Source organism: Pectinatus cerevisiiphilus (assembly GCF_004341685.1).
Classification (GTDB): domain Bacteria; phylum Bacillota; class Negativicutes; order Selenomonadales; family Selenomonadaceae; genus Pectinatus; species Pectinatus cerevisiiphilus.
The window spans coordinates 1-57,671 of the sequence record NZ_SMAA01000006.1; the positions used below are offsets into that span (position 1 = coordinate 1).

Annotated in this window: 46 protein-coding genes, 1 pseudogene and 1 CRISPR repeat array (1 of these 48 running past the window's edge); of the genes and pseudogenes, 24 read left to right on the forward strand and 23 right to left on the reverse strand. The window is 36.7% G+C overall.

The features are described from left to right. The coding region (locus EDC37_RS05025; RefSeq protein WP_132548545.1) for a zinc ribbon domain-containing protein at positions 1–90 on the forward strand (90 nt) is incomplete at its 5' end. A 301-nt stretch (positions 91–391) separates the two neighbouring features. Here EDC37_RS05025 and EDC37_RS05030 read toward each other — a convergent pair. Further along, on the reverse strand, positions 392–1,498 hold the full coding sequence (locus EDC37_RS05030; protein WP_132548574.1) for an iron-containing alcohol dehydrogenase family protein: 1,107 nt from the start codon (positions 1,496–1,498) through the stop codon (positions 392–394). 383 nt (positions 1,499–1,881) lie between these two features. Between EDC37_RS05030 and EDC37_RS05035 the strand changes: the two genes are divergently transcribed. The 5 genes from EDC37_RS05035 (at position 1,882) to EDC37_RS05055 (ending at position 6,810) form a co-directional block, all read left to right on the forward strand. Continuing rightward, a complete protein-coding gene (locus EDC37_RS05035) occupies positions 1,882–2,754 on the forward strand; it encodes a type I methionyl aminopeptidase (RefSeq protein WP_132548576.1) in 873 nt (290 codons plus the stop codon). 125 nt (positions 2,755–2,879) lie between these two features. After that, positions 2,880–3,590 carry a cell division ATP-binding protein FtsE gene (gene ftsE, locus EDC37_RS05040; RefSeq protein WP_132548578.1) on the forward strand — a complete coding sequence of 237 codons (711 nt, stop codon included), beginning with the start codon at positions 2,880–2,882 and terminating at the stop codon, positions 3,588–3,590. After that, positions 3,580–4,467 (forward strand): permease-like cell division protein FtsX, encoded by an 888-nt coding sequence (gene ftsX / locus EDC37_RS05045; protein WP_132548580.1) that lies wholly within the window; start codon positions 3,580–3,582, stop codon positions 4,465–4,467. The genes ftsE and ftsX overlap by 11 nt, the downstream gene beginning before the upstream one ends. 12 nt (positions 4,468–4,479) lie before the next feature. Continuing rightward, positions 4,480–5,607 carry a murein hydrolase activator EnvC family protein gene (locus EDC37_RS05050; protein ID WP_132548582.1) on the forward strand — a complete coding sequence of 376 codons (1,128 nt, stop codon included), beginning with the start codon at positions 4,480–4,482 and terminating at the stop codon, positions 5,605–5,607. A gap of 48 nt (positions 5,608–5,655) precedes the next feature. Further along, positions 5,656–6,810, forward strand: coding sequence for a S41 family peptidase (locus tag EDC37_RS05055; protein ID WP_132548584.1), 1,155 nt, complete (start codon positions 5,656–5,658; stop codon positions 6,808–6,810). 97 nt (positions 6,811–6,907) lie between these two features. Here the strand turns inward: EDC37_RS05055 and EDC37_RS05060 are convergent, their stop codons facing one another. After that, entirely contained in the window at positions 6,908–7,459 is a 552-nt protein-coding gene (locus EDC37_RS05060; RefSeq protein ID WP_132548586.1) for a gamma carbonic anhydrase family protein, read from the reverse strand. 87 nt (positions 7,460–7,546) lie between these two features. Continuing rightward, positions 7,547–8,377 (reverse strand): deoxyribonuclease IV, encoded by an 831-nt coding sequence (locus EDC37_RS05065; RefSeq protein WP_132548588.1) that lies wholly within the window; start codon positions 8,375–8,377, stop codon positions 7,547–7,549. A gap of 305 nt (positions 8,378–8,682) precedes the next feature. On the opposite strand from EDC37_RS05065, the gene EDC37_RS05070 reads away from it, so the two are divergent. The 4 genes from EDC37_RS05070 to EDC37_RS05085 are packed head-to-tail and all read left to right on the forward strand — an operon-like array spanning position 8,683 to position 10,543. Further along, positions 8,683–9,063, forward strand: coding sequence for a universal stress protein (locus tag EDC37_RS05070; RefSeq protein ID WP_132548590.1), 381 nt, complete (start codon positions 8,683–8,685; stop codon positions 9,061–9,063). Between the two features lie 12 nt (positions 9,064–9,075). Continuing rightward, positions 9,076–9,594 (forward strand): gamma carbonic anhydrase family protein, encoded by a 519-nt coding sequence (locus EDC37_RS05075; protein ID WP_132548592.1) that lies wholly within the window; start codon positions 9,076–9,078, stop codon positions 9,592–9,594. 13 nt (positions 9,595–9,607) lie between these two features. Next, positions 9,608–10,021, forward strand: a complete 414-nt coding sequence (ndk, locus tag EDC37_RS05080; RefSeq protein ID WP_132548870.1) for a nucleoside-diphosphate kinase — start codon at positions 9,608–9,610, stop codon at positions 10,019–10,021. Positions 10,022–10,042: 21 nt separating this feature from the next. After that, positions 10,043–10,543, forward strand: coding sequence for a cob(I)yrinic acid a,c-diamide adenosyltransferase (locus EDC37_RS05085; RefSeq protein ID WP_132548594.1), 501 nt, complete (start codon positions 10,043–10,045; stop codon positions 10,541–10,543). Between the two features lie 33 nt (positions 10,544–10,576). On the opposite strand, the gene EDC37_RS05090 is transcribed toward EDC37_RS05085, so the two are convergent. After that, on the reverse strand, positions 10,577–11,341 hold the full coding sequence (locus tag EDC37_RS05090; RefSeq protein WP_132548596.1) for a tRNA threonylcarbamoyladenosine dehydratase: 765 nt from the start codon (positions 11,339–11,341) through the stop codon (positions 10,577–10,579). A 398-nt stretch (positions 11,342–11,739) separates the two neighbouring features. On the opposite strand from EDC37_RS05090, the gene trhA reads away from it, so the two are divergent. Beyond that, positions 11,740–12,393, forward strand: a complete 654-nt coding sequence (trhA, locus tag EDC37_RS05095; protein WP_196589791.1) for a PAQR family membrane homeostasis protein TrhA — start codon at positions 11,740–11,742, stop codon at positions 12,391–12,393. Positions 12,394–12,496: 103 nt separating this feature from the next. Here the strand turns inward: trhA and EDC37_RS05100 are convergent, their stop codons facing one another. Beyond that, complete coding sequence (locus tag EDC37_RS05100; RefSeq protein WP_132548598.1) at positions 12,497–16,168, reverse strand: dynamin family protein; 3,672 nt, start codon at positions 16,166–16,168, stop codon at positions 12,497–12,499. A gap of 508 nt (positions 16,169–16,676) precedes the next feature. Here EDC37_RS05100 and EDC37_RS05105 point away from each other — a divergent pair. The 11 genes from EDC37_RS05105 (at position 16,677) to EDC37_RS05155 (ending at position 28,217) form a co-directional block, all read left to right on the forward strand. Then, positions 16,677–17,306 carry a MotA/TolQ/ExbB proton channel family protein gene (locus tag EDC37_RS05105; RefSeq protein WP_132548600.1) on the forward strand — a complete coding sequence of 210 codons (630 nt, stop codon included), beginning with the start codon at positions 16,677–16,679 and terminating at the stop codon, positions 17,304–17,306. Further along, positions 17,303–17,710, forward strand: a complete 408-nt coding sequence (locus EDC37_RS05110) for an ExbD/TolR family protein (RefSeq protein WP_196589763.1) — start codon at positions 17,303–17,305, stop codon at positions 17,708–17,710. Before EDC37_RS05105 ends, EDC37_RS05110 begins: the two co-directional genes overlap by 4 nt. 4 nt (positions 17,711–17,714) lie before the next feature. After that, positions 17,715–18,497 carry an energy transducer TonB gene (locus EDC37_RS05115; protein ID WP_132548602.1) on the forward strand — a complete coding sequence of 261 codons (783 nt, stop codon included), beginning with the start codon at positions 17,715–17,717 and terminating at the stop codon, positions 18,495–18,497. A gap of 60 nt (positions 18,498–18,557) precedes the next feature. Continuing rightward, positions 18,558–19,517 (forward strand): ABC transporter substrate-binding protein, encoded by a 960-nt coding sequence (locus tag EDC37_RS05120; RefSeq protein ID WP_132548604.1) that lies wholly within the window; start codon positions 18,558–18,560, stop codon positions 19,515–19,517. Continuing rightward, the gene (locus EDC37_RS05125) at positions 19,517–20,539 is read left to right on the forward strand and encodes a FecCD family ABC transporter permease (protein ID WP_132548606.1); all 1,023 of its coding nucleotides are present in this window, start codon (positions 19,517–19,519) and stop codon (positions 20,537–20,539) included. The genes EDC37_RS05120 and EDC37_RS05125 overlap by 1 nt, the downstream gene beginning before the upstream one ends. Then, positions 20,536–21,336 (forward strand): ABC transporter ATP-binding protein, encoded by an 801-nt coding sequence (locus EDC37_RS05130; protein ID WP_132548608.1) that lies wholly within the window; start codon positions 20,536–20,538, stop codon positions 21,334–21,336. The genes EDC37_RS05125 and EDC37_RS05130 overlap by 4 nt, the downstream gene beginning before the upstream one ends. A 39-nt stretch (positions 21,337–21,375) precedes the next feature. Then, positions 21,376–21,900 carry a flavodoxin family protein gene (locus tag EDC37_RS05135; RefSeq protein WP_132548610.1) on the forward strand — a complete coding sequence of 175 codons (525 nt, stop codon included), beginning with the start codon at positions 21,376–21,378 and terminating at the stop codon, positions 21,898–21,900. 1 nt (position 21,901) lies between these two features. Beyond that, positions 21,902–23,314 carry a heme anaerobic degradation radical SAM methyltransferase ChuW/HutW gene (gene hutW / locus EDC37_RS05140; RefSeq protein WP_132548612.1) on the forward strand — a complete coding sequence of 471 codons (1,413 nt, stop codon included), beginning with the start codon at positions 21,902–21,904 and terminating at the stop codon, positions 23,312–23,314. A 199-nt stretch (positions 23,315–23,513) separates the two neighbouring features. Continuing rightward, positions 23,514–25,520, forward strand: coding sequence for a TonB-dependent receptor plug domain-containing protein (locus tag EDC37_RS05145; RefSeq protein ID WP_132548614.1), 2,007 nt, complete (start codon positions 23,514–23,516; stop codon positions 25,518–25,520). Next, the gene (locus EDC37_RS05150) at positions 25,490–26,419 is read left to right on the forward strand and encodes a ChaN family lipoprotein (RefSeq protein ID WP_132548616.1); all 930 of its coding nucleotides are present in this window, start codon (positions 25,490–25,492) and stop codon (positions 26,417–26,419) included. Before EDC37_RS05145 ends, EDC37_RS05150 begins: the two co-directional genes overlap by 31 nt. Positions 26,420–26,501: 82 nt before the next feature. Next, entirely contained in the window at positions 26,502–28,217 is a 1,716-nt protein-coding gene (locus tag EDC37_RS05155) for an ABC transporter ATP-binding protein (protein ID WP_132548618.1), read from the forward strand. Between the two features lie 112 nt (positions 28,218–28,329). On the opposite strand, the gene EDC37_RS05160 is transcribed toward EDC37_RS05155, so the two are convergent. The 5 genes and pseudogenes from EDC37_RS05160 to EDC37_RS05180 form a co-directional block, all read right to left on the reverse strand. Then, positions 28,330–28,857: a flavodoxin domain-containing protein gene (locus EDC37_RS05160; protein ID WP_132548620.1), complete on the reverse strand. Its 528-nt coding sequence runs from the start codon at positions 28,855–28,857 to the stop codon at positions 28,330–28,332. 233 nt (positions 28,858–29,090) lie between these two features. Beyond that, on the reverse strand, positions 29,091–30,530 hold the full coding sequence (locus EDC37_RS05165) for an NAD(P)/FAD-dependent oxidoreductase (protein ID WP_132548622.1): 1,440 nt from the start codon (positions 30,528–30,530) through the stop codon (positions 29,091–29,093). Between the two features lie 33 nt (positions 30,531–30,563). Further along, positions 30,564–31,618 (reverse strand): annotated as a pseudogene (hydE, locus tag EDC37_RS05170) ([FeFe] hydrogenase H-cluster radical SAM maturase HydE). Between the two features lie 112 nt (positions 31,619–31,730). Next, positions 31,731–32,678: a diguanylate cyclase gene (locus EDC37_RS05175; protein ID WP_196589765.1), complete on the reverse strand. Its 948-nt coding sequence runs from the start codon at positions 32,676–32,678 to the stop codon at positions 31,731–31,733. Positions 32,679–32,693: 15 nt separating this feature from the next. Next, positions 32,694–33,173 carry a PAS domain-containing protein gene (locus tag EDC37_RS05180; protein ID WP_132548626.1) on the reverse strand — a complete coding sequence of 160 codons (480 nt, stop codon included), beginning with the start codon at positions 33,171–33,173 and terminating at the stop codon, positions 32,694–32,696. 488 nt (positions 33,174–33,661) lie between these two features. Here EDC37_RS05180 and EDC37_RS05185 point away from each other — a divergent pair, with 488 nt between their 5' ends. Continuing rightward, positions 33,662–33,964 (forward strand): hypothetical protein, encoded by a 303-nt coding sequence (locus EDC37_RS05185; RefSeq protein ID WP_132548628.1) that lies wholly within the window; start codon positions 33,662–33,664, stop codon positions 33,962–33,964. Then, positions 33,951–34,655: a nucleotidyl transferase AbiEii/AbiGii toxin family protein gene (locus tag EDC37_RS05190; protein ID WP_132548630.1), complete on the forward strand. Its 705-nt coding sequence runs from the start codon at positions 33,951–33,953 to the stop codon at positions 34,653–34,655. Before EDC37_RS05185 ends, EDC37_RS05190 begins: the two co-directional genes overlap by 14 nt. A gap of 542 nt (positions 34,656–35,197) precedes the next feature. Further along, a CRISPR array of direct repeats spans positions 35,198–35,773; the repeat unit is 33 nt; unit sequence ACTTCAATTCACGCTCTCCACATGGAGAGCGAC. A gap of 275 nt (positions 35,774–36,048) precedes the next feature. Here EDC37_RS05190 and EDC37_RS05195 read toward each other — a convergent pair. The 13 genes from EDC37_RS05195 to EDC37_RS05255 form a co-directional block, all read right to left on the reverse strand. Then, on the reverse strand, positions 36,049–36,429 hold the full coding sequence (locus tag EDC37_RS05195; RefSeq protein WP_196589766.1) for a hypothetical protein: 381 nt from the start codon (positions 36,427–36,429) through the stop codon (positions 36,049–36,051). A gap of 53 nt (positions 36,430–36,482) precedes the next feature. Beyond that, the gene (locus EDC37_RS05200; protein WP_132548632.1) at positions 36,483–36,695 is read right to left on the reverse strand and encodes an ankyrin repeat domain-containing protein; all 213 of its coding nucleotides are present in this window, start codon (positions 36,693–36,695) and stop codon (positions 36,483–36,485) included. 90 nt (positions 36,696–36,785) lie between these two features. Then, positions 36,786–37,487: a glycosyltransferase family protein gene (locus EDC37_RS05205; RefSeq protein WP_165874460.1), complete on the reverse strand. Its 702-nt coding sequence runs from the start codon at positions 37,485–37,487 to the stop codon at positions 36,786–36,788. A 46-nt stretch (positions 37,488–37,533) separates the two neighbouring features. Further along, positions 37,534–38,901: a glycosyltransferase gene (locus EDC37_RS05210; RefSeq protein ID WP_132548636.1), complete on the reverse strand. Its 1,368-nt coding sequence runs from the start codon at positions 38,899–38,901 to the stop codon at positions 37,534–37,536. Between the two features lie 25 nt (positions 38,902–38,926). Further along, the gene (locus tag EDC37_RS05215) at positions 38,927–41,230 is read right to left on the reverse strand and encodes a glycosyltransferase (RefSeq protein ID WP_132548638.1); all 2,304 of its coding nucleotides are present in this window, start codon (positions 41,228–41,230) and stop codon (positions 38,927–38,929) included. Between the two features lie 135 nt (positions 41,231–41,365). After that, entirely contained in the window at positions 41,366–43,489 is a 2,124-nt protein-coding gene (locus tag EDC37_RS05220; RefSeq protein WP_132548640.1) for a glycosyltransferase, read from the reverse strand. Positions 43,490–43,555: 66 nt separating this feature from the next. Next, positions 43,556–44,629 carry a hypothetical protein gene (locus EDC37_RS05225; protein WP_132548642.1) on the reverse strand — a complete coding sequence of 358 codons (1,074 nt, stop codon included), beginning with the start codon at positions 44,627–44,629 and terminating at the stop codon, positions 43,556–43,558. A gap of 96 nt (positions 44,630–44,725) precedes the next feature. Then, complete coding sequence (locus EDC37_RS05230) at positions 44,726–46,432, reverse strand: O-linked N-acetylglucosamine transferase, SPINDLY family protein (RefSeq protein WP_132548644.1); 1,707 nt, start codon at positions 46,430–46,432, stop codon at positions 44,726–44,728. A 13-nt stretch (positions 46,433–46,445) separates the two neighbouring features. Continuing rightward, a complete protein-coding gene (locus EDC37_RS05235; protein WP_132548645.1) occupies positions 46,446–49,562 on the reverse strand; it encodes an O-linked N-acetylglucosamine transferase, SPINDLY family protein in 3,117 nt (1,038 codons plus the stop codon). Between the two features lie 30 nt (positions 49,563–49,592). After that, positions 49,593–51,137 (reverse strand): tetratricopeptide repeat-containing glycosyltransferase family 2 protein, encoded by a 1,545-nt coding sequence (locus EDC37_RS05240; RefSeq protein WP_132548647.1) that lies wholly within the window; start codon positions 51,135–51,137, stop codon positions 49,593–49,595. Between the two features lie 10 nt (positions 51,138–51,147). Further along, on the reverse strand, positions 51,148–53,439 hold the full coding sequence (locus EDC37_RS05245; RefSeq protein ID WP_132548649.1) for a glycosyltransferase family 2 protein: 2,292 nt from the start codon (positions 53,437–53,439) through the stop codon (positions 51,148–51,150). Then, positions 53,433–56,636 carry a glycosyltransferase family 2 protein gene (locus tag EDC37_RS05250; RefSeq protein ID WP_132548651.1) on the reverse strand — a complete coding sequence of 1,068 codons (3,204 nt, stop codon included), beginning with the start codon at positions 56,634–56,636 and terminating at the stop codon, positions 53,433–53,435. The genes EDC37_RS05245 and EDC37_RS05250 overlap by 7 nt, the downstream gene beginning before the upstream one ends. Before the next feature lie 131 nt (positions 56,637–56,767). Then, positions 56,768–57,671: the 3' portion of a flagellin N-terminal helical domain-containing protein gene (locus EDC37_RS05255; protein ID WP_132548654.1), read on the reverse strand. It continues 437 nt past the right edge of the window; only the last 904 of its 1,341 coding nucleotides appear in the window; its start codon lies beyond the right edge, outside the window — the gene reads right to left on this strand; it ends in the stop codon at positions 56,768–56,770.

Here is a 57,671-nt window from a genome sequence, read left to right on the forward strand (position 1 = left end):
TGGGATTGCCCTAATTGTGGCAGTCACCATAACCGGGATAAGAACGCTGCCATAAATATTCGGGAAGAAGCCAGGCGAATGTCTGCCTGACGAAACTCGTAAAAATACCGTGGGTCGCACGGAAATCTACGCCTGTGGAGAGAGTGTAAGTCGCTGCAGTTCCTCGGAATTGCAGTGCGGTTCTCGTAGAATCAGGAAGCTCCCGTCTCTTTAGGCGAGGGTACGTTCACCGGATTGAAAAAGGATTTTATGCTACGTTGTTAATTGAGTTTTAACAGCGATAAGGCACTGTATTACATTTAGGGAAAAGTAAATGAATAGATAAATAAGGCCAGTATACACTCATCATAATAGAGGTGTATACTGGCCTTTGTTTATTCGTCAGATAATCTTATAAGGTTTTACCATATGCATCGACAGCTAAGATAGCTTCTTTGTATTTCTTTTGGTCTGCTTTATAAGGAACACATTTCCATTCGCTTATTCCCGGCACTTTGTCTATAATAATGTCAATTTCTTTTTCGGTGGTTATGCCAATTTCTTTCAGAGTAACTGGCAGTCCTAATTTTTTATTAAAGGCAGCGATCTTGTTTCGTGTTTCGATTTGTCCATCATATGTGAGTAAGATAAGCACCCCATATGATACAACCGCACCATGGCGGTAATCATGCCCTTGCGGCAAAGCCATGTAAGCATTATAAAAACAATGGGCCAGTGATGAGTTATAATAATATTCCAGTTTATTGTTTACGGCGGAGCAGGTCATATTAGAAGCAATACCGGTACTTATTATTATATCTAAAACTACCTGTGTAAAGGCAAAATCAGGTTTTTTTGCCTTTATTGCTTCAAGTGCTTTTTCACCAAATTCGAGCAGCGGTGCTGTACAGGCTCCTGCAGCTTTAAGACCAATAAGCGGTGTATGGAATAATTCTTTATTTCTTGTTGCCAGTTCAACTTCACATTCTTTGGAAAGGGCATCACCTATTCCCGCCCATAATAATTCTTCCGGGGAATCAGCTATAATTTTTGTATTAATAAATACGTGCAGTGGACATTTTTTAGTAAAATAATATCTGGACAGGGAACCATCTTCATTGTATAAGACGGAGATTGCAGAGGAAGGCGCACAGTTCGATGCCACTGTTGGGAAGGTAAAGTATGCCTTATTTAGGGTATCAGAGGCAGCCTTGGCAGTATCTATGGCTCTGCCGCCACCAACACCAAAAATAATATCAGCATCTTGCACTAGTTTATTGTTAAGTACTGCTTTTAAGTTATTTTCGGTCGAATTGCCGCCATACCAAACAGTACCCAAATATTCAAGGTTAGTTTTAGCTATTGCTTTTTTTATAGAAGGTTCAGCTTTTTGTAAAGCTGTTTTGCCGCCCACTATAGTAACTTTTTTGCCAAAATAATGTGTAACATCGCCTATTTCATCATAACATTCAGGGCCTACACTGTACTGGGGAAGATATACTGAATAATTTTCTCTCATAAAATATGGATGAATCTTTAATTACGATTCATCATTCATCTCCTTATTAATAATATGCAAATTCATATGTATATATTCGTTAATTATAACGTTTAAATGTATCGTTGTAAACAATAATAATTTTTTAAGTGCTTTTAAAAAATAAGATGAAAGTTTTTCTGTGAAATCGTTTTATCTTAACTGGATAATTGCTCGGCAATAAGAATGTATGTATAATATAAAGGGTTATTAAACTACTTTCAAGAATAATAAGTAGTTACAGATAAACAACTTAAATTTTATTCTTATTTGGTGAAAAGTAAAAACCACCCCAGTTGAATTAGGTCGGTTTTAAAAGAACTTTTACTGTACATCAGATATATAAATTAATGGGGGTATATATTTTGCATAGAAACGATGTTTGTTGGTGTGGTAGTGGTCTTAAATATAAGCGTTGTCATCTTGATTTTGATGAACGCATAGCTGGTATAAAGTTCGATCCTAAAATGGGGCAGATAAAGCCGCCGCATGAAATTATTAAGAATGAAAAAGACATAGAAGGCATTATTAAAAGCGGTAAAGTAAATAATGCAACACTCGACCTAATAGCAAAAAATATCAAAGCGGGTATTGATACACTTACCTTAAATGATATGGCACATAATTTTATTATTGAGAATGGCGGCATACCGGCATGTTTGAACTATGCAGGTTATCCGAAAAGCATTTGTATTTCAATAAATAATGTTGTTTGCCATGGTATTCCGTCAAAAAATACCATTTTACGCGATGGTGATATAGTTAATGTTGACATAACTACCATTCTTGATGGTTATTTTGCTGATGCATCCCGTATGTTTATGATAGGCAATGTTTCTGATGAAGCGAAGAAACTAGTTGAAGTGACCAGACAATGTATGGAACTTGGTATAAATGCTGCTAAGCCGTGGCATTTTCTTGGTGATGTTGGCGCAGCTATTGAAAAACATGCGCATACAAATAAATACTCTGTTGTTACAGCTTTAGGCGGACATGGAGTTGGTAAGAAATTTCATGAAGAACCATTTGTAAGCCATGTCGGTGAAAAAAACACCGGTATGCTTCTTGTCCCTGGCATGGTACTTACTGTTGAACCGATGATAAATGCTGGAACTTTTGACGTTTTCACAGATGAAGATGATGGCTGGACCGTTTATACAAAGGATGGGGAACTTTCCGCGCAATGGGAAAAAACTATTCTAATAACGGAAACAGGCAATAAAGTCCTGGCTGATTGAATGCTTTTCTATCACTGGAGTTTCTTTGCTTCTGCTGGAAAAAAAGTTAGCAGCAGGGAGCATATTTGTGATAAAATATGTTTATCTTTTATCAATTCTCACAGTAATTAAGGAGAACTGCTTTAATGAAATCCCCTACTGAAATAAATGTCATAAAAATGAAAAGTATATCAAAAGTATATGATAATGGTGCAGTGGCACTGGACAATGTGGACATAACTATAAGGCGTGGTGAATTTGTCTTTATAGTAGGAAGCAGCGGTGCTGGTAAATCTACTTTTGTCAAACTACTATTGCGTGAAATAATGCCTACTTCCGGACATTTGCTTGTGAATGGGTATAATGTCAAGAAAATGCCCAATCGCGAAATACCATATTTGCGACGCAGTCTGGGTGTAATTTTTCAGGACTATCGGCTTTTGCCTAATAAGACAGTTTACGAAAATGTCGCTTTTGCAATGCGGGTTATTGAATCACCGCGGCGCCTTATTTTACGTAGTGTTAACAGTGTTTTAGATGTTGTAGGCCTGCGGGATAAATATAAATGCTTTCCCTCACAGTTATCTGGTGGTGAACAGCAGCGCGTTGCAATAGCCAGGGCGATTGTTAATAATCCCGCACTTATCATTGCCGATGAGCCTACCGGCAATCTTGACCCGGAAACATCCTGGGAAATTATGGATATCTTTCAACGCATCAACGCTGCGGGAACGACTATTGTAATGGCAACACATGATAAAATGATAGTTGATACGATGCAAAAGCGCGTATTGGCAATAGAAGATGGGCGTATCGTGCGCGATGAAGCCTCCGGAGGCTATGGATATGAAGTTTAGGACAACGGAATACTTCATAAAAGAAGTTGCTACCTCTTTAAAACGCAATAATTGGATGTCGCTTGCTTCTATCGGGACAGTTACAATATCCTTGTTTATACTGGGGCTCTTTTTGATGGTTGTTGTCAATCTTGACCGCATGGCATCTACTCTTGAATCGCAAGTGCAAATCAGTGTTTACTTAAAAGATGATATAACAAAAGAGCAGACTGAAGCGTTGCGGCAAAAGTTAAATTCGCTGCAAGGCATAGATACTGTAAATTATATTTCTAAAGAGGACGCGATGAAACGTTTCTCCGAAAGATTAGGTGACCAGAAATACCTGCTCAGCGCGCTTGATGAGACGAATCCATTGCCTAATGCATTTGAAATTACGGTAAAAGATCCCCAATTAGTAAAAACAGCATCTAAAGAAGTGGAAAATTTTCCCGGAGTGGACACTGCTGTGTATGCACAGGATATTGTTGAGCACCTGTTTGATTTGACGAGATTGATACGGTTGATCGGTCTTGCCATAATAATCTTTTTAGCTGGAGCTACTATTTTTATAATTTCCAATACGATTCGCTTAACTGTCTTTGCAAGGCGTAAAGAGATAGCTATTATGAAATACGTCGGCGCAACTGATTGGTTTATTCGCTGGCCTTTCCTGCTTGAAGGTGTAGTCCTTGGTTTTTTAGGTGGTAATATTGCGGCTATTTTACTTCGTCTGGCTTATATGGCACTTACCCAAAAAATTTACGATATGATGACGTTTTTCCCTTTAATACCATTGTATCCGTTTTTGACATATATAACGATAATTATCATTTTAAGCGGTATTGTCATCGGCGCTTTAGGCAGTGTTATATCGATAAAACGCTTTCTTGAGGTATAGGGAGATTTGTCTATGTTTTTTCACAAACGATTATGGTATGTGTTAACTACAACTGTTGTCCTTATCTTTTTTTGTGGCTCGGTATTTGCAGCATCATTGCAGGATAAACTAGATGGCTTAAAAAAACAGGCAAATGATAAACAGACAGAAATTAATTCGGCAAAAGCAAAAGAAGATACGATTTCCGAACAAATGCGCACTCTTGCTGAACAGGTAGATAGTGCGACAGCTGCTTATAATGAGGTCAAAGGACAGCTCGATACTACTCAGAAAAAGATTGATGAAAATGAAGCTCTTTTAAAAAAAACGCAGCAAAATCTGGATAAACGTGAAAAGATTTTACATAAAAGACTGCGCGATATATATATGCATGGACAGATTAGTTATATTGAAGTACTTGTTGGTGCTGATAGTTTTTCTGACTTTCTCACCCGTATGGATTTAATCAAGCGGATTATAAGGTATGATTACGATCTCATCAACGGCATATTGCAGGAAAAACAGGTTATTGTAAATACTAAAAAAGAACTTGAAGATGACCGCAGTAAAACTGAAAAGTTGACACAAACAGCTAAAGAAAAGGCTGATATTTTACAACAGAAAAAGGCCCAACAGCAGGTACTGCTGGATAAAGTGAAAAATGACAGGGCAACTGCTGAACGTGCTTATGATGAACTTATGGCCGCATCGCGCCAGGTAGAACAAATGATCCTTGCATATACAAGCAGCAATTCAGATGATAATGCAGGCGGTGGCAGTGGACAATTTATTTGGCCGATTTCAGGGCCAATAACATCACCGTTTGGCTGGCGTACCCATCCTATCTATGGTACCCAAATTTTTCACAGCGGCATTGATATCGGCGGCGATTATGGAGAACCTATCCATGCAGCTGCGGATGGAACCGTTATTTTCACAGGCTGGATATCTGGTTACGGCAATGCTGTAATCATAAGTCATGGTGGTAATTTGCAAACCTTATACGGTCATAACCAATCTCTTAACGTCAGTGAAGGCCAGCATGTATCACAAGGACAAGTTATAGCTTTTTGCGGTTCTACAGGCAATTCTACCGGCCCGCATAGTCATTTTGAAGTGCGTAAAAACGGTGAACCCGTTAATCCTCTCAATTATTTATGATTTTATTGAAGCTTTGATGACGGTAAAAAACTATTGGATGTGATATTTATGAAAGTTAACAAAAAGTTTTTAGCGGCGCTGATATTTATCGTTTTCATAGCATCGTCACTTTTCACTGTTTCTGGTATATATTTTTTATTGGGTTTCAATAGATACCAGTTTACTGATGTGGCACGTTTATTCGCGGCAATGAGATTGGTCAAAACATATTATGTCAATGATATTGATACGAATAAGATGGTTAATGGCGCGATAAAAGGAATGGTAGGTTCTTTGGATGATCCCCATTCCCTCTACCTTGACCAAAATCTTTATAAACGTCTCATGGAGCAGACAGAAGGTTCTTTTGGTGGCATAGGCGTGGTCATGCAATATAATAAAGACAAGAAAATTGTCAGTGTTATTTCTGTCATGAAGGATACTCCGGGGGAAAAAGCTGGTTTAAAACCAGGTGATGAAATAGTTGCTATTGATGGAACTTCAACGACAGATTTTTCTTTTGACCAGGTCGCTTCCCATATAAGAGGCCCTGTCGATACGGATGTGACGCTCACGATAAAAAATGATGATGGGCAAAGAGATGTCAGTATCACACGAGCTACGATCAAGACTAGCAGTGTAGCGCATGAGATGCTGCCTGATGATGTTGGCTATATAAGGATAGCTATGTTTTCGGAAAACACAGGTAAAGAATTTACAGAGGCCTACCAAGATTTACAAAAGCAAAATATGAAGGGATTGGTTCTGGATTTACGTTCAAATCCAGGCGGCCTGCTCACTAGCTGTGTGGAAATAGCCAAGGAACTTGTTCCTAAGGGAACTATTGTTTCCATTGTTGACCATGACGGCAATAAGGAAGTATATAGCTCAAGCTTAGAAGAACAGAAATATCCTATTGTTGTGCTAATCGACGAAAATAGTGCCAGTGCGTCAGAAATTCTGGCTGGTGCTTTACAGGATACAGGGGCGGCTACACTAGTAGGTGTGAAATCATATGGCAAAGGATCTGTACAACAGGTAATTCCTTTGGGCAGTGGGACTGCCCTTAAACTCACCATTGCCAAATATTATACACCAAGCGGACGCTCTATAGATGGTGTCGGTATTGAACCTGATGTCCCGGTGACATTTGACGTCAACGCTAATGACGATAATCAGTTAAATACGGCCGTTGATGTATTAAAGCAAAAAATTAACCAGTAATGTTTTTAATGTCATTCCTAATAAAAAAAGCTGTCTTCTGTGTTAAACAGGAGGCAGCTTTTGTTTAGGTATTTATAAATGCGATGGCAAATAATTATTATATTATTTTTTCTCCATAATATTTTTCTCCACCGGCATCAGGTAAAATACCATATTGTTCTGTCCAAGCGGTTTTATATTTTAAAGCCTGCGCATGTAAGCTGGCAAATGATTTTTCATCAAGTGTTTTGACAACTTTGGCCGGCATACCGAGCACCAATGAATGGGGCGGAATTATTGTGTTTTTGGTAACGAGGGCACATGCACCTACAATAGAGCCTTCACCTATGACGGAACCGTCCAATACAGTTGCATTCATACCGATCAGACAATTATTTTCAACGGTGCAGGCATGCAAAATAGCGCTATGGCCAACAGTGACATAATCGCCTACGATACAAGGCAGGTCATCAGCTACATGGAGTACGGCATTATCCTGTATATTTGTATATTTCCCTATTTTTATTGGGGCTATATCGCCACGAACAGTTGCATTGAACCAAATACTACTGTATTCAGCCAATTCTACCATTCCTATTACACAACCATCTTCAAAGACATAGGCCTTTTTGTCAATAACGGGTTTTTTCCCGTTAAAAGCTTTGATCATAACTATCATCCCTTCTTTATCGTTATCCAGATATATATTAACATATATTGCCATAAAATTCTATTTTTACTAACAAAACTAAGCTCGTTATCTAAATCTTTTGCGCAACAAATCTATTTCTGCGGCATAACCGGCATGGTCATTTGGCGTTTCTAAAATAAAAGGCAGCTGGCGCAATTTGGGATGGTTTATGACATTCGTTAGTGCGGTGAGGCCTATACAGCCTTTTCCTATCCTTTCGTGGCGATCTTTATGTGAACCTTTAGGATTCTTGCTATCGTTTAAATGTATTGCCTTCAGTCTGTCCAAGCCAATCACTTCATCAAAATGCCCAATGACACTATCCAGGTCAGAAACTATATCATAGCCGGCATCAAAAACATGGCAGGTATCAAGGCAGACACCAATTTTTTCCTGTAAATTGACCTTATTGATAATTGCTTGTATTTCTTCAAACGTTCGACCTATTTCTGTTCCTTTTCCAGCCATGGTTTCTAACAAGACTGTAGTATTTTGCTGAGGTGTTAAGATTGCGTTAAGGCATTGGGCAATCTCCTCAATTCCTTTTTCTACACCTTGTCCGACATGACTGCCTGGATGAAAGTTATAATAATTACCAGGAACGTATTCCATTCTTTTTAAGTCATCTTTCATTATTTCCTGTGCAAACTGCCGTATTTCTTCTTTTCCAGAACATGCATTTAGTGTGTAAGGGGCATGTGCTACTAATTTTATGATATTGTTTTCACGACAAAACACGTTAAAAGCACTGACATCTTTTTCATCAATCTTTTTTGCCCGTGCACCGCGTGGGTTGCGTGTAAAAAAGGCAAAGACATTTGCCTTAAGGCTGACAGCTTCTTTTCCCATGGCTAAAAAACCACCTGCGGAAGAAATATGGTTTCCTATATTGAGCATTATATAACCTCTTTACTACGTAGTAGATGATATCGACTACTATGTTATAACATAAAAAAGTTATCAGGACAATTACGAGTTTAAGACATCATGAGAAAATGGGATGTAATGGCGGAGTTTTAGTTATTAGCAAAGTAAATTGTGCATAAATACCTTAATTTTATCCTATCTTGATGATTTAGGCGAAACATAATAATAGGCAATAGCATCCATTTTATGCTAAAATTAATATGAATAAAAAGGATTTTATTAAATTTTAACGAAAATAAGAATATATAGGGAAATATACTATAGGGGAGATTGTCATGAAAAAGATACAAAAAATAATAGTTGCGGCTGATGGTTCGGTAGATGGGTGCAAAGCCGTTGATAGAGCAATCGACCTTGCTAAAAAAGGCGGAGCAGAGCTCGAGTTTGTTTATGTTTCTAGTCATATAAACAAGTCTATTCCTAGTAATTTGGTCTTTGATGCGATATGGGACAAATTACCGGCAGGCGTGAAGGCGAAAAAACACGTTGAAACAGGTTCCGTTCATGAAGCAATCATTGGAATAGCAGAAAAAGAAAAAGCAGATCTCATCATAATGGGTAGCAGAGGTCTCGGTCTTTTCAAAGGAGCATTTATAGGCAGCAAAAGTCAAAAAGTAGTTGAATACTCAGACGTGCCTGTCATGGTTGTAAAATAAGGAGGTAACAGTATGCCCATCATTCCATATAAGGGGAAAATGCCGCGCATTGGTAAGAATGTTTTTATTGCACCTACGGCCACTATAATCGGCGACGTAACAATTGGTGATGATTCAAGCATTTGGTATAATACCGTTCTGCGGGGTGATATGAATGCCATTGTCCTTGGAAAGTGTACTAATGTGCAGGATAATACGACCATACATGTGATGGCATGTAAGCCTACCATCATCGGTGATTATGTTACAGTAGGACATAATGTAGTAATGCATTGCGACAGTGTCGGCAATAATTGCCTTATTGGAATGGGGTCAATATTGCTAGGTATGTGTACAATAGGAGAAAATAGTATTATTGGAGCAGGTACCCTTGTTACGCATAAAGCACATTTACCGTCTAATTCTATGATTTTCGGATCACCATACAAAATAAAAAGAGAACTGCATGAAGATGAAATTGAGGCGATACACCAATCTGCTCTCAACTATCATCTTCTTGCAGCAAATTATGTATCTGAAAAGCAGGAGTGATAATAACACAATGGTGGAAGAAACTTTAATTTTAATAAAACCTGATGCAGTTGCAGCAAACAACATAGGAAAAATTTTAGCTATTTATGAAGCAAACGGATTGAAGATAATCGCCATGCGTATGCTCATAATGAATGACCAATTAGCAGCGAAACATTATAAAGAACATATAGGCAAACCGTTTTATGAAAAATTAGTTACTTTTATGACATCTGGCCCATTGGTTGCTGCGGTATTAAAAGGCGATAATGCTATTGAAAGAGTACGCTCTATACATGGTGCTACAGATCCTACACAGGCAGAAGCAGGTACCATACGCAAATTATTTGCAACAGATAAAACTCGTAACGCTGTCCATGCATCTGACAGTGCTACGAGCGCCAAACGAGAAATACATGTATTCTTCTCGGAAGCAGAAATTTTCTGATATTTTAGAGGAGGTTAGTATATGTCTATTTGTACGAAGACCGGCGATAAGGGTGAGACCAGCCTGTATACAGGGCAGCGTATAGCAAAGGATTCATTGCGTGTAGAAAGCTATGGCAGCGTGGATGAAATAAATTCAGCCTTAGCGATGGCAAAAGCAGCATCGGCAAAAAAAGAAATAAAAGAGACTATTGAAACTGTGCAGAAATTAAATATGTCACTTATGGCAGATTTAGCTAGTATAGGTGCAGCACCACTTATCACTGAAAAAGAAGTGGGCATATTAGAAAAGAAGATCACTGATCTTGAAGAAGTATTACCTCCGCTAAAAGCTTTCATACTTCCAGGTGATACCTTGTGCGGGGCGTTCCTTGATCTGGCACGGACAACGGCAAGACGCGCTGAACGGCGGGTGCTGGCGCTAGCACAAAGTGAAGTAGTCCCTAAACAGGATAAATTATTTTTAAATAGACTATCGGATTTATGTTTTTTACTTATGCGCTTTGAAGAAAATAATATATAAAGAAATGGCTGCCGTATATGGGCAGCCATTTCTTTATATATTATTTTTTTTTACCAATTCATTGATTACCTCACCGGCTATAATCATTCCCACAATGGGCGGAATAAAAGAGTTACTGGAAGGTATCTGCCGCCGTTGCGTACATTTTCGAACTGTACCGGGAGGACAGACACAATGGAACTGGCAGCTATTGTCAGGGTCATTGATGGGAGTGGCCGGTTTTTCTTTTGAATACACAACTTTTAATTTGGGAATCTGTCTTTTTTTTAATTCCTTACGCATGACTTTAGCCAGAGGACAGACAGAGGTTTTATAGATATCAGTGACTTCAAAGAGCAACGGGTTTGTCTTGTTCCCCGCACCCATAGCGCTTATAATACGAGTATTATTCTTTTGTGCCTGAACGACAAGATCTATCTTTCCCGTTACTGTATCAATGGCGTCGACAACGTAATCGAACGATTTAAAATCAATTTCATCCGCAGTTTGAGGCGTGTAAAATGTTTTTAGCGGTCTGACCACGCATTTCGGATTTATTTGCCGAATGCGTTCTGCTGCTACGTCAACCTTATATTTGCCTATTGTTTCATATAAAGCATATATCTGCCTGTTAATATTTGTAAGGCAGATTTTATCATCGTCGACAATTGTCAATTTACCTATACCGGCTCGAGCTAGTGCTTCAACAGTATATCCGCCTACACCGCCCACCCCGAAAACAGCTACGCTGGCTTCGTTTAATCGTTCCATCGCTTTGGGGCCATATAATAATTCTGTTCGTGAAAATTGATTTAACATATGTACTTATCCTTTTTATTAAATTTATACTGAAATACTGTATAGTATATAAAATAAATTATTAGAATATGTCTGTATTTTTTAGCTGTAAAACAAACGATTATCATATACTTCACTTATAATAATACACCAAGACAATAAATATTTACAAGAATTACCTGAAAGCATTTACTGTTAATATGATACTTTTAAAGAGAAATGTCAAAAATCGACAAAAATGATAATTAATATCAAAAAATACAGTTTAGCTATAAGATTCCTATTTATACGTGTCTGTTTGTCACAACTTTATTAGAAAAAATGTGGTATAATCACAGGTAAAGGTATAAGTAGTTTATATCTTATTGAAATGACTTAATTTATAAGTCACTGTGCAATTTAGGGAAGGATGACAATAAATGTCCAGAGCTAGAATAAATGATGTTTTGGAAGAAAAGATAAATGCGATTACTCATGGGATTGGTACTTTTTTCGCAGTGATTGCGCTCGTAGTGCTCATTATCGAAGCCTACATAAATGGCGGGCCGTGGCAAATGGCCGCAGCCATCATATACGGGGTATCGCTGATACTTTTATACTTAGCATCAACACTCTACCACAGTTTTTCGCGAAAAAGAGTAAAAGAAATTCTAAAGTTTTTTGACCATGCGGCAATTTATATATTGATTGCTGGTAACTACACGCCGTTTACCTTGATTCCTTTGCACGGTACCTTAGGCTGGGCTATATTCGGTGTTATATGGGGATTAGCACTTGTAGGTATCGTCTTTAAGATTTATTTTGTAAAGAGATTTAAGTATTTTTCCACGTTATGTTATCTGCTGATGGGCTGGCTGGCTGTAGTGATGGTAAAACCGTTGCTTGCTGTCTTACCCGCAGCAGCAATATACTGGTTGTTAGCAGGTGGTATATCGTATACCATTGGGACAATATTTTACTTGGATAAAAAAATCCCTTACAACCATGCCGTTTGGCACTTGTTTGTAATAGGTGGCAGTGTTTCCCATTTCATAACTGTTTTTAAATACGTTATGCCACTGCCTGTCGCATAAAGCCGTGTTTGTGACCAATTTGTTTTAAATTAATATGTCCCAGTATAAATGCATTGCAATAGATGATTATTGCAATGCATTTTTATTACCTATTTACAAAAGATCAACAATGTACGTTTTCATCTAATAGTTTTTTGGCAGTAATGAGATTTTCTAGCACTTTTCTGTCCTCTAAAACAGCAAGCAGACCCATATAGAAATCAGTGACCTGTTCCTGCATAGTCATTACTATTTTTTCCAGTTCATTGATAAGTAATTTATCATAATATAAATTTATTTTTTCCTTTTCTGCCGATAAATAGGTTTCGCTATATTTGAGCAATATGTTTTGCAGCTCATTACTCATTAATTGGGAACCGTCTTTTTCAAAAAAAGACTTGGCATTTTTAAAATAAGCCATTGCCTTAGAGAAATTTTCGCGCGGAACAGTTGTAAAAGCATTTGTAAAGGTCAATTCGGCATTATGTGCTATTTCGATAGCGGCAAAGGAAAGATCTGCATTTATTTTTTTGACAGCTTGTGTCGTTTCAGCACCATATTCAAGAAGCAGTTTTTCCGCGAAACGATCAAGCCGTAACGTAGTAGCACGTAGTTCCTGCGCAAAATCAAAGCCGAGTTGTTCCAGAAATTCAGCTAAGGCGTTTTTTAGTGCCTTTTTCAAATCTTTCCTGTCGTCACGTAGCACTGCTGGATTAAACGCTTCCCGGAAAAAATCATTGAAACGGTAAAAAACCCGTTGCTTAACATAATAAATTAATTCAGCATTTTCTTGTTGCAAACGTTTCTGTAGATTTAGCACTGTTTTTTCATTAATAAGATTTATTACTAGCTGTTTTTGTTTTTCAACAGCATTTTTTTCGGCTTTTTTCAATGCGTCATCTTTTTGCGCACTATTGATAAGTTTTTGTAGCAAAGCAGCTATTCTTACTAATTCATGCTGTGATGCTGTAACTGCTATTTCAGCAAGGTCGTTAGTAATAAAGCGGTAAAAAGTTTTTTCAAAAGAGCCCATACCCGAAGTTGTAGCCGCGGACTCTTCCCTTTTTTCCTTTAGGGCTTGCAAGCTGGACACTGCGCTTAAGTACGGTTTTTTTATGCCATATTTAGTTAATTGGCTATGGACATAATTTAAAACGGTATTTTTTTCTTCTTCATCATCTGCCAAATCAATGGCATTTACAATAAAAAACATTTTATCGAGTTGAAAAGAATCCTTCACACGGCCTAATTGAATTAAAAATTCTCTGTCTGCTTTTGAAAAAGCATGATTATAATAAGTGACAAATAAAACAGCATCGGCATTTTTAATGAAATTAAAGGCAACATCAGTATGCCGGACATTTATGGAATCGGCGCCTGGTGTATCAACTAGAGTTATCCCTTTACGTGTCAACGGACAATCATAATATAGATCAAGCCACTCAATAAAGCAGGATTTTTCTTCCAGTGCCACATAGTCACTAAATTCATTTATATTTATTTTTAGTGAAGTGCCGAGTAAATCAGCAAAAAAATTATAGCCTTGTACGAAGGCTTGAAGGAAGGATAGACTTGTTTTTTCGAGGGTAGTTTGTTCAGGAGTGGGGTTCGTCAGTAATGTTTTTATTTTTAGGATGGCATCAGTAAGGTCAGATGCTTGTAGGGAAAATAATTTCAACGCGCAATTTATATCGGCAAGTATATTGGCCGCAGTTTTGACTTTAGCAATGGCAGTTTCATGCGGGTGCTTGGCGTCCACTGGTTTTATATTATTTATTGCTGCTGTCATGGGATTTGGTGATACGGGTAGTACCTTTGCACCGATAAGCGCATTGGCAAATGAAGATTTACCAGCACTAAAAGCGCCGAATAAGGATACAGTAAAGCCCTTGTTGCGCAGACGTTTGGCTTTATTACGCAGTTCAGCAGCCAATTTCACAAAACCGGGCAGATTTTCTATGGCGGCAGCTGACCTACACAATTTTTCTGCCATATTTTCCATTTTATCAGCAGTAAATGAATTGGCCGTTTTTGTCAATTTAATATTTGCTGTCGTATTAGTCTGCGGCATTGGTGATACTGAATGTGTTGTTTCTATTTTGGCGGCTTCTTTTATTACTGCAAAATCCTGCTTTTCACTGGCAAATGCCAAATACTCCGCAGAGGTTATTGTTATCGTATCATTTTTGAGTAAATTATCGACTTTTTCCTCTTCTTTAGCTAATTTTGTACTATGTTCGTGAATTTTTGCCAAAGCTGAAATATATTTTTGCAGTTCTACTGATTTTTGGGCAAGCTGTTTTTGTTGCGCAGCCTTTTTTTCTTGTGCTGCTGCAAGTATTTGTCCACCTAAAGGAGTGATGACACTTTTGGTAAAATGTTTTATTTCCGCGGCTACATCATCCGTATAATTTGTTACAGATTCGTCAGATACACGGGCGCCTTCTTTAACGGTTTTTGCAGGCAGGCTGGCAGGAAAAGAAATGGCAAGTGACTGTATAGAGGTCATTAGTGAACTGTCATTTATGTGATTTTTCTGTAGATAGTTGGTCAAAAAACTAGCAATATGCCATTCAATTTGCGATTTTGTTTTTTCGATAATATCCTCATAAAAAAGGTTTAACCTTTTTTCTCTTTCGGCGTATGTTTTCCGTTTGGTAAAGAAAAGACCTATTTTAAATCCCGGCTGGCAGGCTGCCAGATAAGACTTTGCTAATTCTCTAGTCTGAAAAGGCATAAGGTAAGCATTATCCAAAATCTTGTTTATTTCCTTTTCAAAGCTTTTTTTCAGCTCTGTAGTTTCTTGCTGTAATTGGCGCTCTTTTTCCTGCAAGGCAAGATAATCATCATTAAGATTTGTTTTTTCTTCGTTGCTAAGTCCCTCTAAAAGTAAGCTTAGTGGTTTGGTTACTGCCGCATCTTTTTCCTGGCAAAGCGTAAGATGGTCAGCCATAATTTTGTGCAGCGAATTATAAACTGATACCAAAAGGGACTGGTCTTTAGCAAGTAAATTATCGTTTAAAAAAGTTTTTAATGCCGTAAATTGGTTATGCTGATGCTTTTCATCCTTCATAGAAGTGTAAAAAATTTTGAGAGGTTTTACTCCCCATGCAGCGAAGGCTTCAACGACACCAGCTTGAAAATCCGTGAAAGGGATTTCCTGTTCGGAATGTTTATCTATCTGATTAATAACCAGACATACTTTTTTACCAGCTTTAGTTAAATTTTGGGTGAACATAAAATTAAGTTCAGATTTGACGTGGTTATAATCCATCACATAAAAAATCAAATCAGCAAGATGAATGGCCGATTCTGTAGAAAGACGATGCGCATCGTCGACAGAATCAACACCGGGGGTGTCCATTATTACAACGTTAGAGGGCAAATTGATTTTTTCATTGCTTATTTCTATTTTTTGGATTTGGTCACCATCACGACAATATGCTTTCACCGTTTCGTAATCATATGGTGCAGGATAAAGGCAGGGTTTTCCTTTTTTGAAAAAGACTTTGGCATAATTGGCACCGCGTTTTATCCTGACAAGATTGGCACTTGTCGGGATAGGACTTGATGGCAGTAGATTCCTGCCAAGCAGATTATTTATCATCTTCGATTTTCCCGCAGAAAAATGGCCGCAAAAGGCTATAGTAAATTCCTTATTTATCAGTTTTTGGGCTAACTGCCTGACTTTTTCTGCATTTGCCGGATCGTCCTTGGCAAGAAGATATTTGTAAGCGGAAAAAAGTTTCCCCTTTAATGATTGATATGTTTCCTTCGTATAGGTTGCTTGCAGCATAAATAGGAATTCTCCTTGCAATAAATTATTTATATTATTATCCAGCTTTGTTATTTGTCACATTCATAAAAAGGCTATAAAACACATTTATTTTATACTATATAGATGATAATTGGCAAGACCTATATCTTTTAAGGTAGATAGTTATAAATACAGGTGTTTTATAGAAATAGTGCAGAAAATATTTATATAATTACAGAAAATTTAATAATATTATCTTATTATATTGGTGTAAATTTTATTATTGCTTATGCTAAAAAGCATAGTTAGATAAATTGCTTGTGTATTTCACTATAAAATAAATTAGCGGGAATACTTGTCATTAGTGCTTTCTAGAGCTTTTTTTATTTTATGGAAAGATCGTCTTTAATAAAAAACATTAATATAATAATAATTTAGCAAAATTTGACAAAATTACTTTTAGATGATATATTCGTTATTGTTATGCAAATGATAACCATTATCATTATCAACTACGCATAAAGTATTTCTTACTAGGAGGCAAAAAATGAATGGTTTTGCATATGTAGTTCATCTTTTTAACCAAGGTGGATTAGTCATGTATCCGTTGATTCTCTGTTCTTTGCTGTCAGTTGCTATCGCAGTGGAACGTTGGAATTATTATCATCATAACTGGCATCGTGACAATAGTTTGGAAGATAGAATCCATAAGGCGCTGGATGAGAAAAACTGGGGAGAAGCTATTAAAGTATGTAATCAGTTTGATACAGTTGCCAGCCGAACCATAAAGGCGGGATTAGTCCATGCCAGTAGTCCAAATCTTGACACGACAGCTGTTAAGGATGCTTTTGAGGAACGCATGGCAGTGGAAATAACGGGATTACAAAAGCATCTTGATTACCTTAGTGCGATTGTAACTGTAGCACCGCTTTTAGGACTTTTTGGGACAGTCACGGGTATGATAGCTACCTTTGGTGCTATGGACGAGGGCAGCGCCGCTATGGCTATCAGCGGAGGCATCGGAGAGGCTTTAGTCGCCACTGCTACAGGTCTTTGTGTAGCGGTTATTGCTTTTGCTATATACACATTTTATTCGCATCAGTTTGATAATGTGTTGATGGATACAGAGAATATTTGTTTCTTCGTTTTGGAACATAAACGAGGTGAAAGCGCATGATGTTTCGGAATATTCACGTTAACAGACAACCGAAGTTCATGATTATTCCCATGATAGATGTTGTTTTCTTTTTGCTGATATTTTTTATGATGAATAGTATGCAGACAATGACACAGCGGGCAATGTCTGTTCAGCTGCCGCAAGCATCTTCAGCAGAAGCGCAGACACAAATGCCCATTGTCATTACAGTGGATGCCGTAGGACATATTATGGTCGATGGTAAATCCATGTCGTTTGCTGATGCAGCAGCTTTCTTTAAGGAAAAGGCAGCTACAAATCCAAACCTTGCTGTTGTTTTACAGGCAGATAAGACGACAATGCATGGGCAGGTAGCAGCGGTCATGGATATGCTGAAGACTGCTGGTGTCAAAAAATTGGGTATTGCAGCTGAGAAAAAGGGGTGATTGTATGGCAGAAGGATGCTGCAGTTGGCGCCGAGCAGGTTTATATTCACTGGTTTTCCATATTGGAGTAATTATCTGCCTGGGATTGGTCTTTAACGGTTACTATATGACCAAGCAACCAGAAGTGGAGTATGTCATTGATTTGGATGCGGTTGAAAATACGCGGCTCGGTACGAATGACCAAGCACCAACCCCGCCGGAACAATTATTTCCAGAACCACTGCCGGCTGCAGTAATAAACAGTCGAATGGGGAAAGCTGCTGCGGCTTTGACTACATCTTCTACAGTTCCCGCTGCTGCAACAGATATTACTGTGGCGGCGGGGACTGCCACTGGTAATACTACCATTGGCGATACAAGCGAAATGACGGGAAATTCGAGCGGTGTTTCTAGTGGCGAAGGGAATGGTGGTTCGGGCGATGGCGATGCCATAACTGGCGGCTCTGGTGGTGGTAGCGCGGCAACTGGCAGTTCGGGTGATGGTAGTGCCCCAGCCGCTGGTGGAGCAAATGGCGGCAGCCCGTTTGATCTTGATGGTTTCGCAGATCGGGTAGAAGCCTCTAAAGAATATCCTTACATGGCTGTCAAGCGGCAGTTAGAGGGGACGGTAACTATGGCAGTACAATTAGACGCTAATGGGCAGTTGGTCAGTCTCAGTGTCATTTCTTCTGGTGGGGGGATACTGGATAAAGCGGCCTTGCAGGCGGTGCGGTCAGCTTGTCCTTATCCTAACGCCTCTGGGAAGTCAGTATCCTTTACACAGGCCTTGGTTTTTAACTTGCGCTAGACTAGGCATTAAATAGCGGAATATTTTTATACAGAGTATATTGTCAAAGGAGTTAATATTTTGTCAAAGAACATCAAAATTTTCCTGGGACTTGTGCTGCTTGCTGTTTTAGGCGCAGCTCTTTTTTGGGGGACGCATCGGGACGCCGGTGAGAAAACAGTTTTTCGTGAGGTTACAGATAGTACGGGAACAAATGTGCGTATTCCGGTTCATCCGCAAAGGGTAATTTTTCTAAATGTGTCAAATATGGATATGTATTATGCCGCAGGTGGAAAAGCTATAGGCAAGCCCACTTCACAATCTATGGATGATGATTTGCAGGCAGCCAGTAAAGATGTACCAGAAGTTGGTATGATACATAATCCCAATATAGAAACTATTTTGTCGCTTAATCCAGATCTGGTAATAGGCGTAAATGTGCCTTTCCATACAAATATTCGTGAAACGTTGCAACAAGCGGGGATTCCTCTTTATATCAATAAACTGGATACATATGAAGATGTATTATCAACATTGGACTTCTTTGGTTCTTTAACGGGAAATACAGAGATGGCTACATCTGCTAAGACACGTATTGAAGACTCTTATAATCAGGTAGTAAGCAAGGTAAAGGGAAAAACTCCACCTAGAAGTCTGATTATTTTTGGTGCGCCAGGCAGCTTAAATATGGCAACAAGAAAATCTTTCAGCGGTGATTTGGTAGAACAACTGGGTGGTGGAAATATCGCCGATCTGGATCAGACCTTGGATGAGGCAATCGTGCCTTTAAGCATGGAATATGTCACTAAGCAGGATCCAGAAGTAATTTTATTTATTAGTATGATGCCAAGTCCGGAACTAGTGGAAAACTTTAAGGCAGAGATGAGTAAAAGCAGTCTTTGGCAGGGCGTTGATGCCGTGAAAAAGGGACGTATCTATTATTTATCAGGAAGCTTGTTTTCTGTGAACCCGGGGACAAAGATAGGTAATTCTTTAGAAATTCTTTACCATGATCTTTATGAACCAGAGGTGGTGAAGTAATGGAGCAACTGATTTCACAGCAATCTGTAATTAATGATAAGCGCTCTGTTCGGCGGCAGCTGACTTTATTTATCGGTGCAGCTCTTTTGTTATTGGCTATGGGAATAGGCATTGCGGCAGGGGCTGTGCCGATCACCTTACATGAAATCTGGGGAACTTTGCTGGGCACGGCAAATACGGAGAATTATCGTATTATTAATTATTTGCGGATACCAAGGGTGCTTTGCGGGGTAATGGTGGGAGCCAATCTAGCGTTATCAGGGTGCATATTACAGGGAATTTTGCGTAATCCGTTGGCCGATCCAGGGATTATCGGTGTTACTGCCGGTGCCGGATTGGCAGCAATGGCATTGATGCTGATTGCACCAGAATTTACCAGTCTTGTACCTTTTGCAGCCTTTGGAGGAGCTTTAGTAGCTGTTATAATTGTATTTTTACTCGCATGGGAGAATGGAATCAATCCTTTGCGGTTGATTTTGGCCGGTGTAGCAGTGGCAGCTTTTTTTGGCGGTGGAACTACTGCTTTATCAGTGTTTTTTTCCGATCGAATCCAGGGAACTGTGACTTGGTTGGCAGGTGGCTTTAGTGGTAGCAGCTGGCAGCATGTTTATATGATTATTCCCTATAGTATTGTGGGAATATTAGCTTCCCTTTGCAGCTGTAGAAAGCTTAATGCATTGCAGCTGGGCGACGAAGTAGCTGCTTCACTGGGGGTAAATGTACAGCGGTCTAGAGGACTTTTGGTGGCGTTGGCCGCCCTACTGGCAGCGTCGGCTGTAAGTGTGGCAGGGTTGCTGGGATTTGTTGGCCTGATTGTTCCACATATTATGCGCCTTTTAGTAGGGTCAGATTTTGAGTATTTACTGCCGGTATCGGCACTCTTTGGCGCAATACTGGTAGTGGGCGCAGATACGGCGGCACGAACCATATTTAGCCCGGTGGAAGTGCCAGTCGGTATTTTCCTTTCATTTTTGGGAGCTCCGTTTTTCTTATATCTATTGAAACGGAGGATGAAGCATTGACAGGAACATTATCAATCAAAGAAGCTAGTTTGTATTATGGGAAACATATAGTTTCGGAAGCATTGACACTGGAATTTAATAAACCGGAGATCGTTTCTATAATTGGGCCAAATGGTTCAGGGAAATCGACGTTGCTGAAAGCATTGGGTAGGTTACTAAAACCGGCAGCAGGAACTGTTTACTTGAATGGACGAGATATGCAGGCTATGTCTTCGGCAGAAACAGCGCGCCAGCTTTCGGTTTTACCACAGGCGACACAGGCTCCTGGTGATATGACGGTTAGGGATCTGGCCTGTTGTGGCCGCTTACCGTATCAGACTATGTTTTCCCAGTTGGGAGAGTCAGATCGGCAGGCAATAGATATGGCCTTAGAGTCGACTGGACTAGTTGATATGCAGAAACGCAGCCTTAGTAGTCTCTCTGGAGGAGAATGCCAACGAGCCTGGCTTGCTATGGCGCTTGCCCAAAAACCGCAGATTTTGTTGTTAGATGAGCCAACCACCTATTTGGACATTCACTATCAGTTGGAGCTGATGGAATTAGTAAACAGGCTGCATCGTCGCTTTGCCATTACTGTCATCATGGTACTGCATGACCTGAACCATGCAGCACGTTTCAGCCATCGTTTAATTGCGGTTAAGAAAGGGCAGATTATGGCTGATGGATCAGTGCAGCAGGTTTTTGTTAAATCAACTTTGGAAAAACTATATGATGTAAAGGTCACAGTTATGGAAATGGGGAGCGAGGGTAAACACTATCTGGCGTGTTTTCCGTATTGCAGTATGGAAACTGATTAAATATTAGCTTAGAAATATTTCAGGAAAAGAGGAATTTATATGAATTTTGTCGTTGTGTATTCATCTAGAACAGGGAACACAAAAATGGTGGCGGAAGCTGTAACTTCTGTTCTGCCGAAAGGAACCACCTGCCTACCTGTAACTGAGGTTAAGCCGGAAATGATACAGGCAGCAGATTGCGTTTTTGTTGGTTATTGGGTCGACCGTGGTCTGCCTGATCAGGCTGCTAAAAATTTTTTGGCGCAGCTAACTAATCAGCACATTGCGTTATTTGCGACGCTTGGTGCAGATCCACATTCCCAGCATGCTATAGACAGTTTGGTAAAGGGGGCGCAATGTTTGCAAAATCCGGAAAGTGTAGTCAACCAATTTATTTGTCAGGGAAAAATTGATCCGAAACTCATTGAACAGATGTATAAGATGTTTCCGGCCGGCCATCCACATGGTAGAACCCCGGAACGTGATGCCTTGCATGTAGAAGCAGCTAAACATCCGAATGAAGCGGATCTGGAGGCGGCAAGAAATTTTGCCAGGGAGACGCTGCGCCGCTTAGGGACGGTGTAATATGGAAATCCAAGAGATTTTTGCTTTATTGACGCCGGAACAACGGGATTTTCAGCTGGGAATAAATGGAGCAGATCCACTCACCAAAGGATTCCCACGCAAACGAGTACTTCATGCTGGCTTACCGGGAAAAATGTTGTCTCTTACTGAGGGGCAGCAAACTTGGGAAAGGTTGATGGCTGTCCCTCCGGTGCGACGTGCAGAACAGTCCGTTTATATTCATATTCCCTTTTGTAAGACAAAGTGTCTGTACTGCGGTTTTTTTCAAAATGGCATTGATCAGGTAGTGGAAGATCGTTATGTTGACTATCTACTTGAGGAACTGCAGCGGGAAGAGAAGAGTCCCCGGTTGCAGCAAGGGTTAGTACATACAGTTTTTATTGGCGGAGGTACGCCAACGTCTTTATCGGCACGTAACGCGGAGCGATTACTTAAAGCTATTCAACAGTGTATTCCGCTGGCAAATGATTATGAATTGACTTTAGAAGGCAGAGTGCACGATCTACTGCCGGAGAAAATGGATGTTTGGTTGTCTGGTGGGGTCAATCGCATGTCGCTGGGGGTGCAGTCTTTTAATACAAAAGTTCGTCGTCAGCTTGGCCGTTTGGATGATAAAGAGACAGTTCTCCAACGGCTCAGAAGTTTATTGGATTATCATCAGTGCGTTGTTGTTATTGACTTGATTTATGGATTACCGGACCAGGATATGGCTGTATGGCAGGAGGATTTAAAAGCTCTGGAGGCTTCTGGTGTGGATGGGGCGGATCTTTATCAGTTGAATGTTTTTGATGGCAGCGCACTTAACCAGGCAATTAAAGATAAAAAAATAGCACGGGCAGCTACGACTGCCCAACAGGCAAAGATGTTTGCCTATGGTTATGATTTTTTGACAAAGCGGGCGTATAAACGCCTTAGCAACTGCCATTGGAGCCGCAATAATCGTGAACGCAGTCTTTATAACAGCATGGCAAAAGCCGGAGTTACAATGTTTCCTTTTGGCTGTGGTGCCGGTGGCAGTCTGGACGGATATGCGATTATGAACCACCGGTTCTTGAAAGCATATGAAGCCTGTGTGGGAAAAGGGCAAAAACCGCTTATGGTCATGATGCAGGAGTCCCCGCTTGAAAGTATAGCCAGAAGTGTTATAGACCAGATGGAACGCGGTGTGCTTAATTTAAACCTTTTGGCAAGCAGGGACGAGCGGCTGAAAGAACTGCGGTGGCTCTATGACCTTTGGGAAGAACGAGGTTTGGTACATAATAATGGCGTGCTTTTTGAACTTACTGTTCCAGGACAATTCTGGCAGATCAATTTAACACAGACAACGTTGGAATGTATGCAGTCATTATTAACTGGGAAAAATACTTTGGCGGTCCAACATATTGCTGCCCAGGAAGAAAGACACGATTCATAGCTGTTGGTTTAGGGAGATTCCAGGAACCGGCAGAAATGGAAAGCATTCGTATGTATCCTAAATGAAAAAGGAAAGGAGGGGTGTTGATAAGGATGCTGCGAATACTTAGGAAAATGATGTCATTTTCTTACAGGAAAGGCTTATTTGCTATAGATGGAATAAATAAAAAATAAAAGGGAATTGTGGGGAAGAAAAAAATATGAAAAGAAGAATGCCAATGAAATTAGCTTTAGCAATGATGTTTGCGACATCAGTTTACAATATCTCTGGAATTGCTGAAGCCGAAGATAGCGAAAAAAGCCGTGATGTCGTTGTAACAGCTTCAAAAACTGAAGTAGAAGTGAAAGCAGAACCGCAAGCGGTGGAAGTAATTACAGCTGAAGATATTAAACGTATGGGTGCAGAAAATGTGACAGCAGCTTTACGTTTGGCCAGAAATTTAAATTTGAGCAAGGCTGGTATGACGGGAAATGCCGTTAGTATTCGTGGAATGAGTACAAACCACACCTTAATACTTATAGATGGTAAGCGGATGGTAGGCGAAGATACCAGTGTAACACAGAACGTCTATACGCTTAACCGTATTAATGTTGATAACATTGAACGCATTGAAATTGTCCGTGGTCCTTCAGGCGCTCTTTATGGCTCCGATGCCATGGGCGGCGTTATCAATATCATTACCAAGGTACCGGAAAAAGCGGGAACTACGGTTGGTGTCAGTACGGGTAGTGACGAGATAAATAATTACTATAATTTGGATCTTGGTAAATCGGGGAATTGGAGTACATCCTTTAATGCCCGTTTTACTAAAGTACGGCCGCAGGGAATCCATTCGCATTCTGTTTCCAGCACTGGAACAGTGACAGATGGGGATACTGTTGCAATGTATGGACCAAAGCAGTATTTTGATTTTACGACAGTTTATGATTTCAATAATGCTAACCATAATAAACTGCGCTTCGGGTTGAATTATTTTAATGAACATCTGCGTTCGGACTATCCGGGTGTAGCCAGCTCAAGATATATCTATGCAAAAGATAAACGGGAATTTTTCGATAACAAAGGTTATGGCGGCGATATCAGCTATACAGGACGTACGAACAGAAATGAGTATGAATTTCGTCTTTACTACAGCCAGTTAAAAAAAGATTCCCATCTTTATAATGATCGTCCGTCGCTTGGCATGATGGAAGATATGCTTGGGAGTATGTATCCAAAACGGGATTATGATACAGCTAAGTATACAACCTGGGTATTAGAAGGGAAAGATACGCTGTATGCCAATGATCGCCATACGCTGACATTTGGCGGCGAATATCGTAAGGTCAGCTATGATGGCACCCGTCTTGGTGGATCATTGGCAGGTGATTCAAAAATTTCCGAAGAACATGGGGTAAATTCTTACGCTAATTATATAGAAGATCTTTGGCAAGTGAATGATAAACTGTTGTTGACACCTTCTATACGCTTGGAACATAGCAATCAGTTTGGTTCTAATGCTACACCGCATATTGGCATGACTTGGAATTTTAACGACCATTCCCGCTTTAAGGCAAATTATGGGCGTGGTTATAAAGCACCTACAATCAGTGAACTTTATATAAAAATGAATCATGCGATGGGACCAATGACAATTACTGTATTAGGAAATCCGGATTTAAAACCAGAAAAGAGTTTAAGCTACGATTTCAGCCTTGAAGCTGAAAGTGGTAAGGACTTCGGTAAGGTGACTTACTACAGTAATAAAGTATCTAACTTAATTGATACGGAAGCCCTTGACCCAGATGGATTTATAAATCGTTATATTAATGTAGGCCAGGCTAAAATTAATGGCGTCGAAGTAGAAGCCGGCACTCATTTTAATGATCTCTGGACTTTAAAGATGACACATGACCATATTGATGCGAAGAATGAATTGACAGGAACACGTCTTGACGGGCGGGCAGATAGCACATCAACATTGCAGCTGCTTTATGATGACCATAAAGAACGTGGGATTACTGCCGTTATTTGGGATGAATTTACACGCAATTACCGGTATAATGCCAATGCTTACACATATAACACCGTAAACTTCTCTGTTAATAAAAAATGGACAAAGGATTTCTCTACGTTTTTCGGCATTGATAATATTCTCAATAAGCATGTTGACGATATTTATGTTACGGGGCGTGTTTGGCGCGTTGGCGCAGAGGTAAAATTCTAATGCGTGCATATTTGCTGGGAACTTTATTGACAATAGTTGCATTGCTGCTACCGACTGCAGGGGGGGAAGCTGCACCAGTTAAAGAGCTGGGCAGTACAGTTATCATAGAAGCAGCTACTGGTAAAACTATACCATTAAAGAAATTGGCTCAACATTTGGCAGACCAGAACGGGGTAGTCTTTTTTGGTGAGTTTCATGACCAACCGGCATTGCATACAGCAGAAGACGCACTTTTTAATTCATTGATCGAGCTGCGGGACGGCAAGATTACTCTGTCCATGGAAATGTTTGAGAGAGATGTACAGCCTATACTGGATGATTATTTGGCTGGAAGATGTACGGAAGATGAGTTCTTGCTGAAATCACGTCCGTGGCCGCGCTACCAAACAGATTATCGTCCTATGGTAGAACGCGCTCGCAAGGTAGGAATTCCTGTGCTTGCTGCGAATGTACCACGCTCAATGGCCGCTCATTATGCAAAGACGGGCAGTCTGGAGGGACTTGATAAAAGATGGATGGCAAGACACACCTATGCACCGGAAGGAGCTTACCGTGACAATTTCTTCAAGACAATGTCTGAAGTGCATGTCGAAGGTATGCAGGTAGATACATCGCGCTGGCAGGCAATGTATCAGGCACAATGTCTTAAAGATGATACTATGGCTGAAAGTATTGCTGATAGGTTGGCTTCCCATCCGGGAGAACTCATTTATCAGGTACAAGGAGATTTTCACGGCAGTTATCATCTGGGAGTAGTAGAAAAACTCCATGCGCTTTGTCCAGAAGTGCCTATCACAGTGCTGGCGCCTGTACTGCGGGATGGCATCCAAAACGATGCCGCTTTAGCAGCAGCGAACAAAGACCGAGGTGATTACTTGGTAATTGCTGATAAATACTGATAAAAATAAGAAACGCTGTCGTACCAAAGCCTTTAGGTACGGCAGTTTCTTTTTCATTTTACATAAGTAAGTGAGGTTTTTTATGGTACGTTCATTATTGGCCGCTTACAGGCCTTACAAGGGAGTTTTATGTTTTATTATTTTGGGTTCTTTTATAGGAGCCGGATTAGAACTTTTATTCCCTTTATGCATTCGCCATATCATGAATGATTATCTGCCAACAGGAAATTTAAAGTTATTGGGCGCGGCGGCAGGACTGTTGCTGGCATTGTATGGCCTGTCCTACTTGATAAGCTGTGCTGTTTTTTACTATGGCCGTTCTATGGGGGCAAAAATTGAATACGATTTGCGGGGACATCTTTTCCAACACGTTATGAATATGAGTTTTTCTTATTTTGACAACGCCCGAACAGGGCAGCTGATATCACGGCTGATAAATGATATTGCCGAAATTGGTGAACTGATGTTTTCCATTCCCCATCTTTTGATCGTCTGTGTAGTAACAATGCTTGGTACCATTAGCTTACTATTTTGGGTTAATTGGTTGCTGGCATCTGTTGTATCTATTTTACTGGTCTTAAAAGCCGTAGAAGCCGTACGTGTCAATCGGCGCATGAAAGCTTCTTTTATGGAGGCTCGCAAGGAAACTGGTAAACTGACCGTCAGGGTGTCGGAGAGTCTTGATGCGGTGCGCTTAGTCAAAGTTTTTGGCAACGAGGCATTGGAACTGGAAAAGCTGCTAATTGCCGGACGGGAACTCTTAAAGGTACAGCGCCGTTCATTTCGTATTGTCGGGAAGATGAATAGCAGTCTTTCCTTTTTTTCCAATGGTACCAATCTTGTTATCGTTGTTTTAGGTGGTTTATTTGCTGAAAAAGGCATAATGCAGTTGAGTGATTTGGTGACGTTCCTTCTTTATATGGTAATTTTTATGAAACCAGTATTTCAGTTGACGCTTCTTACTGAAGTTTATCAGCGGGGGATGGCTGGGTATCAGCGTTATCAAGAACTTATGGCTGAAGAATCAGCACCGTCGGTACAGTCGTTGCCAGAAAAGACAAGATTGCAAGGGGCAATATATTTTAAAGATGTATCTTTTGCGTACAATGACAGGCAGCCTGTATTACAGCATTTTGATCTTGCAATTCGTCCGGGAGAACTTGTAGCTGTGGTAGGGCCTACGGGTTCGGGAAAATCTACGTTATGTCAATTATTGCTTCGCCTCTATGAACTTGATGGAGGTAGTATTGAGATTGATGGAATGGATATTCAAAAATATAGTTTAGCAGCTTTGCGGAATGGCATTGGGATAGTTCAGCAAGATGTTTTTCTTTTTTCGGATTCTATTCGGGATAATATTGCTTATGGCCGCCCAAACGCGACGATGGAAGAAATCGTTACCGCAGCACACCGGGCATGCGCCCATGAATTTATTAGTGCTTTGCCTGAAGGTTATGCTACCTGTGTCGGTGAACGAGGTGTCAAATTGTCCGGTGGGCAGAAACAGCGAATCGCTATTGCCCGTATATTCTTAAAGAATCCGCCTATTCTCATTCTTGATGAGGCCACCTCTGCTTTGGATAATGAAACTGAACAACAAGTACGCCAGGCTATGTATGCACTGTCTAAAAAGAGGACAACCTTAGTGGTGGCACATCGCTTGGCTTCGGTACAAGATGCGGATCGCATCCTTGTATTGACTAAAGGACAAATAACTGAACAGGGAACACATACGGAGTTAATGGGACAGCAGGGACTGTACTATGATCTGTATATGGCACAGTTTAGGGAAAAATAACGATTAAGAAAAATGTTTTTTAAATAATAGTGATAAATTGCAGCAAATAGTTGTATTCATTTCACTCAAATTTTACACCATTGAATCATTTCTACATTAGGCTCTTATAGCATCAAAGCTGAACATATTTTATAAGCGGATCTATATTTTCTTTTCTTGTGAAATCCACAGGACTGTCATAGACAGCAAGCATTCCTATTTCATCAGCTGTTAAATTCGTTTTGTTCTTGCTTTTTATTTTCCATTTCAATAACGTCATCAAAAATTTATCCAGAAAATTTAACTTGCTATAGTTAAACCCACCCCGTAAATAAAAAAATTTAATTTTCTTTTGTTGTATTATATTAAAATTTTTAGCTTGAACTTCGGTGATTACATCTTTCCTTAAAGGTGATGCCCCAGTTGCAAAAACAACCAACCGTTTATTTTTAAATCGATCCATATTTTCTGTTATTATTTTTACGCCAATAATGCCTACTATATGTAAGCTGCCACCGTAAATGATCGTATCATATGTCTCAAGCATAGGAATATTAACTTTTTCTGTTTCAAAAATATCTGCCGACAAAGTTTTTGCAATCCATTCCGCATACTTTTTAGTAAAACCAGTTTTCGATTGATATATAACTACAATTTTCATATTGGTCCCTCATGGAAGTTTGTAATATATTCTTTCATAACTTTAAGAAACTATCATTTTTGAAGTTGCTAAAGTTACGAGTGTATAAATCTGATGGACTGATGAAGAGGTCATTATTTTGCATTCTTTTTGATAAAAAATAATGTTGAAGTAAGCTTGTACCTTAACTTACTTCAACATTAGTATAGAACCTGATTTTTAGCTTATTTTAATATTAAGAGGAACCTTTATTGCTACATTTTCATAAGTGACATACGCTTCGCCCGTTGGGCAAGGCCGGAGGTTTCTTTCCCCTTTTCACCAATAGCTTCAATTGGTACGTCTAGTTCGCGTGCAAGCAGCTTTCGTATGCGTGGCCCGCAAAAAGCATTTTGGCAGCGTCCGTAGCTGGCGCGTGTACGACGTCCTACAGCATCAACTGATTTTACAGGAATACCGCGGTGCAGACAATCTATGATTTCCGCTTCAGTGACCTGTTCACAACGGCATATAATGTTCAACTCTGGATCAGGTGAATCGATAACACCTTTGAAATCAGCAGTTTTCTTACGGATAATCGGTTTGCGTTCTGCGATGAAATTCAGCTTCTTTTCCAGTTTAAGACCTATATTCTTTAAAATATCTATTACTTTAAGCGCAATTGCCGGTGATGATGTCAGTCCTGGGGAATCAATACCAAGCAAATTAATAAATCCTTTCACTGTACTTTCTTCTATTACCCAGTCTTTTTGATTGGAAACAGGTCGGTTGCCCGCGAAAGATTTTAAGGCCTTGCGCATATCTATATCGGGTACTGATTTACGTGCTGTCTTTGTGATGTACTGCAATGTTTTTTCATCTGTACCGACATCATCTTTAGCATCTATTTCTTCAGCATTAGGGCCTATCATAAGATTGCCATGATAAGTAGCTGTAACCAGTATTCCTTTGCCGAGTTTTGTAGGACATTGGAATATAACTGATTTCACAAGATGGCTTTGTTCTTTGTCCAAAATCACATATTGCCCGCGGCGTGGAGTAATTTTGTATTTATCAATACCGACCATAGCAGCAACCGCGTCGCTGTATAACCCTGCGGCATTGACAACAAACTTAGCTTTAACAGCGCCTTTATTTGTTGTTATTAGGAAAATGTCATTTTCTTTTTCTATTTTTTCTACTTTATGCTCAAGTAATAGTTTCACGCCATTTTTTATGGAATTTTCAGCGAGTGCTATAACAAATTCATAAGGAGAAACAACACCTGCATTTTTACAATATAAAGAAGCTTTTACCGCGTCGCTGACATGCGGTTCATATTGCTTGGTTTCCGCAGCATCCATTATCTTAAGACCTTTAACACCATTTGTCACACCATATTCATAAAGTGTTTGCAACGTTACCAGTTCTTCTTCACTGAATGCGAGAACAAAAGAACCTGTCTGTCTATAACCAAAATGCAATTCGCTTTCAAGTTTTTCATACATGCGGTTGCCTTTTACGCAAAGTTCAGCTTTTAAAGTACCGGGTTTGTCAGAATAGCCACCGTGAACAATACCGCTATTTCCCTTTGAACAACCGCAGCTGACGTCGGCTTCTTTTTCTAGTACGCATATATCGAGTTTATACTTGGCAAGCTCTCTGGCAAGATTCATACCTACTGTTCCTGCGCCTATAATGCAAATATCATACATAAAAACCCTCCTTGATAAAATTGTATAAAATATTTAACACTTGGCAGCTTGAGAATAAGCTGCTGGTAAATGCCGACGAAAACCTTTTGTTTTAGCAACGTATCTACCTATAGAATTAATCTTTCCACTCATACAGCAGCGACATTGGGCGGGGGTATCAGCCACACAAATTTTTCCAGGATAAAGTGCATATTTGCGCCTATAATCTCCCTCAGTAACGTTGGGCATTACGACATTGGCACCCGACTGTAAAATAATGATCCGCGCATTGGGTTCTAATGTTTCCATAGCTGTTGTGGCTGGAATATTAGCTTCTGGTAATAAAAGCCTGATGAGCGCAACCATTCTTCTGGTCAAACCAAAATCACCTTTCGCCGCTGTGGCAAGTGGTGTATCACCGTTGGGAATAAGCGGCCCAATACCGACCATATCCGTATCTAGTTCCTTAAAGAATAATATGTCCTGTGCCAAGGATTGTATTGTTTGTCCGGGCAGGCCAATCAAACAGCCAGTTCCCACTTCATAGCCTAATTTTCTTAAATTCCATAGACAGGTTTTTCTATTTTCAAAACTCATACCAGGATCCATTTGGGTGTAAAGATTTTTATTGGTCGTTTCAATGCGCAGCAGGTATCTATCTGCGCCAGCTGCCTTAAAAGCTTTATATTCAGCAAAACTTCGTTCACCGATCGAAAGGGTTATGGCAAGCCCTAGTAATTTTATTTTATGCAGCAATCGAGTCATGACTTCAACTGAAAAATGAGAGTCTTCCCCCGATTGCAAAACTACCGTTTTATAGCCGTAGCCTACAGCTTTTCGAGCCAGTTCCAAAATTTCATTTTCTTGCAGGCGGTATCGTTCTATTTTTTGTTATCACGACGTAGACCGCAATAAAGGCAATCCTGTCGACATATATTAGAAAATTCGATAAGGCCACGCAGATGGACTCCATTCCCGACGTACTTAGCGCGTACGCGATCAGCGGCTGCGGCCAATTCTTCTTCACATGACTGATTTTGTAGTAAAAAAATAAGCTCCGCTTCCGTCAAGTTATGGGTGCGTTCAGCTTTCTCTATATATTTATCCATCAATTCTATCTCCATAATATACTTGCTAATAATATTATAAAATTTTTATTGCGATATTTATGTAAGCAGATCTATAAATTGTATATTATACTTTTATTTTATAATTGTTCAACTATTTTTGCGAAATATTACAAATGTAAGTTATTATTTCTTTTTTATTTGTTTCTAGAACTTCTATAAAAATTTTAGTAAGACTAGGATCATATATCTTACCGGATCCATTTTTTATATTTGTAAGTAGGTTTTCATAATCCTCTACAGTATTAGGCAGTTTTTGCAAAATCATCAGGTGAAAATCTTTAGCAAGCCTAAAAATTCTGCAATCTGACGGAATATCGTAGCCGCGTAACCCCAAGGGATAACCAGTACCATCCCAATTTTCATGATGTTTTAAAACAGAGTCTGCAATTTCTGAATAACGCATGGACATATTCAAAATACGAAAACCTATTTCACAATGCCGCCGTAATTCCATCTGATCTTTTTCTGATAATAGTCCTTTTTGGTTTAAGATGCTTTTAGAAATACCGATAATACCGATGTTATACACTAAGGCAAGCTTGTTTAGACGATTGATAACAGAAGTGGATAGGTTAAGTTTCGCAGCAAATATTTTGAGTAAATATGTCAATAAAGGAACATTATTATGATTAAAATGATCTTCGGTAGCCAAGATCGAAAGAATATTGGTTATGATATTTTCTCTAACACGCGGTGTATTATATAATTTTTCTTTATACATATTATTATCTGCGAAATTGAAGATTTCTTGGACACTGTTTTTTTCGGTAAATTCCTGCCAACCGAGCGACATACTCAAATATATACCTGAGTGAAGTTTGTTATGTGTTTTAACAGCTTCTTTAATTTTTTCCTTGAGCATTGCCATATCCTGCTTCATTGAGATAATGACAAATTCATCTCCGCCGATTCGAAACAGGGAATCGCCTTTGCTAATACAGGAAAAAAGTATCCGTACAGCAGATTTTATCAATTCATCACCGGTACTGTGCCCCATAGAATCATTTATCAGCTTTAGGCTGTCTATATCGCAAATCATGAGTCCCAATGGTTTTTATACATGTTTGGTTTTTAAATTGTTCATAAATTGATCAAAGTAATTACGATTAAATGCTTTTGTCAAAGTGTCATGGTTACTTAAAAAATCCAATCTTTTTTTCATTTTCATTATAGTCGTAACATCTCTGACAATAACTAAAACTTCTTTATCATTATATTTCATGAATCTGGCTTCAAAAAATTCCAATTTGCCACCAAGGCGAAGATGAAAATAAAAACTTTCTATAGAATCATTCTTAATAGTCTTTTTTATTTTTTCCATGCCTTCGATAGAAACATGAGCAGGGAATACGTCCTGTACATTTTTATTGATAAAGTCATCAGGTGGAAGGTGCAGTTTCATATTTTTAGGCTGATTATACCCAAGAAATACACCATCGACATTCATATGCAGGAGCAGGTCAGGAACTAGACGCCAAATAGTAGAGTCATTCATGCCAGCAGCATGTGAAATTAATTTTTGATGATTTTTCATGAAAATACTACCTTTCAAAATCTGAATATTGAGATTTAGAATTTGCGTAAAATAGAATAATAAAATTAATTGATAATAAATATTTATACAAAAAGAAGAAATCGAATATATCTATAATTATATAAAGAATACCACTAATCCTTTATAATAAACAATAACAGTAATGTAAAATCTTTATTTATTTACCAAACGGCTGCCTTAACTGTCTTACAGCCAAGGTTTTCAAATATTGCAATTGTTTCTACTTATGTTTTAATTGTATCATGAGTATAGGTATTTTGCACTGGTAAAATTGTGGTACCTAGGTTGTTGGTCATGTCTGATAAGTTACTGCTATATTAATCCAGATACGCTACAACAGGTTAAAGGTATGTGAAATTAAATAATTATCAAGAATATCTCTGTCTCTTGGAGGGTAAAAAAGACATTGGCTATCTAATTTTGATGTGGTATGATAAAGATAAGAAAAATTGAAGGGAGGATGCACTATGCTAGACACTATAAAGAATAAAGCTTCACTGGCTTGTCAGGTGCGTATGAATATTCGTTGTAAAAAGGATATGCCCTATCAGACATTGGTCAAAATCTTGCGCAATGAACTACCATATTGTAAAGAACAGCACCAACGGTATATGCTAGGCTTTTTTGAAGAATGCTATCCGTCTTTGATGAAAAAATTCATGAAAGAGCAGTCTATTTCGCGTGCATCAATCATCAATCTTTTTAACCTCATGCCAAATCAAGGTGAGAAATATAACTTTGAAAGGGCACTTAGAAATGGAGAATTCTAAGAAACTATTGTATTACGCAATTGATATACTAGAAGAAGGATCTGTTTCTTCGAATAATTGGTCAATAGGTGGGGGTACAATTTTAGCTAATACCTACAATCACCGTATGAGTAAGGACATTGATGTTTTTTTGAATGATGCGCAGCAACTATCAAGCTTATCGCCACGATTTAATAGTAAAAGCGAAAATGCTTTAGATTATAATGAAATGAGTCAATATATTTCCTTGACTTTTCCAGAAGGCAAGGTTGATTTTATCGTTGGCCCACAAATAACGAACTTCCCGGCAGAAAAGCAACAGTTTTTAGGCCGGGAAGTTCGTTTAGATGATCCCGTTGAAATTGTCAGTAAGAAAATTTATTTCCGTGGCAATCAAGTTCTACCACGCGATGTATTTGATCTTGCTGTCGTGTATAATAGTGACCGCAAGCAGGATTTAATTAGAACCATCTGTGCTATGCCAGACAAGATGAAGGTTTTTACTGACGCGTTTGCTAAACAAATACAGAATTCAGATTTTCAAACGTATAGTACAGCCTATGCTGACATGCTTCTTTCTGGTGGTAAGTTTCTTCAAGGCAAAGAAATTTGTATCTGTAGGCAACTTATTGAGGAGATACAAATCGAGCTGAACAAGACTCGGAATCCAAAGAGAAATGGTAAAATAAAATACGTAAATCGTTATCGGTAACTTATATACTCAATTATTGGAATGAGTTCATGAAAAATCTCTGTAAATAAACTTCATCTCGAAGTCATAAGACCTCCTGTTATTAAAGCTAATAATAAGAGGTCTTTTTATCATGGTAAGACGGAGTCTGAAATGGATAAAGACCTGGATGAGTAGCTTGACGTTTCTCAGACTGCTTTAAATATAGGCAGAGTGGACTCCTACCATGGCACTTGTAGTTCGTAGGGAAGATGAAATCAATGATTTTAAGCCAGTCAATTCTATATTGCTTTATTTCTAATTGTTTTTTCGTAAGGCAATTTTACTAACCATACTTCTTTGTTTTTTTCCATGAACTCCTTGAAGTTTTTCATAATAAAAAACTCTCCCATTTAACTCATTTTCCATCTACTATACCATTTTATAATAATTATTGTAGTCGCTAAATTAATAATATGTAAGTTGTTAGTTTTAACGACATTTTTTTATCATTTAGCGAAAAATATTATACCTTATACGAATGGAGAGCGATGTCCACAGCAGCCCTTGATAATGGATTTAATACTTCAATTCACGCTCTCCGCATGGAGAGCGACTAAAGCGCTGACGGTTGGCGGTGCATCTACGCAGACTTCAATTCACGCTCTCCACATGGAGAGCGACTTAAAAAAATAAACGAAGGACGCTGGGGGAACATACTTCAATTCACGCTCTCCACATGGAGAGCGACGAGCGGTTTTAATCATAGGGCCACAGGTGGCCTTATACTTCAATTCACGCTCTCCACATGGAGAGCGACTGATTGGCAGGGAACCACAAAAGAAGCTTTTGCTACTTCAATTCACGCTCTCCACATGGAGAGCGACCAGTTTATTAGCAAGATGTCTATTAGTAGATTCTTACTTCAATTCACGCTCTCCACATGGAGAGCGACGTATGCCCTTTTAGCAACTTTTTTAGCGTATATGTGACTTCAATTCACGCTCTCCACATGGAGAGCGACACAACATAGCAAGATGGGGATTACTCCGTTTGTCAACTTCAATTCACGCTCTCCACATGGAGAGCGACCAATGTTACTGACAACAGTAAAGCTGCATAAAAGAACTTCAATTCACGCTCTCCACATGGAGAGCGACCGCTACATATAGTATGTATAGCAAATTAAAAATAATAAATATAGATATTTCCTATTTTGGGTATTAATTAATATCAATTTTTTTGCGATTATTTAACATAAATCATCTATATTTTAGTGCGAAAGTATAGGAAGAAGACTGATCACTTAACATTCGCACTTGCGTTAAAGCTTGTTTAAAAATTTTTATTGAACATTTGCACAACATAAATTAGTATAATGGTTTTATATTAAGACATTTTGAACAAGTTTATAATGAGTAAATTCTTTTAGCTTTTATTCTATTTTATCAACTTGATTATTTGTTTTCACGATGTCAGTTGATAGGGGAGTAGTGTCTGTCGGTATATCTTCTCTTATGATTTCATATTGAATCAGATAATTGCGTGAAGCTTCATCTGCATAAGTAAAGCGTTTACTCATTAGTTCTTTGATATAAATTTTATTGTAAAAAGCTGCAAAAATAACATTAAATATAAAAGCACCTATTCCTATAGTTAAAAAGCCTATTACTATATTAGCGATAAAGAAAATTATTGCCCATTTTAAATCACCTCTGAATAATGCGGGGAAAAAACCAAAGAGAAAAGTGGTCCATGAGTATCCTGTGGGTACATTTTTTATAATACCCGTGTCAATGTTTTTTAGCGTAATCATAAATTAAGCACTCCTTTAAGATGTTTATATTTTGAATCCTTAAACCACAATTATTATTTTCTACCTTCCATAGTCATTAATTTATCGATTATTTCTGTATTGTTGGTGCCTATAGCATAGTCTAAAGCAGTACGCCCATGCGCATCTTTTAATTTAATATTAGCTCCAGCATTTAAAAGTGTATAAAAAATGTCATTATAATTATCATTTATGGATTGCATTAGTGGGGTAGCATATTCTGTACTAAAATGAGACCATGGCAGCATTCCATGATGTCCTTTGTTGTTTATATCGACGTCTTTATTGTATTCTATCTATAAATTCTTACTTCATGTTGAAATATCACATATATGAGTCTAATATAAACCTAAAAATTTACCATATTCTTTTATAAATATCTTCTGTGCTTCCTTATAGCCAGTTAGATTCATACCTGTTTCGTGAATACACCACGGTTCATCCACGTTAGGGATACCAACTTTATAGCCATTCTTTTTAAATTCCATACATTGTGATAAATCATAGTAGTGCCATCCCTTGAAGATATCTTCTCGCCAAAAAATATCATATTGCGTTATCATTAAAACACCATCGATAGCTTCTACATCTTCATAGTCAAAAGCCATTTTGGCTCCGTTAGAGAAATCTGTAAAAAGCACTTTATCTTCTTTAGGAAAATAATGATATATTTTTCCGTATTTCCCGGTGCCTGCTCCCCATATACAATTTGTTGGCAATAGTTTCGCACCGGCTATACCTAAAAGTCCTAATTTAGGGTGAGTTTTAAATAAATTTAATATATCATAAATTATATTAGAATTTATGATATAAACATCATGGTGTAAATATATTTTATATTTAGCATTTGTTTTTTTCATTGCCGCATTATATCCGGAAGTAATAGAATGTGCTCCGTATACGATAAGATTTTCCTTTTTATAACCGTTAGGAATGTTTATTTTTCTAATGAATTGTAGGCACTTATTATATTTTTTTTCATCATTTGTGCAGACAATAAAACATATTTTTTTCCCATCTATGTATGGATTCGTTTTCAAAATGTACTTCCTCTAAAATATACAGAGCATTTGCCAGCACAAATTTTTATTTATATGCTTTTACCAACCACTGTAAAGTATTATAGTCTTCTGTGCTCGTTTTGTTTATGTCAGCAAGCTTATCAGTAAATTCTTTGTTAAAAGAATATATATTCCTAGACATCTCTATTTTTTGATAAGTTGAGTTCGTAAATATATGTTCTATTTCACTTTTAGTAAAAAATCTTAAATGAGTCCTGTCTAAAATTCCTGCGTCCTCGTACTTCCAGTCAAGTGCAAATAAATTTTGCACAGCAGAGGTGTGTTTGACATTAGGAATACTGGTTATTAAGCAACCGCCTACTTTTAAATATCGCCAAAGCTCATTTATAATGCGCCAGGGATCATATAAATGTTCTAATACATCACCAATAAGCACATAATCAAATTGCTGTTCATTAAAAGGTAAATTTCCTTTTTCTACATTCATAATTTTTACAGCAGAGCCTAATATTGCTTGGGCAATTGCGGCTGAATGTTCGTCCAGCTCGATACCGTGCACTTTTGCTGTACAATTTCTGTTTAAAATTTCTAATAATGTACTACCGCATGCGCAACCAATTTCTAATACGGATAAATCCGGCTTATTTAAATCCATTTTATTTATTAGCTCATATCTTACACCCAAAGAGTAAAGTGCCGCAAATCCCCACTTTTCTTTAAACAAACGTTGTGCATAATTAGCCAGATCATTAATGTTAGAACAGGTTTTCGCTAATGTAGTATATGCATTGTGATATACAAAAATCTCCATATCCACTAATAGAGTATATCCTGCTTTTAGCATACGAAAAGAAAAATCAATATCTTCCATAAGTCCTTTTTTAAATCTTTCGTCAAATAGACCAATATCTTCGACTACGGACTTTTTTATTAATAGGCAATAAGTATACAAAAAAGTTGTAGCCCTGAAATTGTTTTTATTTTTACGTAAAATTGCATTAGCAATTTGAATGAGGTTTTCTTGATTGCTTACGGCTACAGGGTAATATTGGAATGCATTTACGGGATAAATTGCCTTATTGTTTAAAGGTCCCACGGCACCAACACGCTGGTCCGAATATAATAAATTTTTCATACTCTCCAGCCACCCGGGACCAACAAGCACATCATTATGCATAATTACATATTCTGTGCCTACTGCATGTTTTAAGGCAAGGTTGCAGGCTGGCACAAAACCTTCGTTATTGCTCATTTTTATAGTTTTTATATCGTCTTGTTGCGTCAACCAATTGGCAGTACCATCAGTTGATGCATTGTCTACCATTACTATTTCATAGGTTCCCTTAGGGGTGAATTTACGTATATTATTTATACAAGCAGAAGTGCTGTTAAGTTCGTTATGTACGGCTAATATTATGCTCGTTATTTCCATTGCTTTTCTCCATTATTTATAATGTTTATTTGCTTATGACCATTATATAAGCGCAGGTGCGAAAGTCAGGCAGATCTTTTCTGGAGGCTAATCCCGCCTTCATGTAGGGGTCCATGAATGTAGCACACTCTGTTTCTGGTTCTGTGGTAAATATACGGGTACGATTTTGTATTTTTAAACCGACGGATTCCAGCATACGTTGCATTGATTTTATGGTAAAAAATCTAATATTTTTTACCGATAAGAGATTAGCTTCATAATTGTTATTGATATTAGATTTGGCTTTATAGTGCCATTTACCATCAAGTACATTTTTGATATTTTTATAATAAGCAACATTATAGAAGTTAATTATAATAGTACCGTTTGGTTTGAGTATTTTTTTTAGTTCCAATAATATATTTTCTGGTTGCCGCCATTGCATTATATTATCAAATAGAACAATACAATCAAAAAAATTAGCTGCTTGTTTGATTGACAGATTAACTTTATTTTCCATCATAAAAGGAAGAAAAGTAGCAGTTGAATCTATTTTATCTGTTTTCATTTGTAATTTATACGTTACTAAACTAGTGTTAAGATTTTTAAACTTTCTGATGAATAGTTCTGCTTGTTCATTAATATAACAAATATGCTGTCCTTTTTGATTGGATAAAAGCTCTTGTAAAAAAATAGACATATGTTGTACCGGAGAATTATTTGTGGCAATATTTGTTTGAAGTATATTTCCTTTTATAATATTTTTAGCTTTCGTGTAATTTTTTAAAAATGTTTCAATAATATCTTTATCATAAAATAAAGAAGTTTTTTGTTTTAACTCTTCCTTGGCAGCAAAAACAGTATTTTCTGATGCATATGTAGAAAGCCACTTCTTTATCGTTTCAATAAATTCTTCTTCGTTTTCAAAACCAAAGAAATGGGAATAACTTAATGTATAAAAGCTAAATAAATCATTTTTAAAGGCAAAGCGAATGGCACTATCCTTTGGTTTCTGTCCCTTGTGCACACGCATACAGCTAAGTGGTTCTTTTAGATAAGCTAAATCACCATATTTTAAAGACTCTAGCCATTGTGCCATATCGTTTACGCAGTGAAAAGATGTACCCCAGAAGGTACCAAAATTATTGTCTATATCAATGCGTCTGACTAACGCGGTCGTTGGTTCACCTATAAAATTATTTGCTTTTAGTAATAATGTCCGTATAGCAGATTTTGCATCTAGTATTATGTCATTATTGACTTTAAGGCTTTTATATCCTGAAAAAACAGTTTCCTCATCATTTTCATTTATAAAGATTCGATAAGATGAAACAAGGGCAATATTATCATATTCTAAATAATAATTCATCATCTTGCTAATTTTTTCAGGATGGAATAAATCATCATCATTTAAGTAATTTATGTATGCACCGTGGCTTTTATGGAATATGCTATTATAATTGGCATAACTGCGTTCGCGGACTGTACAGTGGAGAGCCTTATTCTTTTGGTAAAAAATATTACTGTATTTCTTTTGATATTTTTCTACGATCTTTTTGGTATCATCGTTGGTACTGTCGTCGCCTATAATTATTTCTATATTTTTATAAGATTGTGTTACTGCACTATGCAAGGCTTTCTCAAAAAAATAGGGACGGTTATATGTAGGAATTAAGATGCTTACTAAGGGATAGATATCTTTGGCATATTCATTTAAAAATAAGTTCCGTTCAGTTTCATCATAAGCGGTGGGAAGATTTTCAAGTTTACACCAAGGTATAGCAGGTTGTTTTGCTACCACAGTTAGATAATACTGTTTTTTAAATTCTACGCACTGTCCTGCCTTGGCAAAAATTTCCGAAAGGAAAAGATCATCGCGCCATTTTATGTCATATTGTGTAGCTAAAAAAAAGCTATCTATTAGTTGTACTTTTTGATATGTATCATCTATTGCAGACCATGCTGATATACCGTCTGGCATCATTACTTTACCGACGCGTTTTATTGCACTCAAGCTTATACCATTTGTCGGTAGAACAACGGCACCACTGGTACCAACTATACCAATAGCCCAATTTTTTCTGAAAATGTCGATTAATTCGGCTAGTAAATTTTCATTTATAAATTCTGTTCCGGCAGTTACATATATTTTATACTTAGCATCATTTTCGCGCATGATACGATTGTAAGCTGCTGCTGTATTGTTTTCTGTAAATGAACGGACGAGAACCTCATATCCCTTGGGACAGATTAACGTAGTTAATGAATCAACTGTTTTTTTATATTTTGAAAGATCAGATTTACTTATTATAAAACAAATTTTTCTTTCATCTAAATTAGTTACAGCCATTTTATACACTTCCCTGTAAAATGAATAATTGTTACATTTCCTATGAATATTTTCTTATTTAGCAAGTCTAATAGTTAACTAGTATTTAACTATTTTTACATATTATTTACTTTAAATTTATTAAATTATAATAAATTATTTCGTTTGCTGTTTTAAAAATGGCAGATATTCTTGTAAAAAAATTTTTCTTGCGATTTCATGATCATTTGTTAGATTTGTCAAACCGCAAGCATGTATATTCCATGGCTCAATCAAAGAAGGAACCACAACCTTATAACCTTTTTTCATAAACTCTATGCATTGTGAAGTATCATAGAAATGCCATCCCTTAAATAAATCTTCACGCCATGGGAGGTCATATTGGGTCACCATTAGGTTGCCATCAACGGCATTGACTTCAGCATATGATTTTTCTAAATGTTTTTGTTCAAAACGGTGTTCGAAAAGAGTGCCTCCATCAGGATTATGTATTATTAAGCCGACACCAGTTTTAGCTTCCCACCATCTTCCATTGATAGGAATTTTATAAACTCCTGTTGTACCAACCATGCCTATACTTTTATCCATTCTGAATAAATGCAGTATATCGAAAATAATTTTTTTGTTAATAATGCGGACGTCCTGGTGAAGATATATTTTATATTTAGCATTTGTTTTTTTTAGTGCTAAATTATATCCTTGTGCCATTGATTCTGCATTTTTTATTGCCAATGTTTCTATCGAATAGCCTTTAGGAATATTTAAATTATGGATAGTATCTAGACAGATGTTATATTGCACATCATTATTGACACAAGTGATAAAGCAAATTTTTTTAGGATCTTTTTTCCCAGAATGTTGATATAGTGATATTTTTTCCGCGGGCAGCTGTTTTTTTTGCAGGTAGATTATATAACGATATGTTTTTAATTCCCATTCTTTACTTGGCGGAGTAAAACCTGTCTCCATTAATTGGTTAATGAAATTGCTATTCTCTTCTGTATCTGTTTGTGGTTTAGCAAAAGCGTCATAGTGTTTTATCTGTAAATCCGCTTTTTTAGCGAGAGTCTGTAAAGTGCTAAAACTAAAAAAACGTAGCTGGTCAAATGAAAAAGCATCTCTTGAAAAATTATCAGTGTACGACCATGTTCCGGCCAATAATTTTTTTATGATATCGTAATGCATGATATTGTAGCAACTTAGGATAATACTACCGTTTTCTTTGAGATAGGGCTTAATTTTTTTTAATACTAAAAGTGGATTTATGGTGCAAGACAAGGTATCTGGTAAAATTATGTAATCAAAAAAAGCTTTTTTATATGGTAGTGCCATAGTTTCAATATCACCCTGAATAGTAGGAAAATAATGATTGGTAATTGTTGCAGCAGTTACCGCTTTATCTATTCCATAAATAGAACAAGCAGGAAATTTCGCTTTTAATTCTATTAGTGAAGCTCCGCAGGCGCAGCCTATTTCTAGTATTTTTACACCAGGGAATATCTTAAGTTTTTGGTATTCTGCAAAATTCTCAGAAGAATAAAGGGATTTTATACCCCATTTGGCAGAAAATTTTCTTTGGTTAGTGGAAAGAATATCTGTATATTTTTGTTTATATTTTTTAAATGATGTACCGCCAAAATGATGAATAAAGGTATCATTGCACTGTAATAGGTCATATCCCGCTTGTATGAGACGTAATGAATAATCATCATCTTCAAAATTTCCAGGAAAAAAACGTTCATCCAATAGGCCAACTTTTTTTACGGCGGTCATTTTTATAAGCATACAAAAACCTATAAGCCTGACTTTTTTTTGCCAGCCTTTATTCTTATTTATCCTGTTATACTCACCGCCAAAATCAATAATTTCTTTCCATTCGTTATTTTTATACGGAACATTTATGCTTTGTAGGTTTGTGGCATTATTTGTAACAGGCCCCACTGCGCCTACCTGCGGAGAGCTGTACAGAGCACGTCGTAGATTTTCCAGCCAACCCGGAACGACAATAGTATCATTATTTAATAATAAAATTTCTGTGCCGACTGCCATTTTTATGCCTTGGTTGCATCCACCGGCAAAACCATTATTTTTTTCATTTAAGATATATTTTATATCATTTTGCTGTTTTAACCATTCAAACGTTCCATCAATGGAGGCATTGTCGATAATTATCAGTTCAAAAGTGCCTATTTTTGTATATTTTCTTATACTTTTTATACATAATTTTGTATAAGCAAGATTATTATGTGTCAAAATTATTATACTGGTCATAAAGTCCATTTTATCGCTCCTAAACCTAAGTTAAGCCTCCGCTAGAGAAATAGATTCTCTTTAAGAGGCTTTTTATCAATCAGTATGGGCACATTTTTTTAGCAGCTCGCACACCATGAAATCTTTACGGTTAACAGCCCGCAAAACAGTAAATGCTTTTACGAAATCTCCTTGTGTATAAAATACATACCCTAGGTTTTTCAAAATAAGATCATCCTGATCGTCTATAGCTAATGCAGTTTTTAACATGATTATAGTTTTTTCTTTTGCGTCTATTTCATAGTAAACCGACGCTATAAAATTATACAAAAGTATTTTTTTAGAAAGACTGGTTTGTAAGGTGGTGACTAAATCAATAATGGCAGCTGTATCCTGTTCCCGGAGAAAAATGATTTCAGCATCGGCAAGTACCGCTCCTGTCGATATTCGCAGCAATATATCGGCTAAATTAAACTTGTTAGTAGCAACTTCCTGAGTTTCGCTTATATTTTCTTCCGCTTTTTCTTGCGGGGATATTCTTTCTATAGAACTATCAGTTGTCGCAGTATTGGATTCATTTGGAAGATCTTGTTTTTTATTTATGGCATCATCATTCATCCATAGTGCAATATTGGGGAATTTTGTATTAATTTCTTCAGTTTCGTATGACAATTCGATGTAAAATAATAAATCGTCTATTATTTTTAATTGTTCCGCAGAAAATTTTTCAACTTTATTTTTTAATAAGAGATCTAATGTTTCTGCCATTTCGTTCATTTTATCGTCAGCCGAATATATTCTTGCTAGAAATAATAGTGCTGCTATATTATTATCATGTTTGAATGCATTGGTTGCCCAAGTGGCTGCGCGTGCATAATCCTGCGTATTATAATAAATTTGGGCTAATTCCAGCATTAAATCAGAAGTAATATGGCCTGCGTTGAAGAGACTTAGAACCCTTTCCATTATGGCGTTATATTTGCGTTCTTTTTTTAATTCTGGTAATTCATTGAGACATTTTTCTATATCATTTTCTGTCTTAAGTTCTTGAACGTTCAAAGCATCGTTTTCATCCATGTTATTATCATCCTTGTTTTGTGTTTTTAGTGAATCCTTCATAATGCCAGGTTGTTTTTTTATATTATGTTTTTTTTTCTTCTTCCGTTTCATTTTATCACCTTAAAATATATAGTTATTATGAGTAAAATATATAGAAAGTATTTTATAAGACTATTACATACAATATGAAATTCGTTGTCTAATTCTTTAATACCTGCAATGAATAATAGTTTTACCTGATTTTATGTATTTTTTCCAAACAGTTTTATAGGCCTTTTGTATATCCTTCATATATATATCGGCATTCATGATGGGGGAATTAAGCATTTTTTCGTACAAATTTAAATGATAAGCATTTATTTTCTGGTAATTTTGGGCTAATTGTACAGCCTTGTATATATATTCTTCAATAGAGAAGGCGATGCAGGTATCCATTCCACCAATATTTTTTAAGAGACTATAGCCAAATCTGCTGCCATGGCGTTCACCGGCAAGCGTTATTACCGGCACTCCCATATAAAGTGCATCGCAAGTTGTTGCTCCACCCGGATAAGGAAAAGTATCAAGTGCTATGTCAATATTATAATATGATTTGATATAATCAGGGGAAGCAGGTTGGAACTCAATGCGCGATATATCTATACCATTTTTCTGCCAATGTTTTTTTATATAGTTTAGAGTATATTCGTAACCAGCTATTTTATCCTTAAGCAAAAGTTTTGAATGGGGAACGTTGTCCAGTATTTTTTGCCATGTTTTAATAACGGTTATATTTATTTTACTAAAAAAATTCATACTGCCAAATGTAATATAACCATTTCGTATACACGGAGCAGGTTTGGCTGGTGGGTGGGCATTTAATGGTGTATAACAGAGATGGGAGTGTGGCAGACGTATGAGTTTTTCTGTAAAATAGTTATCATTTTCACCAATAGGATCACAATAAATGTCCGTTAAAAAGTAATCTACCTGTTTGATGCCCAGCGTATTGAAATAGCCTATGCCTGTCATTTGTATAGGCGCTGGTTTCTGGACAAGCACAGCAAGTGCATTATTATTGGTATGCCCAGCCAGATCCACTAATATATCAATTTTATCATTATATATTTGCGCAGCAATTTTTTCGGCATCCATTCCAGAAATATTAATCCACTTTTCAGGAAATTGTTTTAATTGATTACTTATGGGATCTTCTTTGCAATTTGCATAACAATATACTTCAAAATCTTTTTTATTATAATTGGCAATCAAATGATATACGAATAAAGCAACTGCGTGTTTGTTAAAATTAGGGGAAATATAACCTATACGTATTTTAGTGGTTTGTCTAGCACTTCTTGGTTCATGGTGAAATTGTTTCACCCGCGTAAAAAGTTTTTGGATAGATGTACTCTCTGCAAAAAAGTGTTTTCGTTTTATAAATCTTAAATAGTGCAGCAAAAAGAGGAATTTGCTGTAATCAGCTGGTTGGTTGCTCAATTTATTGCATTTTAGTGCATATTTTATAGCTTGCCTCATATTCCCTGTCAAAACATAATTATCTCTGAGTAATCTATAAACGGAGCATTTTCTGGTATTATCCAAGGTGGTTAAAGATAATAATTTTTTTGCTGTTGCTGTATTACCTGCTGTTTGTGTACTTTGCAGTTGCAGCTTAGCCAAATAATAAAGTGGTCCCCAGTCTTTGGCATTGTTTAATAATACAAGTAGGCGTTTTATTACTTTATGTGCCTTTTCTTTTTCATTAAGCTTGATATAAGCTTTGCTTAAATAAAAAAGTGTATTATAATCCATTGGGTTGTTTTTTAATATAGTAAAGGCTAAGTTTACTGCTTTAGTGAACTGTCGTGCATTCATAGCAGTTTGCAATTCCTTATTTTTTCCCAATTGAACGTTTTTATTAGTAATATTCATTTGCAGTGAATCCTCAAATTTTTTTTGCAATTTTATTAATTAAATGTGAATATATATTTTCTAATTCATTTATATAGCCTTTTTCATCCATCAAGGGTGAGGCTTTTATCATTTTATAAAGATTTTCGTGCAGCTTGTCTAAGAGAACTTTATTCATAGCCAGAGAAATAGCTTTATTTATATATTCCTGAGGATTGTCGACGGCAAGTTCGGGTAGATTTATAGTTGTTAATATACTGCGGCCCATGCGGCTGATCTGCGTTTCACCATAAAGTGAGATGACAGGCACTCCCATATACAAAGCATCACAGGTGGTACCGCCACCATTATAAGGGAAAGTATCAAGGGCTATATCAATGTCCAGATAACGCTGCATATAGATAGAGTCTGCTGCTTCCAGATAAAACCGTTTTTCTTGTAGCCCTAGTTTTCGCAGTCGCTTGCGACAGGTTTTGCGTACATCAAGGCTGATAAATGACTGGTTTTTGAGAATAATAATTGAATTAGGTACTTGAGTCAGAATGGAATTCCAGACAATCAGCATTTCATCGGTTATTTTTATATAGCTGTTGAAAGAGGCAAAGGTGATAATGCCTGCTTGTCTGCATGGCGCTTTTGAAAAAATGGGGGGGACATTATTCCTTTTATAACAAAACTGACTATGGTGTTTGAGTTTTAATGGCTGTATCTGCTCTGTGGAACATTTAGATGGGGCGTAAGAATATTTATCCGTAAGATAATAATCGACAGTGGATAAACCGATAGGACCGAGATAGCCTAGCCCTGAGATTTGTACGGAAGCTGGTCTATAAGCCAATATGGGTAATGCATTGTTTACAGTGTGTCCAGACATATCAAATAAAATATCTATTTTATTCTCATATATAGATTTGGCAATTTTTTCATATGATTGATTTTGGACATTATACCATTCATCTACATGTTCTTTTAATAAAGCTGTTTTATCGTCTTTTGGGTTTAGGCAGTAACAGATGACCTCGAAGCGGTTTTTGTCATAAGCAGTCAGCAGCGACTGGTAAAAATAGTACATTACGTGCTTTCTGAAATCTGCAGAGATATAAGCTATACGTATTTTAGTAGATTTATTTGGCAGAGGTTTAAATCTTTTTATTTTAGAAAAAAATTGCTGATAATCTTCATGTTCTTTAATTAATTTTTTATTGCTTTTTTCATAATAGAGCAGACTCAATAAATAAGAACTGTAAGCTGACACTTGCTTGGCAAAATCTTCGGTACTACAAACTGCTTGTAGATAGTAATGCGAGGCTTGTTGCGGCCAACCTAGTTTTATACAGCAATTTGCCATTTCTTTATACAATTTATTCTTATCGGGGGCATAATTAATTATTTCTTGTAAAATGGTTAATTCTTTTTCATATTGGCATGTTTGAAAATATATCTTTGCATAGTGCCAATTTTCTTCAAAGGAATGTTCTATTTTTTTATTAGAATATTTTTCCCATATAGAAAAATATTTTCTTTCTAACGTCTGCATGTACAAATATCCATTCATTAAAGGAGATAATTCCATATGTTCGCGCAGAAACATATGGAAAAAATTAATTCTCCGTTTATTGCGTGCTAATAGAGTAGCTTTTGCAACGTAATCTTCCAATGAAAAAGCGATACAGTCATCCATGCTGCCAACATTACTGAGCAGACTAAAACCGAAACGGGCACCATGTCTTTTTCCCATCAATGTTATAACGGGGACGCCCATATATAAGGCATCACAAGTCGTTGCTCCACCGGGATAAGGAAAGGTATCAAGCGCAATATCTATTTTATAATAATCCTTTAGATAATCAGCGGTCCAAGGTTCAAAATCTATACGGCTAATGTCCAGACCGGCTTTTTGCCATCTGTTTTTTATTTTTTCCAGGGCGATTGGTGTCGTTACAGTCCTGTCTTTTAATAGTAACCGTGCATTTGGAACCTGGTCTAGTATATTCTGCCATGTTCTGGCTACAACAGAATTTATTTTTGTAAAAAAATTCATACTACCAAAGGTTATGTATTTATTGGTCAAACAGGGAGCAGGTTGTGGTTTCCAAGGTATATCAACGGCAGTATAGCAAAAATGGGAATAAGGAAGATAAAGTAAATTTTCTGTGAAATATTTGTCATTTTTTCCTGGGTTATCACAAAATTCGTCTGTTAAAAAATAATCCACAGTCTTTAAGCCAGTCGTATCAAAATAGCCTATACCGCATAATTGTATAGGTGCTGGTTTATGTGCCAATACTGCCAGCGAGTTAGCTTTCGTGTGTCCTGCTAAATCAAATAATATGTCAATTTTATCTTCATAGATTTTTTTTGCTGTTTCTATGGTTGTCATATCTTTTATATTGCACCATTGGTCGACAAAGCCCTTAATTTGTTCGCTGATTTGATCTTCCTCACACTTTGCATAACAAAATACTTCAAAATATTTTGTGTCATATTTGTGCAGCATTGCATAAACGAAAAGTACTACTGCATGACGATGGAAATCAGGAGAAATATAGCCAATCCTAATTTTCCCTTTTTGGGCGTCTTTTCTATGCTTATAAGTTGATAATGTTGAGAAAAAATTATTAAAAGCCATATGGTTTTTATATAAGTGTTCGGGTTTTATATTATGGAGATAATGTAGATTGAATAGAAAATTCGTATATTCGTTGCATTTGCGGTCCTTATCAGGACAAAGCTTGATACAAAGCTTACAGTATTTTAAATTTAACCCTACGTCACCAGTCATTAGATAATGTCTGTTTAATAAATCATATATTGCTAATTTTTTTTCTACAGTTAAATTTGGCAGTTTGAGTAATCTTTGTACTGGTTTTGTGTCCCCTAGAGTTTTTAAATCTTGAAATTTTGCCCTGGCAAGATTATACATTATATCCCAGTCTTTTTCACCATATAGCTTTATAAGTTTTGTAAGTACTTTTATCGCAGTTCCTTCTTTACCGCCGACAATATATACTTTGGCTATATTTAAAAGCGCCTGATAATCATTTGGCAGAAGATGAATGATTGCTAAAGAATGTTTTAATATAGTTTGGAAATCATTTTTTTTATAGGCTTCACCGAGTTTCTGTCGATAAAGAATTATTTTATTTTGCATATTTTCTTTCCTGTCTTGTATGAGGATATGTTACTTATTGTTTTGTTTAAGGACTTTTTCTGCATTTTGTCTTATTGTCTGTATATTTTCATAAATTTGCCTTACTTCATTATTATTGAGATCTTTGAGGGCGGTTTTTGCCATACATTCTTTAATGGCATTTTGATAAACAGTAGGTAGAAGGGAATTAAGTAAAACAAGTTTTTCTTTTGTATTATTAGTAAAAAATGCGGAACCAGCGGTGAAATTATAATCCTTTGCTAGTGAAACAGCACTTTCACGCGCAGCAGCAGTGTAATTTTCTATTAGGAGAAAATCCTTTATCAAACTGTGTTCTATTTTTATACCGTATTTTTCCTGTAGAAATTGTCGATAATACAAATTTATCTTATCTGATGTATATGTATATAAAATTTTTAGCAGAAATTTAAGCTTTAGAGAATCATTATTATAAATATCATCCAAGATACTGATTTTTTCAGCAACACTTTTGTATTGTATAAGTTTATATAACTTGAGTAAAATATTTTTGTTGGCGTAATTATTAAGCAAAATTTTTTTATAATATTTTATTGCGGCCGGTTCATTACCCTTTAATTCGGCAATATGGGCAAGACATTCATATATATATGCAGTTTTTCCTTCTATAGTGCTGGCATTAAGCTGGTATGTATTTTTAGTGATGAGAATTTTAGTAAAAAGTTTTTCGGCAGTAATATATTCTTTTAAAATATATTTATAATTTGCTTTATAAAAAAGAATATCATTGTTATCAGGAAATTCTTTTAAAGCATTATCAATATAGAACAAGGCTTTAGGGATATCTTTTTTTTGGGAAAAAAGCAGTTCAATGAGCCGTGTATAAATATATACTCTCATCCCCACAGCATCACTTTTGTTTTGGAGAAATTTTTTACAGCATAAAATTGCCTGGTCATATTTCTTCATATTACTATAACATTCAGAAAGATATATATAATGCGATGTACGCAGTCCATTCTTTTTTATATCTTTTTTTAATAAAGTCAGATTGCGTTCTAATTTGCTTTGGATCATTTTACCAGTGTAACCGGTATGATAGATATATACATTTTCATCCATAACAGCCGCAATAACTTTTTTCCCGTTGGTGTTTATTAAACGTTCATGCACTATTCCTTCATATTTGAGAAAGGGCAGATGCCGAAAAATGCGTATATTAAAGAAGCTGCTCTGTATTGTCCCTTGTTCATTAAGGTTCTTTATTTTACACAAAAATGCTTCGATGTTTTTACCAGCCTTGTTTAAATGTTGTTTTAGGACATTAAGAGCGGCAACAGGAAAATATTCATCGGCATCTAAAAATAATATCCAATTTCCAGTTGCTTTTGATAACGCATAATTTTTGGCAGTAGCAAAATTATTCTGCCAGATAAAGTCGTAAACAGTAGCGGCAGCATTGGCCAGTTCCTTTGTGTTGTCTGTCGAGCCAGTATCAACAACTATTATTTCGTCGGCAATTTTTTTCATGCAGTCAAGCCATATAGGTAGGTTCTTTTCTTCATTTTTTACTATAGTACATGCAGTTATTTTCATAATTCATCCATCATTCCAAGCCTAATTTTTCTTTTGTCAAAGTAAATACTTTTTTGTACGCGGCAGGCAGTAAGATAGCCACCTGTTTGTAAGTATTGTTTTGTTTATTTGCTAACACCTCGATTATTAAAGACTTATAAATTTTATCTAGTTTTTTTGCTAAAATAGCATTTAAGGCAGAATAATTTTTTTCTGTCCAAAGCTGCAGTTCTTCATCTTTTATTTTGGGAGAATAATGAAGAAGTAATGGTCCTTTATCATGTTTTTGCAACATTGTGACAAGCCAGCTGATATACTTCTCGTTATTTCTGTAAATACTGTTAAATATTTTTATTATCAGGTGTATGGGACGATACTTAAGTAAATTATATAATTGAACAAAAAATTTCTCATTGCAGGGTTCTTGCTGCAGAGACTTCTCAAAAAATCTTATAGCAGATGCAGTATCTCCCTTTAGCTGTGCCAAAATACCGGCAGTACCATAAATGGCATTGGTTAAAGCAGGCATAGAGGACATTGTGATTGTTTTTTCACCGGTATGCCATACTGTAAATGTCTTTTTTAAATATTTTTCAGCTTCTATGTAATGATGCTGCCGTAAGAGAAGAGAACTTTTCATAAATAAAAATTCGGCAGAAGAAGGAAATTTTGTTATTGCTAAATCTATAGCCTCTAAAATTTCATCATCTTTATGTCCTGATAAGGAAAGTGCGTCAATAAGGCGTGTGTATATACTAGTTCCTGCCCCGATCATTGTTAGCCCGCTGTCGATAAATTTTTTGCTGTAATATGCTGTTTTAGAGAAGTCACGAAAACTGTAGTAACAATCCGCAAGATAGGAATAGTATTCAGGTCTTTCCCCATTTTTTTCTATTTCCTTTTGAATTAAGGAAAGATTTCTTAAAGCTTTCTTTTTCATTATAGAAGAAGAATAACCTGTATGCAGAATATGAATATCATCGGGTAAAACAATCATGCCCATTTGTTTTTTATCATTGCGATACAGGCATTCATGAATACGACCGGTATATCGTAAGCATGATGAATTGCGAAAAGTTCTCAATTGATAAAAACTGTTTATAAATTTGTTATCCTTATCTGCATCTATGTTTATAAGTTTGCAGACTAAAGCATCAACGGTGTTGTCAGAGTCATATTTTTTTATATAAGAAATAAGTTGCATACCTGCTTCGTCTGGGAAATATTCATCAGCATCAAGGAAGATTATCCATTTACCATGGGCTTTATCTAGCGCATAATTTTTAGCGGCAGCGAAATCATCACACCATTTGAATTTGTAAATTTTTGCACCGGCTTTTTGGGCAATATTACAAGTATTATCCTGTGAACCTGTATCTACTAAAATAATTTCATCTGCAACAGAATGTATATATTTTAGATATTGGTTGATATTTTTTTCTTCATTTTTAACTATAACACAAGCTGAAATAAAAATTTTTTTCTTATCAAGTATAGAAATTTTTTTAATATGTCCATTTGATAATTGCATACCATATTGCACTAAAGCAGTATTGATTTCAGCATAACTTTTACCGCTCAATTGCATAGCAGCGGCAAGTGTATAATATACTTGCAGTTCTCCACCAAGGGCTGTCAAACCTGATTCAATAAATTTTCGGGCAAAGAGAATAGCTTTTTCATATTCGCCTAGACCATAATAGCAATCAGCTAGAGAAGCATAATAACGTTTATTATTACCATTTTTTTGGATATCATTACGTATAATTCGCAGATTGCGCCGTAATTTCTTTTCAACGATTTGTAGGTTGTAACCTGTATGATATATTTCTACGTCAGACATGACGGCAATATTTGTAATTGCTTTATTATAATAAAAAAGTTGTTCATGAATAGGACCTTTATAGCGTAGGCCAGGTTTATTCCTTAATCCCCTTACCATATAAGAAGTACCTGTAGGTTTTCCTTGTTCATTAATATTCGTTAAGCGGCACATAAAAATTTTTATAGCAGGGTCAATTGCTATAATATTTTTTCTGACGTATTTGCCTGTTTCTTGAGAAAAATATTCGTCCGCATCAAGAAATAATATCCATTCTCCTGAAGCCTTATCTATGGCATAGTTTTTAGCTACCGCAAAATCGTCCTGCCATTTAAAATCATATACCTGTGCACCTGCGCATATAGCTATGTTTTTAGTGTTATCAACAGAACCAGTGTCAATGACTATTATTTCATCGGCAATTTGCTGCATACATTTAAACCATCGTGGTAGATTTCGTTCTTCATTTTTGACGATTACACAGGCGGATATTTTTACCATTTTCCTGTTCTTCTTTCTTTAATCCATAGTAAATAAGCTTTAACCTCTTTTGGGCGGTAGTTCTTGTTTAATAAATCCTGGAAAAAATTTTCCGCATTAGTAAAGTCTTTATTATAATATGCACATTTGGCAAAAATAAAAAGAAAGTTGTTATTACTCTGTCTTTGTTCTTTCATTATCTCCAGTAAGAAGGTATATAACTCCGTCCATTTTTCAAAACGATAAAGTATTTCTATCACTTTTATAAGAATTCCTTTCGGGAAAGTCATTGCCATTGCTATGTATTTTTGGGAAATACTGTTTGGAGTTCGGCTTATGACCACAGGTAGTAGTGTCAGATAGGCATCAAAATCATTATCCGCCTGTAGTTTGGTTTTCCCGTAATATGCGCATAAACAGTTCCAAATAGGGTCGGGTAAAATTGATTGGTACTTTATTGATAGATCATTTGCACTTAATAAAGAAATAAATAATAATTGTATTTTTTCTATTGCATGTGCCAATAATTCATTAAAAGCATTTTCTTTATTTTCTTTCATAAGTATATCCCATGCTTTCCAATTCTCTGAATAAATATTGAATTTTTTATGTAAAATTTGATTGCAGTAAGTAAATAAAGCTATATTACCTGTTGCAAAAAGTTGGTCGCCGATAAAAGATAAATCTTTTATATTACAATCATAATACTTCATAATGCTTGCAAAAGTTTCTTTTTCCTTTGCAGCTTTCAGCAATTTTATCAAAAGCCGTAAAGCTTTGTAATTGTATTTGTTCGTTTGTAATGACCTGTCAAGGTAAATGAAAGATTCTTTGGTATTATTTTCTAGAAAAAATATAGCAGCCAGGTATCTATATACTTCAGGAACAAGGGCTGTGAAGTTATCAGTAGAAAGGTTTTGAACGTTATTTTTCATTGCAAGTGATAGTTGTAAATATTTTTTAGCGTCACTATACTTTTTTAAAAGAAAATTTAATGCACCAAATTGTGCTGGAAATTCAGGATGTTGAGGAAATTGAATACAGGCTTTTTTTATAAAGGGAAGTATTTGTATATAAGGTTTCTTCCCTTTTATCATGGAATCGATCAAATTAAAATATACTTCGCTTTCATTGCCTAGAGAATGCAGCCCCGTCTGTAAATGTTTTTTATAATAGAAGATGGCTTTGTCATAGTCAGCAAAAGCAGTGTAACAGTCGGCTAGATATCTGTAATAATATATATTATCACCATTTTTTTGTATATCATCTAGCATGATCATCAGGTTACGTTTCAGCTTTTCGGTACAAATACTCTGCGAATATCCAGTGTGGTAAATTATTAGATCTGGTTTTGTGGTTATTTGCAGCTCCCCAGTAGATTTATGTAATTGTTCATGTATTTTTCCTTTATATCTTATATGGATATCATTGAGAAATACGCGGATTTGGGGAAATCTGTTTATTTCAGTGTTATTATTGTCTACATCTATATTTACCATATTGCACGACACGGCTTCTACTTTGTCCTCAAAGGATGTCAGCAGCTGTTTTATGTCCGTACCTTCAGCAAAATACTCATCCGCATCAAGAAAGACAATCCATTTACCAGTTGCCTTGGTAATAGCATAGTTTTTAGCTTTGGCAAAATCATCCTGCCACGGAAAAGAATAAATAGTGGCACCTGCTTTTTGGGTGATATCAATGGTACGGTCTTCACTGCCCGTATCAATCACTATTATTTCATCACTAAAATGTTTGACGCAGTCCAACCATTTTTTTATATCTTTTTCATTGTTTTTTACAATGACGCAGGCAGAGATTGTAAGTTTGTTTTTTAAATGTTTAATTTTCGTTAAAAATACATCTATATTTTCTTTATCAGCAGTAAAAGCTGTCCCAGTTATATTCATTTGATTATTTTGGCGATAAATCTTTTTGGCTTTTAAAAAATACTTTTCTGCCTGGATATATTCTTTTTGTTGATAAGCAATGTAACCGGCAAAAGTATAAAAGTCAGCTATTTGGGGAAATTTTGCAATAGCATTTTTTATCACTGTTTTTATTTGGGAAAATGGTTTTTTTAAAATTAATAGGGCATTTATGTAATTACGCCAGATACCGCATTCCGCATTTACTACTTGGTATTTATCTTGACGAAAATATTGTTCTATGCAGAAAACAGCTTTTTGAAAATCTCCCATACCATAATAACAATCCGCAAAATAATGCCAGTGCACAGGATTATTTTCATCATATTTTTGCGACAATAGTAATTGCAGATTACGCTGTGCTTTTTCTTTAGTTAAAGCTGTGGAATATCCCGTATGGTAAATGCATAAGCTGTCATTTGTTTTTAATGTGAGAGGCCGTTTGCTATTGTAAATTTGTTCGTGTATTTTACCTTGGTAGCGTAAATGAGGAAGATTGCGAAAAATACGCGGATTTACAAAGCGATTTATTTCCTTACCAGTTTTTTCTTCTATATTTATTTCAGTGCACATAATGGTATCTGGTATCACTGCGGCTGCTGTTTCGGCAGCGATGATAGCACGCAGTTTCTCAGCAGAAGGCAGTGAAAAATATTCATCTGCATCAAGAAATATTATCCAATCTCCACGGGCTTTACTAATGGCAAAATTTTTAGCTGCGGCAAAATCATTTTGCCATTTGTAATGATAAATATTTGCGGGTAGTTCTTGTAATAAGGAAAGTGTGTTGTCCGTTGAACCTGTATCCACAATGATTTGTTCATCGGTACAATTACGAATGCGATTAAAATAATGCAAAATATTCTTTTCTTCATTTTTAATTATAACGCATGCGGATAAGCGGATTGTTCTTGTTAATTTAATAATCTTTTGCCATTGGGAAATGTTTTTTGCTGCTATAACACAAAATTCCTTTGTGAACAGCGATGGTTCCTTTTCGGCATATTTTTCTTTTAATGTAAAAGCACGTTGCATATATTGCACTGCTTTTACAAAATCATATTCTGATGCTAAGATTTTGGCATACTCTGCCGCAAAGTCTGGTAATGTGGGGAACGATTGCATAGCAGTAGCTATTGCTTGTTTTATAATGCTTAGGTCAGTATTTTTTTCTTCTAAAGTATTTATAAGCATTCTATATGGTTGACTGCGGTCAAAAACAGGTATGCGTTCATTTGTATATAAATTTAAAGAGGTATCTTTTTTACTGTCTAGGTTTTTCCTATCCATAATATATCAACCCCTGTCTTTAGTTTTTAATTCTATACCTGGATATTAGATTTTGAAACTAGATATAAAATTAAGGCGGATGTAAATACATCCGCCTTAATGAAGCCAGATATCTGCTATCTGCGCAACAATTATTGCAACAACTGCAATATATTTTGACTGCTCTGGTTGGCATGGGCAAGCATAGCTTGAGAAGCCTGCATCAGAACATTGTTCTTCGTATATTCGGTCATTTCTTTGGCCATATCAGCATCGCGAATGGTTGATTCAGAAGCCTGGACATTTTCACTCTGCGTTGTTAAGTTATCCTGCGTGTAGTCTAAGCGGCTTTCCACAGAACCAATTTTTGTCTGTTCTTTAAGAGCTTTCTGCACGGCATTATCAAGTACATTGATGGATGCATTAGCATTAGCACGAGTAGTAATATCAAGGTTTTGAACGCTGCCGTCAGTAGATACACCCTGTAGACCAAGTGCCTGGGCACGCATATCACTAAGGCCAACACGAATGGACTGGTTTGCTTTAGTACCAATCTGCATGGTTACAGCATTATCATTTGATTTATCCTGGGCGCTAATCTGTTCACTCCACGCATCAAGCTTAGAATTTACAGATTTTTTGACATTACCGTCAGTACCAGTGATGCTGATAGTAAAACCAGCAATATTGCCACCAACCCCTGATGCACTGGAAGAAATAGCTAATACTGATGTACCGTCTGCAGTATGCATCATTAGACCTTCAGCAGTTGTACCAATTTGGCTGTCGGCAAAAGTATTGCCAAAAGAAACACTATTAGCAAAATCACTGTACCCTGTAGCACTTGTAACACTGCCAAAAACATCAGATAATTTACTTGAACCAACAGAAAAACTGGTTGTCATAGTCTTGCCGTTGACAACATAAGAAATAGAAACAGTATCTTTGTCTAAAATATTGAGTGAATTACCATTTCTATCAACTAGATCAGTTAATGCAGAACCAAAATCAGTCGCTGTGCCTAAACTTTCATTAGTATATGTTACGGTAGCACCA

Excerpts from the sequence above, each read along its gene's own strand:
- EDC37_RS05190 (WP_132548630.1), top strand. The coding sequence starts at position 33,951 with ATGGAGAATTCTAAGAAACTATTGTATTACGCAATTGATATACTAGAA.
- EDC37_RS05100 (WP_132548598.1), bottom strand. The coding sequence starts at position 16,168 with ATGCTGCAAGCAACCTATACGAAGGAAACATATCAATCATTAAAGGGG.
- EDC37_RS05060 (WP_132548586.1), bottom strand. The coding sequence starts at position 7,459 with ATGATCAAAGCTTTTAACGGGAAAAAACCCGTTATTGACAAAAAGGCC.
- EDC37_RS05075 (WP_132548592.1), top strand. The coding sequence starts at position 9,076 with ATGCCCATCATTCCATATAAGGGGAAAATGCCGCGCATTGGTAAGAAT.
- EDC37_RS05220 (WP_132548640.1), bottom strand. The coding sequence starts at position 43,489 with ATGGACTTTATGACCAGTATAATAATTTTGACACATAATAATCTTGCT.
- EDC37_RS05225 (WP_132548642.1), bottom strand. The coding sequence starts at position 44,629 with ATGAAACGGAAGAAGAAAAAAAAACATAATATAAAAAAACAACCTGGC.
- EDC37_RS05110 (WP_196589763.1), top strand. The coding sequence starts at position 17,303 with ATGATGTTTCGGAATATTCACGTTAACAGACAACCGAAGTTCATGATT.
- EDC37_RS05215 (WP_132548638.1), bottom strand. The coding sequence starts at position 41,230 with ATGGCTGTAACTAATTTAGATGAAAGAAAAATTTGTTTTATAATAAGT.
- EDC37_RS05125 (WP_132548606.1), top strand. The coding sequence starts at position 19,517 with ATGGAGCAACTGATTTCACAGCAATCTGTAATTAATGATAAGCGCTCT.
- EDC37_RS05145 (WP_132548614.1), top strand. The coding sequence starts at position 23,514 with ATGAAAAGAAGAATGCCAATGAAATTAGCTTTAGCAATGATGTTTGCG.
- EDC37_RS05235 (WP_132548645.1), bottom strand. The coding sequence starts at position 49,562 with ATGCAAAATAAAATAATTCTTTATCGACAGAAACTCGGTGAAGCCTAT.
- EDC37_RS05230 (WP_132548644.1), bottom strand. The coding sequence starts at position 46,432 with ATGAATATTACTAATAAAAACGTTCAATTGGGAAAAAATAAGGAATTG.
- EDC37_RS05070 (WP_132548590.1), top strand. The coding sequence starts at position 8,683 with ATGAAAAAGATACAAAAAATAATAGTTGCGGCTGATGGTTCGGTAGAT.
- EDC37_RS05115 (WP_132548602.1), top strand. The coding sequence starts at position 17,715 with ATGGCAGAAGGATGCTGCAGTTGGCGCCGAGCAGGTTTATATTCACTG.
- EDC37_RS05175 (WP_196589765.1), bottom strand. The coding sequence starts at position 32,678 with ATGATTTGCGATATAGACAGCCTAAAGCTGATAAATGATTCTATGGGG.
- EDC37_RS05065 (WP_132548588.1), bottom strand. The coding sequence starts at position 8,377 with ATGCTCAATATAGGAAACCATATTTCTTCCGCAGGTGGTTTTTTAGCC.
- EDC37_RS05165 (WP_132548622.1), bottom strand. The coding sequence starts at position 30,530 with ATGTATGATATTTGCATTATAGGCGCAGGAACAGTAGGTATGAATCTT.
- EDC37_RS05105 (WP_132548600.1), top strand. The coding sequence starts at position 16,677 with ATGAATGGTTTTGCATATGTAGTTCATCTTTTTAACCAAGGTGGATTA.
- EDC37_RS05085 (WP_132548594.1), top strand. The coding sequence starts at position 10,043 with ATGTCTATTTGTACGAAGACCGGCGATAAGGGTGAGACCAGCCTGTAT.
- EDC37_RS05055 (WP_132548584.1), top strand. The coding sequence starts at position 5,656 with ATGAAAGTTAACAAAAAGTTTTTAGCGGCGCTGATATTTATCGTTTTC.
- EDC37_RS05245 (WP_132548649.1), bottom strand. The coding sequence starts at position 53,439 with ATGGTAAAAATATCCGCCTGTGTAATCGTCAAAAATGAAGAACGAAAT.
- EDC37_RS05180 (WP_132548626.1), bottom strand. The coding sequence starts at position 33,173 with ATGAAAAATCATCAAAAATTAATTTCACATGCTGCTGGCATGAATGAC.
- EDC37_RS05030 (WP_132548574.1), bottom strand. The coding sequence starts at position 1,498 with ATGAGAGAAAATTATTCAGTATATCTTCCCCAGTACAGTGTAGGCCCT.
- EDC37_RS05195 (WP_196589766.1), bottom strand. The coding sequence starts at position 36,429 with ATGATTACGCTAAAAAACATTGACACGGGTATTATAAAAAATGTACCC.
- EDC37_RS05050 (WP_132548582.1), top strand. The coding sequence starts at position 4,480 with ATGTTTTTTCACAAACGATTATGGTATGTGTTAACTACAACTGTTGTC.
- EDC37_RS05090 (WP_132548596.1), bottom strand. The coding sequence starts at position 11,341 with ATGTTAAATCAATTTTCACGAACAGAATTATTATATGGCCCCAAAGCG.
- ftsE (WP_132548578.1), top strand. The coding sequence starts at position 2,880 with ATGAAATCCCCTACTGAAATAAATGTCATAAAAATGAAAAGTATATCA.
- trhA (WP_196589791.1), top strand. The coding sequence starts at position 11,740 with ATGTCCAGAGCTAGAATAAATGATGTTTTGGAAGAAAAGATAAATGCG.
- EDC37_RS05160 (WP_132548620.1), bottom strand. The coding sequence starts at position 28,857 with ATGAAAATTGTAGTTATATATCAATCGAAAACTGGTTTTACTAAAAAG.
- EDC37_RS05155 (WP_132548618.1), top strand. The coding sequence starts at position 26,502 with ATGGTACGTTCATTATTGGCCGCTTACAGGCCTTACAAGGGAGTTTTA.
- ftsX (WP_132548580.1), top strand. The coding sequence starts at position 3,580 with ATGAAGTTTAGGACAACGGAATACTTCATAAAAGAAGTTGCTACCTCT.
- EDC37_RS05210 (WP_132548636.1), bottom strand. The coding sequence starts at position 38,901 with ATGGAAATAACGAGCATAATATTAGCCGTACATAACGAACTTAACAGC.
- EDC37_RS05200 (WP_132548632.1), bottom strand. The coding sequence starts at position 36,695 with ATGCTGCCATGGTCTCATTTTAGTACAGAATATGCTACCCCACTAATG.
- EDC37_RS05240 (WP_132548647.1), bottom strand. The coding sequence starts at position 51,137 with ATGAAAATAACTGCATGTACTATAGTAAAAAATGAAGAAAAGAACCTA.
- EDC37_RS05250 (WP_132548651.1), bottom strand. The coding sequence starts at position 56,636 with ATGGATAGGAAAAACCTAGACAGTAAAAAAGATACCTCTTTAAATTTA.
- EDC37_RS05135 (WP_132548610.1), top strand. The coding sequence starts at position 21,376 with ATGAATTTTGTCGTTGTGTATTCATCTAGAACAGGGAACACAAAAATG.
- EDC37_RS05185 (WP_132548628.1), top strand. The coding sequence starts at position 33,662 with ATGCTAGACACTATAAAGAATAAAGCTTCACTGGCTTGTCAGGTGCGT.
- hutW (WP_132548612.1), top strand. The coding sequence starts at position 21,902 with ATGGAAATCCAAGAGATTTTTGCTTTATTGACGCCGGAACAACGGGAT.